Raw genomic sequence first — 57,671 nt, forward strand, 5'->3', positions numbered from 1 at the left:
GTGATGCGCTCGGAAAGTGCCCTGGTGGTGGACGCGGTCAGCGGCGCCGGCGCTCGCGGCCTCATGCAGCTGACGCCCCAGACCGGTCGGGAGATCGCGTCAAGCCTGGGTGAGTCGAATCCCGGACGCCGGGGGCTGCTCCGCGAGGACGTCAACCTGCGGCTGGGTAGCGCGTACCTCGCCAGCCTGTTCGAGCGCTACAACCATCCGCTGAAGGTGCTGGCAGCCTACAACGCGGGGCCTGATGCCGTCGCCCGCTGGGAGTCGCTGGATCTGCCGGAGGAGCCCGATCGCTGGATCGAAAGCCTGCCGTATTACGAGACCCGGGACTACCTGATGCGAGTACTGGCCTTCACAACGCTCTATGACTGGCGTCGTGAGGGTAAAATGGTGCCTTTGGCGCAGCGCATGCCGGCGCTCGACCTTCGACCCGGAGTGACCGACTACGGGATCCGAGGGCGAGTAGTCCCGCGCTGCCCCTCGTAAAAGGTACGAACATGACACATACGGTTTTGTTGGGTGGCAGCGGGTTTGTCGGAGACGCCCTGGCCAACGAGCTCGCCACGCGCGGTGAGCAGGTGACCATCGTTTGCCGTAATCCGGCGACGAGGCGCTCGGCGCGACCCAACATCACGGTGAGTATCGCCGACCCTTATCGCGTCGACAGCCTGGTAGAGGCCGTTTCCGGAGCTGACGTTCTGGTCAACCTCGTGGGTATCCTGAACGAGAAAGGATTTGACGGCAGCGGCTTTCGTAAGGCGCATGTGGACGTGACGCGCAACGCGCTGGAGGCCTGCGAGAAGGCGGGTATCGAGCGTTACGTGCAGATGAGCGCGCTGCGGGCCGGCGAGGGCACCAGCCATTATTTAAAATCCAAGGCTGAGGCCGAAGCGCTTGTTCGCGATAGCGCTCTGGACTGGGCCATCCTGCGCCCCTCCGTGATCTTTGGGCCTGCGGATAGTTTCCTGAACCGCTTCGCGGCACTGATCGGCCTGACGCCGCTGGTGATGCCGCTGGCCTGCGCCGGCAGTCGCTTTCAGCCGGTGTATGTGGGTGACGTGGCCGATGCGTTTGTCAATGTGATCGTGCAGGGTGGAGACGGTCGCACGCTGGACCTGGTCGGCCCCGGGACCTACACGCTCAAACAGCTGGTGGAGTACGTCATCGCGCTGAAGGGACGGCGGCTGAAGGTGGTGGGTCTGCCGGGATTTGTAAGCTACCTGCAGGCGTTGGTCATGAATCTGGTGCCGGGAAAACCCTTCTCGACCGACAACTATCGCTCGCTGCAGCTCGACAGCGTATCGGAGGACAACGCGCTTGAGGCGCTCGGTGTCACGCCCACGCCGCTGGAGGCGATCGCGCCGAGCTACCTGGGTCGCCAGCAGCGGGCCCATCGCTTCGACGACGCCCGCAGTCGCGCCGGGCGGTAATGCAGCCGAACGCCATCCTGGCACCGGCCTTGGCTGCGGGTGGGCGCGGGTAGCACCTGCCATGGAAATCTTTCTGGTCGGTGGCGCGGTGCGGGACGAGCTGTTGGGACGGCCCGTCGTGGACCGCGACTACGTGGTCACCGGGGCCACCCCCGAGGAGATGCTGGCGCAAGGCTACCGACCCGTCGGCAAAGATTTTCCGGTTTTTCTGCACCCGGAAACCGCAGAGGAATACGCGCTGGCTCGCCGTGAGCGAAAGGTTGCCGCCGGTTATGGGGGCTTTGAGTTTCATGCCGGGCCTGAGGTGACGCTCGAAGAGGATCTCTCGCGCCGCGACTTGACCGTCAACGCCATCGCCCGGTCCGCTGACGGGACGCTGATCGATCCATTTGGTGGCGTCGACGACATCGAGGCGCGCCGCCTGCGTCACGTTACTGACGCGTTTGCCGAAGACCCGGTCCGGGTGCTCCGGCTAGCGCGGTTTGCCGCTCGCCTGGCGGCGCTGGAATTCTCCGTGGTGCCCGAGACCACCATGCTTGCCCGCCAGCTGGCGGCCGCCGGTGAGCTCGATGCGCTGACGCCGGAGCGGGTGTGGACCGAAACCGAAAAAGGCCTGATGACGGCCAATCCCGAAGTCTTTGTGGAGGTGCTGCGCGAGTGTCACGCCCTGGCGGTGGTGCTGCCCGAGGTCGACGCGCTGTTTGGCGTGCCGCAGCCCGCGGAACACCATCCGGAGATCGACACCGGGATTCATCTGCTGATGGTGCTGGCGCAGGCAGCGCGCATGGACCTGTCCAGCGCCGCGCGCTTCGCCTGCCTGACGCACGATCTCGGCAAAGCCCTGACGCCGAAGGACGAGCTGCCAAAGCACCTCGGTCACGAAGCTTCCGGGCTGAAGCCGCTGGTGGAACTCTGCGACCGCCTTCGGGTGCCGAAGGCGCATCGCCGCCTGGCCGAGCTCGTGTGTCGGTATCACCTTCAGGTCCATCAGGCGCTGACCCTCAAGCCCGGCACGGTGATGAAGCTGATCGAGGCTGCGGACGGCCTGCGCCGCCCCCACCGATTTGCCGAGATGCTGCGAGCCTGCGAGGCCGACTTTCGGGGGCGGGGAGGCGGAAACGCTGAAGCGCCGTATCCGCAGGCCGCTTACCTCGCGGCGGCGATGGCGGCCGTGGCCGCGGTGCCGAACGCCCCGCTGAGGGCTGAGGGGCTGGAAGGCCTTGAGCTTGCGGCCGCACTGCGCCGAGCGCGGATCAGGGCGATCGCCCAGACCAAATCACGCTGGCAAGGATCCAGCCCAGCGTAAGTCCGGCAACGTTGGCGATGAGGTCGGCGATGCTGGCTTCGCGATGGGGCAGGGTCCCCTGAATCAGCTCCAGGATGCCTCCCATCAGGGCGAAGCCCACGAAGTACCACAGCCGGGTCCGGTTCGTTCGATACAGGCTGCAGAACCATACCATCAGCAGCCCATACGCCAGCAGATGCCCCCATTTGTCTTCCTGAGGAATTTCGAGCCCCGTCTGCGGCGCGGTGATCAGCGAGGCTGACCAGATGCCGCCGACCAGCGCCCAGCCGAACAAAACACCCAGCGGGTGTGGCCGTTTTGATGAACGGCTCACAGCCGATGGAGCTGGTTGACGGGCAGCGACGGCAGTTCGAGATCCCGCTGCGCCAGCAGGACCTGGAAGCGCTCGCCCATTTCTGAGGGCAGCGTTAGCTGTTTGACCTCCTGCACCGTCGCCAGCGATTGCGGTGAGCCGTCCAGGCCGGCCGCCGCCGCGTAGTCTGTCAGCCCGAATGCGAGCAGGAACTGAGCTTGCGACGTAAACCCGACTGGCGTCATGCCGGCCAGGTGCAGCGCCTGCGCCACGGCGCTGAAATCGACGCTGACGCTGAGATCCTGGAGCCCGGGCATCCACAGCAGCTGGTCGTGAGCCCGGTGGCGGTAGTGGGCGATGGCGGTGCCGCTGCTGCGCTGGGGGTGGTAGTACTCGCGCCGCGTGTAGCCATAGTCGATCAAGGCCAGCGCCCCGCGCTGCAGCTGCTCGGTGATCGCCTGGAGCCAGGGTGCCAGCATCGGCACGTCCTCCGTTACGTACCCAGGTTGGCTGGCCTCGGTTGGCAGGTCAGCGTCACTCGCCGGGCCGCGTTCCCAGACGAGCTCGTCCTCAGCAAGGGCTACGACCAGCTCGTGCCACCGGTCTTCCTGGTAAATGAGGCGACGGGGCGGCAGCGCGTCGACCACCTCGTTGCCCAAAATCACGCCGGACCAAGGTTCGTTAGGCGGCGCGTCGAGCCAGCGCACCCGCTCGAGCGCCTGAGGTACCCGTTCCTCGATGGTTTCCCGCTGGCGTGTCCGCAGTGAACCGCTGACCTCCAGGATCCAATAGGCGTCGGGTGGGCAGCCATGGGAATCCAGCGCTGACAGCAGGCTCGCAGCCAGCGCTCCCGTGCCCGCTCCGGTTTCAAGAATGGTGGGCGTTGGCAATTGCGCCAGCAGCGGCGCACACCAGCGAGCCAGGCAGTACGCCAGGCCGTCACCCAGCTCGGGTGCCGTGATGAAATCACCGCCGGCGCCAAACTTGGCCAGTCCGTTGTGGTAGTACCCAAGCGTGGAGTGGTAGAGCGCAAGCTGCCAAAACCGCTCTGAGCTCAGAGGGCCGCTGGCCGCAATTTCTGCGGCGATCTCCCGGGTCAGTGCCCGGCTCAAGTCGAGCGCTTCCGGCTCTGGGGCTGGCAGCGACAATTTGTCGCCGGGAGATCGACCGGGCATGGCGGGGCTCAGGCTTGCCGTTCCCGCCGAATCGCCACGCCAACAACGGGCGTGCCGGCCAGCGCTCCGGGCTTGCGCAGCGTGAGCGATATCACGGCAATCGGGTAGTTTTCGAGCAGTGTCTGAGCGCAGCTTTCGGCGAGTGACTCGATAAGCTGCCGGCGGCTTTGCCGGATATGATCGCGCAGATGATCGCAGACCGAGACGTAGTCCAGCGCGTCAGCGAGCTCATCCGTGGCGGCGGCCGACGTCATGTCCACTTCCAGCGCCAGATCCAGTCGAAGCTGCTGGCGGATGCGCTTTTCGTGCGGATGGACGCCGACCAGCGCGTCGACGGTCAGGTTTTCGATCAGCAGGGTGTCCATCGCCAAGGAAAGCTTTAGGCCGCCATCGGCGAAAGGCCGGTCAGGTCCCATCGCGCGTGGACGTCCACCGCCAGGTTATCTCGCTCAGCCTCAGCGAGCCGCAGGGCACCGACGAGGGCGATCATCGCAGCGTTGTCGGTGCAGAACGCAAATCCAGGGTAGTAGGAGCGCGCGCCGCGCTGCTGAGTCATTTTGTCGAGCACGCTTCGAAGACGCCGGTTGGCGCCAACCCCGCCGGCCACCACCAGCCGATCGAAGCCGGTCTGGTCCAGCGCACGGCCGCACTTAATGCGCAGCGTGTCGGCCACCGCCTCCTGAAACGCGTGCGCCAGATCAGCTTTGAACTGCTCGCTCTGATCGGACTGCTCCCAGGTGGTGAGGACCTGCGTTTTGAGGCCCGAGAAGCTGAAATCCAGCCCCGGCCGGTTGGTCATGGGGCGCGACAGCCGGAGGGCGTCAGGGGAACCCGTTTCGGCCAGCGCCGCGAGCGCCGGCCCGCCGGGGTAGCCAAGCCCCAGGAGCTTGGCGGTCTTGTCGAACGCCTCGCCCGCCGCATCGTCGAGGCTCTGACCAAGCAGTTCGTAGCGTCCCAGGCCGCGAACGGCGACGAGCTGGGTATGGCCACCGGACACCAGCAGCGCGACAAACGGCGGCTCCGGGGCGTCAGGCTCGAGCAGCGGCGCCAGTAGGTGTCCTTCCATATGATGGATCGGCAGGGCGGGTACGCCGGCGGCGTATGCCATCGCGCGGCCGGTGCTGGCACCGACCAGCAGCGCACCCACCAGCCCGGGCCCGGCCGTATAGGCTACGGCACCCAGCTCAGCCGGCTGCAGTCCAGCTTCTTGGAGCACCTGTCGAATCAGCCCCGGGAGCTTGCGTACGTGGTCGCGGGCCGCCAGTTCTGGAACCACTCCGCCATAGTTGGCGTGCTCGTCGACCTGACTGTATAACGCGTGCGCCAGCAGGCCGCGCTGCGTGTCGTACACCGCAGCGGCGGATTCGTCACAGGAGGTTTCGATACCTAGAACGGCGGCCATCGGGTTGCGTTGCTCCAAAATCAGGGCGCAGTGTCGCAAAGGATATTCGGGAGCGCCAGCAGCCGAGTGGAGTGCCTGCCGATTGCCATGGCTCGGCCACGATTCGGTCGTCAGGTCAGTTCGATCCCAAGGAGTTGAGAACACAGCTTTGCGTGAGTCAAAAAATTCACGTTATAATGGGCGTCTTTGTCCGCGATTGTGGCTCCACGCCGGCGATCCGGGCTTTTTGCATAGCCAGTTGGAGTTGTAATGCCAAGCGTAAGAATTCGCGAAAACGAGCCGTTTGAGTACGCCCTGCGTCGCTTTAAGCGCTCATGTGAGAAAGCCGGGATCCTCTCCGAGACCCGCCGTCGGGAGTATTATGAGAAGCCGACGCAGGAGCGCAAGCGCAAAAAGGCGGCTGCGGTGAAGCGTCATCTGCGACGCATGTCCCGCGAAGTGACCCGCCGCAGCCGGCTGTACTGATAGCCAGCGCTATCCGTCGCGCCGGCGCCAAGGCCGGTGCGTTTGCAGAGTTTGTAATCGGGCCAGTGCAGCGGCCCGGCCCGCCCGACAGACCATGACAGCTTCCCTCAAAGCCCGTCTCACCGACGACATGAAAACCGCCCTCAAAGCGGGCGACAAGCAGCGCCTGGGCACGGTCCGCATGGCGCTGGCTGAGATCAAGCGACGCGAGGTGGATGATCGCCAAGACCTCGACGACGCCCAGATCACGGGGCTGATCGAGAAAATGGTCAAGCAGCGTAAAGATGCGCTGAGCCAGTTCACGGATGCGGGCCGCCAGGACTTGGCTGACCAGGAAAAGGCGGAGATTGAGGTGCTGGCAGCCTACCTCCCGGAGCAAATGAGCGACGACGAGCTCAGTGCGCTCATCGACACGGTGATCTCAGACACCGGCGCCAGCTCCATGAAAGATATGGGCAAGGTGATGGGGCAGGTCAAAGGCAAGGTGGCTGGCCGAGCGGATATGCAGCAGGTCAGCTCGCTCGTCAAAGCTCGCCTCGGCTGAGGCCGGGGCAAGCAGCCATGCGGCGCTGGACGGCGACCTGCGTCACCAGCGCTCACCGATTGCCCGGGCAGGGAAGGTAAACTGGCTTTATGTCCGGCCTGATTCCCCAGTCGTTCATCGACGAGCTGATCGCTCGATCAGACATTGTCGAGGTGATCTCTAACCGCGTTCCCCTCAAGAAGGCTGGCCGTGAATATCAGGCGTGCTGTCCGTTCCACGATGAAAAAACCCCGTCGTTTACGGTGAGCCCAAACAAGCAGTTTTATCACTGCTTTGGCTGTGGCGCTCACGGCAACGTCATCGGTTTTGTGATTGAGTACGACCGGATTGGCTTTGTCGACGCGGTCGAGGAGCTGGCGCAAAAGGCCGGCATGACCGTGCCGCGCGACGCCTCTCGCCGCGATGATGGGCTGCAGGAGGTTTACGCCGTCCTCGCGGAGGCCCAGCAAACCTATCAGACGGCGCTGAAGAGCAGTCCTCAAGCGGTCGAGTACCTTAAACAGCGAGGGATCTCCGGCACCATCGCTCGCGACTACCACATCGGATTTGCGCCCGAGGCCTGGGATACGGTGTCCCGCTGGGCTGGCGGCAACCGGGAGCGCGAAGCGATTTTGGATAAAGCAGGCCTGATCAGCGCGCGGAGCAGCGGTGGGGTTTACGACAAGTTTCGCGGCCGCATCATGTTTCCGATTCATGACACCCGCGGCCGGCCGATCGCTTTTGGTGGACGGATCATGGGCAACGCTGATGGCCCGAAGTACTTGAACTCTCCGGAAACGCCGTTGTTCCACAAGGGTCGGCAGCTCTACGGGCTCTACCAGGCACGGCAGGCGCAGAAAAAGCTGACCCGGCTGCTGGTGGTGGAAGGCTACATGGACGTGGTGGCTCTCGCCCAGTTCGGGTTGACCGAATCGGTGGCGACACTCGGAACAGCCACCACCGCTGACCACGCGGAGATCCTATTCCGCGCCGCGCCGGAGATCTACTTCTGTTTCGACGGCGATCGGGCCGGGCGCCAGGCTGCGCATCGCGCCATGGAATCGGTTCTGCCGAGGCTCAAGGACGGGCGGCAGGCGAAGTTTCTTTTCCTGCCGGATGGTGAGGACCCCGACACGCTGATTCGCGAGCGGGGCCTTGAGGAGTTTGAAGCGCTCCTGGCGGCCGCGCGGCCGCTATCGGAAGTGTTTTTCTCTCGCTATCAGGCGCAGGTGGACCTGAACAGTCTTGACGGCCGGGCAAGGCTGGTAGAAATAACCAAACCGCTGCTGGCACAGATCCCCGACGGCGCGTTTCGCGACATGATGTTTGAGCGACTGGGTGAATTGGCCCGAAGCAGCACGGTGGCGCCGCCGGCGCCAAACCTGCCCCCTGCCCATGCCGGCGAGCCGCAGGACAGTCGCCCCGCCGCACCCGTTCAGCCGTCGCTGGTGCGCCAGGCGGTCACCCTCCTGGTGCATCATCCGGGTGTGGGCGCGGTGCCGGCGCCGGTGGAACAGCTGATCGACTATCCGCGCGAGGGTGTGCCGCTGCTGGTCGAGCTCTATCAATGGTGCCGATCCAACCCCGGGGCGGTAACCGCCCAGCTGCTGCTCAACTGGGAGGGCCGGCCCGACCACCGGGCGCTGAGTAAACTGGCCAACCTGCCCGATCCGCTGGCGGTGAATCACAACCGGGAGGCAGAGTTTGCGGGCGCCATCGAGCGGCTGCTGGACGAATACCATCGCGACCAGCGGGTGGGGCAGCTGGCGGAGCTGACGGCCAAGGTCGAAGCGGGCGGCTACGCGAGCCTGAGCGCCGACGAGAAGGCCCACTACCGGAATCTGATGACCGGTGGTGCTCAAAGCGGTTCAAATGTGCCGAAATCGTAAGAAATTGTGCTCAGAAGCTTGAAATTTCGCCCATATCCCCTAGATTTAGGGCCATAGCGTGGCAGGGTCTGTATCCTGCCCACAAATAAGCAGTCGCTGACCCGAACAAAAAGCGCTCAATCCGACCGATGTCGGAGTAAACCTGAGACGAATTGAGACGCCATAGCGTCATTCCCGCTAAAGCGACCCCAATAACCAACGCTGTTCGCCCGCGCCCCTTTCGGCTGCGTGCGTTTTGTCGTTGGCACGGAAAAATGCGCGGTTTTGGTGCCGGATTACGTTTATATAAGTAATGGCCCGATTCCGTAGCAGTGACGGCAGGAGAATATGCAGGAAAATCAGCAATCCAAACTGAAAGTCTTGATCACCCGCGGCAAGGAGCAGGGATACCTGACCTACGCAGAGGTGAACGACCATCTGCCGGACGAAATTGTCGATCCGGAACAGATTGAAGACATCATCAACATGATCAACGACATGGGCATCCAGGTGCACGAAGTGGCGCCGGATACCGATTCGATGATCCTGAATGACTCTGACTCCTCCGACGACGAAGCCGCTGACGAAGCTGCGGCGGCGCTTGCCGCGGTTGATGCCGAGATCGGCAGGACGACCGACCCGGTTCGCATGTACATGCGTGAGATGGGCACGGTCGAGCTGCTGACCCGCGAGGGTGAGATCGCGATCGCCAAGCGGATCGAGGAAGGCCTGCAGCAGGTGCTGGGCTCGCTGGGTCGTTACCCCGCCACGTCCGAAATGCTGCTGACCGAATATGCCGCTTACGTCGGTGGCGAGCGGCGTCTCAACGAGATCATGGTTGGCTTTGTCAGCCCTGAAGATCTGGAGCCGGTCGACATCCCGACCCCGGTGGTCAAAAAAGCCGGCGAGGACGATGACGACACGCCGGTGGACACCGGTCCGGATCCGGAAGAGGTTGCGGCCAAGTTCAACCAGCAGACGAAGCTATTTCAGAAGTTTCTGCGCTCCGCTTCGCGAAATGGCCTGGGCCATGCCCGTTCGCTGGCTGCACGCAAAGAGCTTGAAGAATGTTTTCTGACCATCAAGCTGGCCCCGCGTATCGTCGACTTTTTCACGATCCGCATGCGCCGCGACGTGGCGATGCTGCGAACCCTCGAGCGCGCGATCATGGAGCTGTGCGTGGTCGAAGCAAAGATGCCGCGCAAAGACTTCATCAAGAGCTTTGTCGGCCACGAGACCGATCAGAAGTGGGTTGATCAGCACATCCGCGCCAAGCAGAAGTATTCAGCGCCGATCAAAGCCCGTGCCGATCAGATCCGCGAGCTTCAGCAGAAGCTGGCGGCTCTGGAAGATTCGCTGAAGGTTGAGATCACCGACCTCAAAGACCTCAATCGCGAGATGTCGATTGGTGAGGCCAAGGCCCGCCGCGCGAAAAAGGAGATGGTCGAGGCGAACCTGCGTCTGGTGATTTCTATCGCGAAGAAGTACACCAACCGAGGCCTGCAGTTCCTGGATCTGATCCAGGAGGGCAACATCGGCCTGATGAAGGCAGTGGACAAGTTTGAGTACCGGCGCGGTTACAAGTTCTCCACCTACGCCACCTGGTGGATCCGGCAGGCTATCACCCGTTCGATCGCTGACCAGGCGCGCACCATCCGAATTCCGGTGCACATGATCGAGACCATCAACAAGCTGAACCGCATCTCGCGGCAGATGCTCCAGGAGATGGGTCGGGAAGCAACGCCCGAAGAGCTCGCCGAGCGGATGGAAATGCCGGAAGACAAGATCCGCAAGGTGCTGAAGATCGCCAAGGAGCCGATTTCCATGGAGACGCCGATTGGCGACGACGAAGATTCGCATCTGGGCGATTTTATCGAGGACGCCAACATCGCCTCTCCGGTGGAGTCTGCGACCGGGTCCGGTCTCTCCGGTACCGTACGCGACGTGCTGTCGGGCCTGACCCCACGCGAGGCGAAAGTCCTGCGCATGCGTTTTGGTATCGACATGAACACCGACCACACGCTGGAAGAAGTGGGCAAACAGTTTGACGTGACCCGAGAGCGGATCCGCCAGATTGAAGCCAAGGCGCTGCGCAAGCTGCGTCATCCTTCCCGGTCTGAGCAGCTGCGGAGCTTCCTCGACCTGGAGTAAGGTGCTGTCACGGTCCCGCTTGGTGGTTTTGCCAAGCGCGCCGGTGCCAGGTTTCAAGGCCTGCTCCCGTAGGGGCGGGCCTATTTTTGTGGCTCCGTTGCCGTTTTGGCGAGCCAGCACGCCGGCAACAGGGACGCCGTAAATACGTCCCTGTAGGCTCAGCCTCGGCATCCATGCCTCGGATGCCCTGTTGTCGGCGCCCCGACTCCCCAAACCTGTATCCCGTTTGGCCTGAGTAAATCGGTCAACGCTGATCATCCGCGCTTCCATTTACTCTCGGCAAATATGCCCCATATCGACCTTAGGAAAAGCATTGGGTCCCGCAGATGTTTCGATGGTGGAAAAACCGGCGCAGGCAGAAAATTCTTCGCGAGCATCCGATCGCTGAGGGCGAGTGGGCGGATACCGTTGCGGCTTTGCCGTTGCTTCAGCAGCTTGAACCGGCCCAGCTCGCTGAGCTTCGCGCCATGGCCACCTGGTTCATGCACGAGAAGGATTTTTATGGGGGCGGTGATATGGACGTGGTCCGCCCGGTGGAGCTTCTCATCGCAGCGCAGTCCTGCCTGCCGGTGCTCAATATTGGCTACGAATGGCTAGAGGGCTGGTACTCCGTCTTTGTTTTTCCCGGCGCCTTTCGCAGCCGGCAAAGCTGGCGCAACCATATGGGGCTCGTAGATGACGACAAACGCGTGCTGGCGGGCGTCGCCTACCAAAAAGGTGGCATGGTGCTGAGCTGGAACAACGTCACGCATGATGTGGCCGACCCTGATGATGGCAATAACGTGATCATCCACGAGATTGCGCACAAGATTGATATGCGCAATGGCCCCGCTGACGGCTACCCAGCGCTGCACAAAGGAATGTCACGAGGGAAATGGGCCGACGTGATGCAGAAAGCCTTCGAGGATCTCAACAAACAGGCGCGGCGTGGACGCCCGCGAATCGATCCTTATGGCGCTACGGAACCCGCTGAGTTTTTTGCCGTGACCTCCGAGTATTACTTCGAGAACCCCGACCGTCTTAAGGATGCCTACCCGGACGTCTATAGTCAGCTGCACCAGTTCTACCGCGGCACTGCGGCTGCCTAAAGACCCGTGGACTGATGCCCTGTGCCGCAGGCAATCGGGTACAATAAGCGCTGGTCGGGCCCTTAGCTCAGTTGGTTAGAGCAGGGGACTCATCTTCATGGTGCGCCTGTCTGGTAACAGGCAGGATGAACGGGATGAATTCAGGGAAACCTTCACGGCAGCAGGCCGCTGGCAACCCTGAGCCAAGCCGCGGGTACACCCGCGGAAGGTGCAGAGACTACCTGAGGGCTGGCGCCCGCCGCCGAGCGCCCTTAATCACAGGCTAGAGCGTCCCGCACCCTGGCAACCGAGCTCAGGGTGGTGAGATAGTCCAACGCCCGGTGGAAACACCGGGGCACGTGAATCCCTTGGTCGTAGGTTCAAGTCCTACAGGGCCCACCAATTTTCAAATGTAAGGTCCTAAGACCTCTTGCCGAGATCCACAAAGGGTTCACCCACGGACCTTCTCATAGCCATGTTACTGGAGAGTTGGGCCTTGCGATCTCATCCGACTCTGACTTGTTTGATGACCAGTCCGCCAGCCAAAAAAGTAACAATCAGAATCAATGTGCCAAGAGTCGACAGGGTCGGCACGCTAATGGGCGCCGCCCCTAGAACGGACCAGACGCCACCGCTCCCTACTGTGGTACCGGCAAGGGCGTAATCTGGGTCTGCCATATCGGGCAGAGCAATCTCACAAGAGGGCGGCTGGCATGGCGCATTCCGAAATGCTTCGATAATCCATCCGCTTCCATCATTGCGGCTAGCGGTGAGTAAACCGTCTACGGTCCCGGTAGCAGTTGTCGGAACCGGCAGCGACCAAAGCAGTATTCGCCATTCCGTTATATTGCCACTAACGTCAGTGCTTATCTCAAACCGCCGGATGGAAGTGTTGGCCGGCGTGTAATCTCGAACTGTGTCGGAAAACCGAAAGTCAACGAGTAACGCATCGACATCCTGGAGCATCAAGCCCGATGCCAACGGGTTCGCCGTTGTAAATTCACCAGTCACACGAGTCCCTGCAGAGAATATTCCTGGATTGGCGTTACTAAATGGCTGGCCGACATACTCGTAGGTTGCTCCAATAGACAGCGGAGACAAAAGAAGGGCAGAAATCAGTAAAAGGACTCTCAAAGTGAAAACCTCCTCTCGGATTCGTGGTTGACTCTCACGACGGCGATCCCAAAACACGGTCTCGTATTCTGGCTGCAAGGGTAGCTTAGGCGCTCGCCAAACTGCCGTATCCATCAGAACTCTGACTTCAGCTTGTCTGCGAGTTCCGCAGCCTGCATTTTGTTGGTAGTCCCAAGGCTTTGGTGTTTGCGTCGATGATCCGGTGCCGTGAACCGGACCCACCAGGTGCCGCGTTTCCCTCGTTGGTAGATTTGCATGAATGCATTCTCCTTCTTGATCGGCGCGGCGACCGCTCGGGGCCAGTATAGCCCCGCACGAAATCCAGCACGTCGTCGCGCAGAAATACCCATGACCGCCCAACGCGGCGACCCGGCAATCGGCCAGCCCGCGCGTGACGCTTGACGGTCTCGCTACAGCAATGAAGGAGCCGTGCTGCCTCGGCAACTCCCACGGTAGGGAGCGAATTTGAAGTGGGTGTCAGGTCTTCTATGGTGCTAAATCAAGTTGGTTAGTGTTTCTGACCGATCCGTCTTCGAGAAAAACGAACCCCTGCCGAGGCAGTGATGGTCTGTGGGACACCAATCCCAGTCACCTGACGGGCCTGAGTATCAGGCCAGGCGGATGCTGCCCGTAGGACATATTGTCCGCCCTTATGGCCAGCTTAAGATGCAAGCTGGCGAGGTTGAGTAATGGCAAAAGCGTATTGACCTCCTTAAGAAGTTGACCGAAATCGAGTTGAAAGAACCGCAATGCGGCGAATTGGAACCCGGCCGAAGCCGCGTTAGGACCGAAGTCCGAAAGTGCCTCAGTTCCGCTAAGGCGCCGGTTGTGATTTGTACGGTAGCAGCAGATCACTCGCCCGTCCCGCGAAAAGTCCGGGTAGAAGTAGCCGGGGTAAACGCTTGACAAGCCGCGTCACTACCCGTAAGGCTAGTGACGCGACCAAGACCCTATTGCGCTTCCACGGCTACGGGTTGTGAGATCCTTACTCTGATTTGGTCGTAGATTGGTATTGAAGTTTCTTCGGGCACCTCAAGAGTCACGACCAGGGCATAGGGAATTTCCGTGTCCAGCCTCGAAGCCCCAGCGGCGCAATTCACAGATATCGGGAGTGTTGGGTTATCCGGCAGATCCACGACGATATCCCTTGTCATGATCTCATGTTGGACGGTGCCACGCCTTACTGTCCGGTGGTCTGCTTCAGTTCGCTGGACCCTCAATGGATTTTTTGCGGAAGCGGGAATATCAGCCCACAAATTCGCTTTCCGATAATTCTGTACTTTGCCGTTACACGGAGTTAGCCAAGCCAATGTGACGATGACCCGTCGCTCAACAAAGATTCCCCCTAACGCCCGAGGTATTGGAATTTGGAACTGATGGCCTTCCTCTGATGCTATCCAGCCTGTCCTAATCATCGTGGCTCTCTGCTCTGCGGAGCCAAGAGTTCTCGCGACATCAGCACATCCGTAGCCAAGAAAGCAGGTTATTGGATCGCGAATCGTGCGAACCGTAACCTCATTCTTTATCAGGAGTTCTCTGATTTTGCTCTCATCCGGTCCCCAGCTGGCCCCGTGAATTAGTAAAGCCTTCATCAGACAAACCTCTTCGGCTCTGCTTAGTCCTCTTGTTTCCCTATTTGGACCGATCACGGCCTCGTAGATCTGCGCTGCGGCTCTCGTCGCTAAGGCCGCCGAGTTGCTCGAACCTCGGGTGTGACCAGCGCCAGCGCCACCTGCCCTCGCTGGCAAGGCAACATAATGCCCCGGTGGTGCCAGATTGTTCTGCGGTAACAGAGTTGTGGTCTCACCATTTCCATCAAGACGCAGGGCGTAAAAGATTCGCCCAGCTGGGAACAAGACCTCTGGTTTCGTGGATCGGTTCATACCCGCCGAGATGGTCAAAGTTGCGCATGGCAACACCGCGTTTCCGATTGGGTCGTAAACGTCAGCAACTTGCAGTGGGGCTGAAAGATCTGAGTGCACCGGTCCGACAGTGACCGCATTTACACTCTCGGCTGGGCTCATAATTCGTCTATTCTGTCTATCTTCATAAAGTGCCTGTAGCACCAGTTCTTCGCGTTCTTCGTTCGTGATTTCGCGAAAACGTTGTCGAGTTAGCGGAAGAACTATCGGCCCTGCATGGTTGCCAGCGCTAACCACGAACAAAACTTTGTGTTTCCAAGATAGCCAGTCAAGCAGCCGAGCGCAGGGGCTCATCTCGCGGTAGAAAAGACGATTCGGGTCTCCGATTGACAAGTTGATTATGCGAACTTCTGGAGACCCGCCGGGCGAGCCGTCAGGTTGCTCGAATATCCTAGTAACCGCCCGGTGTATCAGATCCACAAGCAGTTCGTCCTCCGGGACGACTTCGGGTGGAGGCGTCACAAAAGAGTGAGTGGACGGTTTGAGAATTGGCCTAACGTATATTCTTCGAGTAGAGGGCTCGCCCGCGGCTGATTTGTCTCCGTGCACGATAAGCGACGCCATAGCAGACCCATGGCGTCGGGAGGCCGCAGGATAGGAATCGGCCCAGTCGTCTGCATCGTCTAATGAAATAAACCCATCCAGCCAAGGGTGGCCAGCTGGCAGCCCGTCCAATAGTGCAACGATTGGCTCCGCTTCCGGATCTGATGGCTGGCCGGTGGGCTCTTCGATATTGACATGCGACGCGGAGATATTCGCAGCAGACTGCCCAACGCTCCGGAAGTAGAGGATCTCGTCTGCCAGCGCCAAATCCACCTGGTCAGCGTTTTCCAGTAACTGTCGTATCTGAGATTCCGGCATATGGACGAGAGCTGCTTGGTATTCGATGCTCTGAATGTCGGCCGTTTTTGCGCAGGTGCCACCCATTTCTTCAACGAGTTGCTGAACACTGGCAAGTTTCCTGTTCCTGATCCTCGGATCGCGAGAGAAAACGAGTTCCAATTCTACTGGGATTATTTGCTGCCCAACCGCGAGTCTGCTCCTCCAGTCTTGGATGACCTCGGGATTCAACCGGTCGTTCGCGTTCCAAAATCTAATTTTGCGCGTCCTTTCAAAAACATCTTTAAACGCTCCCAATCCCCAGGGCAGTTTCCTCTCTTGCTGCCAGGTTTCCCAAAGCGACAACAGCTGGACGATTGCGGATTGGTCGGCCATCGAAAGGTAAAGTCGTCCCCCGAGGAGGCGCGTTGGGTCATCGGTGCGAAAAAAATCGTCGTCTGGCTCGATGTCCTCCGCTATACCCTCAGATAGCCATCGAAGCTGGGATCGCCTAAGTGCGTTGAAAAAGTTATCAACCGCGCCAACGGTCTCAATCACTAGTACTTTCTCAGGTGTCAGACCATTTGCCCGAGTCACCCAAAAAGCTTGTCTGTTATCGAGTGTGTCTCTTAGCCTACGAAAAACTGGGCCGATTCTTTCTTGTTGCCGGGAGCGGTTAGGAGTATTCGTTTTGTCGCCGCCTCCGGTTCTTTTTCTGCGTGCCCCTTCGTCAGGAGGCTGGAGCCATAAGTGCGGAAGCTGGTTACGGTCAGCCATTCAGTTGAGTTTGATCTGGCGCTTTAGGCCGGGCCTGCCACTGGCCCAACTTTCTCTTCACGATTTCAGGTATGTCCGCGTCGGGTGACTCGAGCAGGCATCTCCGCCGTACATCACGAGTAAAGTCTTCAAGCTCTGCAAAGCTAAGCCCATTCAGCTTGTCTGCCAAAGTGCGAGGAGACAGGCCAAGAGGCGAATTCAGTTGGTTTTCGAACTTGGAAAACCACGATATCCGCTGTTTTCTAGAAGGCATCGGCAGACATAAACGCAACTCAAAGCGGCGCCAAACAGCCCGGTCTAAGAGTTCATCGTGGTTGCTTGCAACAACCACAACGACGTGACTCGGGAGGGCGTCTAGTTGTAGCAGTAGCGAGCTGACGACACGCTTGATCTCTCCCGAATCGTTAGCATCGCCGCGCTCTTTCCCAATTGCATCAAACTCGTCAAAGAACAACACGCACTTTCTCGTCGAGGCAAACTCGATTACCGCGCGAAGCCTGTCGTTGGTCTCACCGAGATATTTCCCGATCAATCCCTCATATCGAACAACGATCATGGGTACCATAAGTTCAAAAGCGATTGCTTCGGCCAGAGAGGTTTTTCCGGTGCCAGGGGGCCCGATGCACATTACTCTGTGGCGCGGCTCTTCGCCGTGGGCACGAAGAAGATCTGAGCGATGCTGCTCCTCGATTAGCTCGCTAACATTGGCCGAGAGCGTCCTGGGTAGCACCAAATCCGTAAGTTTTCGCTCGGGGTCGATCTGATGAACGAGCCTATTGATTCGGTTGTCCCAGCCCGCCTGAACGGCTCCCACCTTGTGCCCGTGGTCATGGTGGTCATTCAAGATAGAGGCGAGTCTGTCGGCAAGAACGTTATGCCTTTTGGATCTTTCATCCGCGATCAGACTCTCCACTGTCCGCTTGAAGGCCGCCCTGTCTCCAGTGCGCTCGGCTTTTACAAGGTTGGTGAGGAGATCTGCTCTGGCCATCGTCGGCTATCTTTTCACAATTGAGTTTGGGGCGCACATATCGTTTGACTTAGTTACCCATTGGGTAAATAATAACTGTGTTCACAAGACATAGCTCAAATGCCGGCAGTCAATCCAAATCCAAAGGAAATTCGGGAAGCAAGAGTACAGTTGCTCTTGTCCAGGCGAGAGGCTGCAGATCTGATACACATGACTGAGAGGGCTTGGATCAAGTACGAATCCGGCGAACGACGAATGCACCCCCAGCATTGGACAGGCTGGAAAGTTGCGGCTGGACTGGAGTCTCGGATCCCTAGACGAATTCATAAGTACCTCGCTGATGACGGCGAAAGTTGCGTAGTTGTGATCTCGGGTTCGAAGCCACGGGTCGTATTTGGGCGCCCGGGAAAGCGATCGGATTTGCCGCAACTAGAGGTCGATCGACTATTTATGGCGTTAAGAGCCTTCGGGAGAAGCGAGACCGACGCGGAGAGTGAAAGAGTCTTCGAAATCGCGGATGGATTTGGAATACGCCAAACTCGGCACCGTGCGCTGAGGTTTGCTGAGCGGCTAAAACCCTTCGTTTCCGATGAACCCGAATTGGCTGTTGTCGGAAGAAAAGCGACCATCGACAATTCCGAAATTGAATTCACGATCGGTTGCTATCGGGAGGAATCTAACGAGTACAAATTGTTAGGCAGTTCTACCAGCTGTTGGGTTTCTGCCCAGAGAGTTTTCCCAGCCCCTTCTCGTTAACGTCATGGCTGGCCTTTCAGAAGACGCGAGGCTTTTGGCTCTTCACATTGCTTCATCCAACGATACTGGTCGTGAATCCCCAATGTCTTGGGAGGAAATCGCGCAGAGCTGTAGTTCGGTCGAGCAAATCAAATTGGTGGAAGCAATTTATGAACTTCAGCAATCTGGGCTCGTTCGGCTTAGCAACTCCATAAACGTACGAGACGGCATATACAGCCTGCGGCCAGCTATTACGCTTTTCCAACAATTCGATCTCGAGGCAAATGGATTTGACTTTGACGAGGACGTAGTGACGCTGGCAACGCTCCTCCTTGAGGACAATTCTTTGGGTAACGCAGAAGCACTTCACCGGTCTACTGGCTGGCCAGTAAGGAGGTTTAACCCGCCTTTTGCGCGAATCTTGAGCGCAGTACATCCTGGTCATGTGCGCCAGACGGTCTCCCCTCGATATCCTTCGCTTGGCCTCTCAATCGGACCTGGCGACATCGTGTCGCTTAGACGACTAATCGAATCAATCCAAACTCGTGAGTCTCAACTTAAGGAGGCAGCGAAGAATCGATTGCTTCAGGGTGTCGAACGAGTCGAACTGGCGCTTCGAGCATTGCTCGTAGATACCTTTGGCAATGATCTAAAGACTATCCCGAAAACGGTGTTTGAGAAGGCAAAGGATCGAATGCGGGGTTCGAATCTGGCCGCATTAGATTTGGTGGGACTCGTCGAATATCTAACGTTGGGCGAGCTCTTCTCAACTATTCGGCGCAAGACGATTTGGCCAATGCTTCAGCTGCAGGAAAACAAAGACACCTTTTCGAGGAGATCTGAGCAACTAATGAAACTAAGGAATTGTCTGAGTCACAACCGGGCTCCAAGCGAGGTGGAAAGGCTCGAAGGCGAAGCGGCCATAATCTGGTTCCTATCAGTCCTGGCGGTCGAGACCTAGCCCACGGGCCATTCTTGGTCCCGAGAGCCTGTTGCATAGTGTTTTCTGAAGTTGCAATTTGACTGAGCGGTCGCCGCTAACTAATTGAATTTACTGGCTTGATATCGATTTCGGTTAGAACGTGAATCCCTTGGACGTAGGTTCAAGTCCTACAGGGCCCACCAATTTTCGCCTTTTTTCTCAGTGGTTTACAGGCGCGCTTCCCGGTTGGGTTCGAGACCCCGCGGACTCGTCGTTTCGCTGGCGGCAGACCCACCTATGACCAATTTTCGAGGGAACTGACCACATTTCCTTCAGCGCGCGACTGAGCGTGTGGACCCACTTGTGGTCAAGTTTGATCCGAAATTCCTGCGAAGTGCGCCTCATTAACCAACGCCCCAAAATGACTGGCGCAAACGGAGCCACACCCAGTGAATAGCTATCCCATTTCCCCTTCCGTAGGAGGGGTTGCCATGGTGCTTGTCGTGCTGGCAGCGTTTTCCATCAGCAGCGCTGCGCTGGCCGTCGTTGACTCGGACTTGGCGGGTCCGCCCGGCAGCGAGTCTTTTGGCATGAGCGTACTGGTGCTGGCCAACGGAAACTACGCCGCAACCGATCCGGATTTTGATGCCGAAGGCGTAGAGAACGTGGGTGCGGTGTACCTGTTTGACGGCGCTACCGATACGATCATCAGCACATTGACTGGCTCCGGTGCCGACGACCGGGTGGGCTCTGACGGACTGCTGGCGGTCGGGAGCAGTAACTTTGTGGTGTCCAGCTCGGAGTGGAATGAGCGGCGCGGCGCAGTCACTTTCGTTAACGGCGAGACCGGTCTATCCGCCATAGTTTCAAGCACCAACAGCTTGGTGGGCTCAGCCCCTGGCGATGTCGTAGGCCAAACGTTTTTCAGTGGTTTTGGAAGCGGGGTGCCATCCGCAAAACGGTTGAGCAACGGCCACTATGTGGTCGAGTCTGTCCGTTGGTCCGGAGGGCCGGACTTGGCCGGCGCGGTGACCTGGGGCGACGGCGAAGCCGGCGTGACGGGAGAGATTACGCCCGGCAACAGTCTGGTCGGCGGTGCCGAAGGCGACATCATTCAGCTGATTCGATCGCTGGACAACGGGAACTACTTGGTTGGCTCTGATTCCTGGGATGCCGGCAGCGTTGAGGACGTCGGCGCCGTGGCCTGGGCATCCGGCAACGGTGGCAGCGTTGGCCTGATTAGCGGGGCAAACAGCCTGATTGGGTCACAGGCGGATGACCGGGTGGGACGCAATCGGGGCGTGATCGATCTGGGGAATGGCCATTACGTTGTGAGGAGTCCGCAGTGGAGCGGCGGAGGCCCATCCCGGGCCGGTGCCGTAACCTGGGGCAACGGTGAAAACGGTGCAACTGTGGGCACGGTATCGGACGCCAATAGCCTCGTTGGGGCTAGCGCCAATGAGCAGCTCGGTGGCGACGTAGTGGGGTTGACCGACGGTGACTACCTGGTGGTGACTCGCAACTGGAATGCATCCCCAAGCCTGCTCGGCGTCGGCGCCGTGGCCTACGCGCCAGGCAACGGCGGACTAGCGGGCACAATTGGCGTCGGCAACAGTCTGGTTGGCGTCTCAGGCAATGACGGTGCAGGAATTTCGGCCTTTGCCCTGGACAATGGGCATTACGTTGTTTCCATGCCCGGGTGGGACGATGCCGCCAACGGGTATACGGATGCCGGAGCCGTGATCTGGGGCGACGGCGATGCGGGCATAACGGGGCCAGTCACCGCGGCGGGCAGCCTGGTGGGCAACCGCGATGAGGCGCGGGTAGGTTCCAATCTCGGCGGAGAGGCCATTACGCCGCTGCGCAACGGCAACTACGTGATCAACAGCCCGCGCTGGAAAAACACCCAAGACGAGATCGTAGGCGCGGCGACCTGGATGGACGGGTCAGGACCCGCCAGTGGAACGGTGAGCACCGCCAACAGCCTGCACGGGCAGGCGCCGGAAGACGGCATCGGCCGGGCCACCGTCGCCCTCACCAACGGTAACTACGTGGTGGTGGGTGGCGAGGAAAGCCGATTCGATCTTGATCACGTGACCTGGGGTAGCGGCACCGGGGGCCTGGCTGGGCCGGTGGACGAAACCAGGAGCCTGGTGCTGGGCAGCGGCGGTGGTGAAATCGGGACCGTGGTTGCGCTGGCGAACGGGCACTACGTTGTACTCAGCCCGTTCTGGGAGGACGCGAGCACGGACGCCGACGTTGGCGCCATTACCTGGGGCAACGGAGAGGATGGATCAACCGTTGGCACGCTGGGAATCGGCAACAGCCTTATTGGCGCCCAGGCCCTGGACCGAATAAGCGCTGGGGACCGCGTCCTGCTTGCCAACGGGAGTCTGCTACAGACCAGCGTTTTTTTCAGCAACGGTGCGGAAACGGAGGCGGGAGCCATTACCTGGATTGCCGGTGATCAGCCGACGACTGGCGTCGTCGGTATCGACAACAGTGTGATCGGAAGCAGCGCAAACGATCAGCTTGGACAGTATTCGCTCTGCTTCAACACGGGCATCGTGGGGTGCGGTTCCTACGGCGAATTGCCCGATGGCGACTGGCTGGTGGCCAGCAGCAGATTCGATGACGGCAGCGAGGTCGATGCCGGGGCGGTGGTGCGAGTATCCGGCACCGGGCCAACCACGGGAACAGTCACGGAGGACAATGCGGCAATTGGCAGCTCTGCGACCTTTATCGGCAGACTGCCGCGACAGATTCTGCTGACGAAAAGCCAGAAGTTTCCGCTTGCTACCGGATCCAACAGCATTCTGATCCTGAATCTTTCTGAAGACGCAGATACTCTATTCCGGGACAGTTTTGAGAGCCCATGATGAGCAAGGCGATCTCCCTGGCTTGAAGTGCTCGGTTGCCCGCCGGACGGCGCCAAACAGCTTTTGCTCAACCAGCGGTTGACGGAGCGACGCCAGGCCTAGTCGCGAACAAAACCACTAGCGCACCGGGTCCGGGCAGTACTCGCGCCGGCCGCACCCGACGCAATGATCCCCCAGATAAAGCTGATCCAGTTCCGCCATTAACCCACTGATTACCTGCCGATCGTCGGTGAGTATGCCCGCCTCAAAATTGCGCCGGTGGGCTGACTTCGCCCCGATGCCCGCGCCGGTCAAATTGGCGGAGCCCACATAAGCCAGGTGGGCATCCACAATGATGACCTTCATGTGCATGCGAGGGCAGAGGATTCGCTCGAACCGGTCGCTTTCGATTAGCTCAGGAAAGCGATCGAAGTCCTCGCGAAATCGGGGGCCGGGCTCTTTGGCATGGATGAGGCGCAGATCGACACCTCTTGAAACCAGGTCCGCGAGCACAGAAAGGAAAGGCACAAACCTCTTGCCGGTGCCGGCCACATGCAGGTCCTTGATGTCGGCTGTGGCGATCCACAGGAATCGCTGCGCCGACGGGATAACTTCCGTGATGACCTTGGCGTAGTGCGCCTCGTTGAGTATCAGCTCCTGCATTCAGCCACTCGCCGCTTATCATCGAAGCTGGTTGGCAAACGGCGTTCGCTTGCTGGAAAAAATTTTCACCTCGCTAAACCATGATCGTCTGATTGCCGATGTCGTGAATCGGCTCGCTGCCATCGGCTGTGATCAACATCAGATCTTCGAGGTGAGCAGAACCACCGACGCCTGACTCGATCAGCGGGCAGTCGATGCTGAGAATCATGCCGGGTTCCAGGACGATGTCTTCCCGAGGGGGCAGGCTGCCGTAGCCAACATGGTCCGTGTGATACATGCCAACGCTATGCGGCGCGAACGGCACGTTATAGCGCTTGTTGGCACTGCGCAGCGCTTTGGTACCCAGGGCATTAATCTCCGAAAACTTCATGCCGGGCCGCAGTTTCTCGCGAATGCTGTCCCAGCCGATCGCCAGAGCGCTGGCCGCGTCACGCATAGATTTGCGCGGCTCGCCGACAAAAACTGTCCGGCCGTAATCACCGTGGTAGCCCTGATATTCGCTGACGCAGTCGATGAGAAAAGCCTGTCCATCCCGGAACGTATCCTCGTAAAGCTCATCGCTGGTTCGGTCCACCACCATAAAAACGCCCCGCTGACCCCGGCGCGCTGCGGCCGCAAAAAACTCCGCCCGCAGATCCCGATAGCCGCCCCCGGCCCGCACGGTTTTCACCGCTTCGATCGCGGCCGCAACGTTGCCCGCGGAGGCCATCCGCATCAGCTGAATTTCGGTTTCAGATTTCACCGGTCGAATTCGACGTAAGGCGTCCTCAGCGCTGACCGTAGTGACTTCCGCTGCGGCCTTGGCCAGCGATGCTTCGACGTGCGCATGGTCCACGGCAATCCGGCCACGAGACAAGCCCAGATCCTGCAGCGCTTTGGCCAGTGCTTTGTCCATGCTGGCAAAGCTGCCCAGTTCACTGACCTGAGCATGGGTTGCGCCCAGGCGGTCGCGCTCGATGTGGTCGAGTGCAACCTCGCTCCGGTCGGGAAACAGATCCAGCGAAGCTCCCGGAGATTGTCCTTTGTCCGGCGCCTGTCCGGGAAAGGCAAAAATATACGCCGGAATATCGGAATGCTTCAGCACGTCCGAAAGCGTGTAGTAGTAGCTGAAGGCCGGCGTGACAATCGCCAGGCGTTCGGTCTCCCGGCGAGTGACGATGGCCAGGCTGCTTGGCGGGTATCCCATGCGGGTCACAACCGGCCGACTGCCAGTAGCCTGCTGAAAATTGGCCCCATCACCCAGAACCAGGGCGTCGATACCGAGTTCGGCCATGACTCGATCTGCCTGCGCAAAATTCATGCGGGGCCCAAGAACTGGCGGGTGTAGCGCCGATGGATTGGTGGACGTGTCAGCGGCAAAGGAGACTGGCAGGGTGGAGGCCAGTCCTGCAGCGGTGATCGAACCCAGGGCATGACGACGATTCATATTGACTGCCTCTTAAGTTTACTTGTCGTGCCTCTCGATCAGGGCACCAGCGCCTGTTCATTGTAATCATCCTGTGCTGATGCTGATACACGCGGACGCCGGTGCTTGTCACCGCCAGAGGGTTAGGTCTCGGCGCGTTTTACGAGCTACATCGACAGGTACTTTTTGCGCTCTCGGTCCGCCCCTTGGTTGAGTGACTCAACCACGGCCGTAAAATCGGGATCATCCCGGATCGGATCGTAGATCGGGTTTAGGTGAAACCACCATTCGTAGAGGAAGCCGCCTTCGACTACCTGTTCCAGTTCCCGAATAGCGCGTTCGTGGTCGCCCTTCAGCATAAGCAGCTCAGCGTACTCGTCGGGGTTGTCAATATCGCCCACCCGCTGAGTCCTCCGGTTTTCATGGATGGTCTGGCAGTCTGAGAGCAACGCTTCGGCTTTCTGGGTTTCGCCGGCGCGCCGAAACAACGCGGCGGCGGCCAACGAAAAATTACAGTTGTTGCGCTGCGAGAAAAAATTGTCCAGCTCAGCCGAATAGGCGTTGAGGAAGAACTCCAGCGCTGCCGCCTCTTGACCAGACCACCACAGTAGCTCGCCGACCCAAGCGTCCCATTTCGCCAGGCCCGGATCGGTTTCCAGGGCAGCGAGCAGCGTCTCGGCGGCGGCCTGCTTATCCCCGCCCAACAGCATTCGAAAAGCCTTGCCGCTGACCGGGGTCATATCCGGCAGCGGAAAATCCAGCAGTTTCAGTTCGGAAAGGTAGATGGCGCTTTGGATCTGATACCGGGGATTCTGGGTGGACTCCCATAGGTCTACCTGGATCCGGGCAGCCTCAGCCAGCCGACCCTGGAATCGCAGGGCGGAACCGAGGACACCGGCAAAATGGGTATAGTCAGGAAATCGTGATGACGCCCGTTCGGCCGCCGCCAGCGCCTCTTCTCCGCGCCTCCGGCGCATCAGCGAAAAAACGTAGTTGCTGCTGACGCTCGGCGATAGTGGGTCGAGGATGTAAGCCTGGTCGATCACCTCAAACGACTCTTGCCAGGCGCCGGCGTGAACCAGCGCGATGTACAGGAGGTGTCGAGCGTTAGCGACGTTAGGATTTAGGTCGAGGGCCTTTCGATAGGCCGCGATAGAATCCAGCTCGTTTCCCCGCATACCCTGCAGATAGCCCTGCGCCACAAAAGCTTCTGCCAGCTTCGGGGCCAGCTCCAGCGCTAAATCAATATGGGGTTTTGCCCCAAGGGCGAACTCGCCTTTCGTCAATCCGGAAGACCGGCTGTACTGGAACATCTTCGTCATCGCCAGCAAGGCCCAGCCCGGCGCGAACGTTGCGTCACGCTCCGTGACCTGCGCGGCCAGTTTCTCGGCGGTGACATTCCCTTTGCCACGTTGAGCAAACTGGTACTGGGCGCGCAGATAAAGATCGTAGGTCTCCGGATCGGTAGTCGGCGATTGAATCGCTGGCACGTCGCCACCGGAGGCCAGGGCTTTTGCGACTTCCTGTGCCACTTCATCCTGGATGGCAAAAATGTCCGCCAGCTCCCGGTCAAACTGCGCAACCCAGAGGCTTTCTCCTGACGCTGTGTCCACCAGATGGGTATCGATCCGCACGCGATTGCCGGCCTTTCTGACGGAGCCCTCGAGGACGGTGTCGACGTTTAGTGCTTTGGCGATCTCTGCCAGCGGTGTGTCTTTGCCTTTGTAGAAAAACGACGAGGTGCGCGAAACGACGTGCAGGTTAGTCTCCCGGGCCAGCAGGTTGAGGACCTCTGAGGCGAGGCCGTCAGAAAAGTAGTCCTGATCGCTGTCGGGTGACATGTCTGCAAAAGCCAGCACCGCAATCGACCGGTACGTTTTTTCGGCTGGGTCCGACCGCGCTGTCTGGCCCTGCGGTTCGGGTTCGCTGTTGCGGGACACAAACCACCCAACCCCGGCGGCGCCAAGTAGTAGTAGGAAAGCGCCCGCTATCCAGGCGTTGCTTCTGGAGCTGGGTTTAGGCGCCGCTACTCGCTTGCTGTCTGGAGCTGTACCTCCCTCAAGCGTCTTCACCAGCGCAGCAAAGGTGTCGTCACTGCCTGAGCCGCGCCACTGCGAAAAATCCAGCGCATGTAGCTGCATAAAGCCCATGGGAGGCTCGCGCCCGTCCAGCGAAATAGCCTTCAACTTTCCGGCGCGGGCAGCGATCGTCGCCTCGTCTCTGACCCAGTTCGAACGGTTGGCTCTCTCAGACCAGCAGACAATCACGTGTTTCGCGCTCGTGAGTTCGCGTTCGATCTCATCGGAAAACTCTGAGCCGGCATGGATCTCCCGATCCCACCAGACGGAGATGCCGTGCTCCTCCAGAGCGTCGGCCAGCGGGGCTACCCGACTGCGATCGTCGTGGGCGTAGGAGATGAAAACGTCAGCCATAGGCCTGATCTATCCACATCCACCTGCGGGAACTGAGCTTGGTGATCGAAGGCGCTCCAAGTCGTTTTGCGGTGCGCGCCGGCTGCTGCGGCAAAGTGAATTCCAATTCTTAGAGAACTAACAGGGACTTATGATAAACCCAATCGGCTTTGATCGAACATGCCGGTAGCCCCGCGAGCCGATCAGCCGCAAAGCGAGGTACCCAGAGTCTAGAGCGACCGCCTATGCCGCGCTAGCGCCAGTTCACCGCCATCGTGTTGTCCTGACTATTGCGATCAATTCTTTTAAGGAAAGGGTCCACCGTGACGAAGGCCGGGCGACTGTCGCTCGACAGCGTCAGCGTCGCTTTGCCGCCCGTGAGTTGGTGTTGACTGATTTGTACGGCGTCTGAAGATGATAGCGGTGCGTCCGGGTGTACGTTGAGTAAGCCGACGTCAATTAGCTCGTTCATTTCAACCTGCGTGCTGCGTCCGGAACCTGAAGCCTGGAATTTCCCCGACAGAATCGTCACGTCAATCTGATAGCGCCCGGTTGGAAGTTGATGACCGGTCGCGGACTCGACGCTGAAATCGTACAGGGTGATATGTTCGAAGCTGTCGGCGATGAACTGACGTGTGGGTGCATCCGCCTCGCGCCTGAGCTCTCCAAGTAGGTCAAGTACCGTCGCAAACCGTGCGTCCTCGTCGCGAAACGCAGCGAGCAGTCTTCTCAAGGCGCGGTGCATGCGTTCTGCTCCAAGCATGTCCTGAAGCGCATACAGAATAAGCCCGCCTTTTTGATAGTGGATGTAAGGCTTGTTTTCCGCCCGCATCAACACCTGCTCTTCGTCGACTTCGTTGCTGCGGCCTCTCAGATAGCGATCGAGTTCCCACTTGAGAAAGCGTCTGAGATAGGCGTCACCATAGCGGTCGCGGATCAGCATATAGGCAGAATACTGAGCCAGCGATTCGGACAGAACCGTGCCGCCTTTCACGTTCGCTGGCGCCAGCTGGTGCCCCCACCACTGATGGGCAAGCTCGTGTGCCGTCACCGAGTACACGTAATCGATGGCACTTTTGCTGCGAAGATCGGCCACAAATCCAATGTCTTCAGAGTATGGAATGGTGTTGGCGAAGCTCTGCGCAAACCGAACGTAGCGAGGGAACTCGATGATGCGCAGCTGCGGATACTGATAAGGGCCGAAAGCCGTGCCGAAAAAATCCAGCGAGTGCTTTACGGCTTCAACCATCCGCTCGACGTTCATCCAATGCTCGGGATGATGGTAGACCTCGATAGAGACGCCGTTGTGAGATTCGCGGTGAATCGCGTAACGGCCTGATTGAATCGCAAAGTAATTCAGGACCGGCGTTTGTGTTTGATACTCGAAGTACCGGCGCCCATCCTGTTGCCATTGGCGAACGAGTTTGCCTGGCGCAATGGCTGTCTGTTCGCTAGTGGTCGACAGCGTCGTATGGAGGCGCACTTTATGTACATCAGCGCCGAGATAGGTGCGCCAATACTGTGAATCATCTTCGAGTGCCGCCAGCCGCTTCGTTTCATCGAGCCCTCGCTGCGCGCGCTCTGCGCGATCGGTCAGCTCCTGATCAGCGTCATAGCCAATGCGCGGAAGTAGCTCCTGGTTATTGATGAATGTGCCGTTACCCACCGCTCGGCTATCCACCTGGCTCTCCTTGAATCCGCGATTCACCCGATCAACAGAGAACCACAACATCCGTTCATCGCCGGGCATCAGCGGGTCCGTCAACGCGATTTGGATGGCGGCGAGATGGGGAAAGCTTTGGGCAACCTTGCTCCCCTCGAGACGGTATTCGACGGTGTTCCTGGGATCCCAGCTCAGCAACATCTCTTTAAGGGGCAGATCGGTTTCATTGCGCAAGAGGTAATGGCCTTGGACGACAATTCGGCGGGAACCCGGAAACAGATCGGCGCTGATCTTTACGTCTCGAATGATCGGCGGTCGCTGTGCTTCGAACCGCTTGAGGGTGCGCTCATAATCTGCACGCCAGTCAAGCACGCGATCTGAACTCTCATAGTCGTTGAGGATATTGGTGTTGTAGTAAATGAAGCCGCCAGTTACGGAAGCAAGGCCAAGAAGCGCGACGAGGGCAAAAACGCCTCGCCTTCCGACGGATTGTTTTGCAACGCGAAACCGTAAGGTGAAGCTTGGACTCAAACCTCGCGGCCACATGCCATAGCCGGCGATGGCCAACCCGCCGGCGACGAGAGACCAGTAAACGTTGTAAGCGACTAGCGAAGGCAGAAAATGCCCCAGCCCGTTCATGTCCGAATAGATGGCCTCAGGCCCTTCTGAGTAACGCCAAAGGTGATGTTCCAGGCCTAGCTGGGGCGCCACCAGGCTGGCAACGACGTAGCCTGCAAAGATCGCCATGCCCACATACTTTCCGGGGCTTAGGGTCTGAATCAGCAGCGACAAGACCGCGATTAGCATCGCCGGCAGCAGATATTGCAGCGTGAGGGTTTGTAGATAGACCCACCATTCGTAACGGTGCCAGCCCGTGGCCGTCTGGTACACCGTGGCGATCGCCACACCCACCATCAGCAGCCCGATGATAACGGTCCAGAGCGCCACAAGTTTAGGCAGGAAGAGCTTTCCGTTGCTGACGGGCGTAGCATCGATCAGGAGGTCCATGCCCGTTTGTCGTTCACGCCAGGTGGTCTCCGCGGCGTAGTAGCTCAACACGATCAATATCAACAAGGACATCGATCCCTGGATCGTTTCGGACAACATTCTCGTCAGCGGCCAGCTGCGCGTGGCGTAGTAGCTATCGCCCGCGATGAGGCCGGCAATCAGCATGAAGCTCGTCAGCAGGCTGAGGATCAGAAAACTCGGGCTGCCGATGACCTGGATCACCTCGAGTCGCGTTCGAGCGAGGAACTGGACCCATCCACTTGGCCAATTCGTACCCGAACCCGGTTTTGAGGTTGGCGTTCCATTCGAGGCAGGGGTTTTACGTTGCCGAACGCGCCGGCGGCCGCCGCGCGCCTCCTTGCGCTCGTTGTGAAACCGGGACAGGAGCGCCAGCGTGCAGCCAGCAACGCTGAACCAGATCCATCGATTGAGGCTGACTAAGCCGGAGAACGAAACCAGCCGCGAGTTCTTTTCCTCGGCGGTCCAGTAGCGGGTCGCTTCCGCAAAAGCGCTGAAGCCAAAGGGATCCAGCAGCGCGGCTAGCGATCGCGAGTCGGGGTTGTCCAGCAGAACACTGGCTACCTCATAGACAACAAAAAAGCCGACCAACCCAAGATACATCCCCATCATCGAACGCAGCACGCGGGCGAGGGCAAAAAGCATGACCGCGCAGAACCAGAGGTTTGGCAGGACAAAGACGACGTACGTCCAGATCAGGGGAGCGAGCGTGAACGGGCCTCGCTGGTCCTGTGAAACCTCAGGCCAGTAGGTTCCTGCCACGCTGCCGATGGAGACGGCGAGGAACGCCAGGAAGCACACGGCCGTGGCGCCATTTAGCTGACCCCAAAGCCGGGCTGATGCCGGGATGGAGGTTGCCAACATCAGGCCGTCCATACGGTGGGCGCGGTCCCTTGTGGCAGCGCGACCGATGAAGTGGCCAACCATGAACATCGCGATGATGCTTAGCGTCAGGTGGGTCATGGTGACGGCATAGGGGCCGTTCACCAGCGTTGTGATCCCGCGCGCGCGCTGAATATCTTCTGACGAAGTAGCAAAAAATCCGGCGGTCAACAGCAGGAGGAAAGTGACAGCAAAGGCCGGTTGTTTGGTTTGATAACCGACCTCGAACCGAAGCAGCTCGAGAAACCGGGTCATTGCACGCTCTTCAGCGTATGAAAATAGACGTCTTCGAGGTCTGGTTCAGCTAGCTCGAACCCCTCACCAGGCAGCTGATCAGCCAGCAGTCGAACGACCGGCTCCCCGGCCCTGAGGCGGGTAGCGATATGGCGGGGGTCCGCGGTTGCGGTGTTCAGCTGCTGATGGGGCACGCGCTTGCGCCAGAGCCTGCCGCGGAGCTGATCGACCAGCGCCGCGGGCGAGCCCATGGCTCGAACGCGCCCGTCGACGAGTACGGCAACCTCCGAGCAGAGTTCTTCGACATCGTCGACGATGTGCGTCGACAGGATCACCACTTTGTCTCGAGAGAGTTCGGCCAGCAGCGCGTGAAAGCGATTTCGTTCGGCCGGGTCCAGCCCGGCCGTCGGCTCATCGACGATGATCAGGTTTGGGTTTCCCAGCAAAGCCTGCGCGATGCCAAAACGCTGCCGCATGCCGCCGGAGAATGCACTGACGGATCGATGCCTCTCGTCAAACAGGTTGGTTCGATGGAGCAGCCCTTCGACGTGCCGCTGGCGGTTCGACTTCTCGGTCAGTCCTTTAAGAATGGCGAGGTGCTCGAGGAGCTTAATGGCGCTGATTCTTGGATAGACGCCAAAATCCTGCGGCAGGTATCCCAAGGATTGTCTGACGGATTCCGGATCCTGGAGTAAATCGATGTCGTTAAAGCGGATCGTGCCACTGGTTGGCTGCTGCAGCGTGGCGAGCGTGCGCATCAGGGTCGACTTGCCCGCGCCATTCGGACCCAGCAGTCCGAAAAGGCCAGGACGGATCGTCAGATTTACCCGATCGAGGGCGGTGGGCCCGTTTTTATAGGTTTTTGTGACCGAGGAGATGGTTAACACGTGTCTTCGCTCCTGATGGGCTGAACGGTCAGCAAGGCCTCAAGTTCCAATGAGCGTGTCGGCCATTCGCTCAGACAACGGCGTGGCCACCAGGATCTGGTCGGCTCGCTGGACGACCTGATCAAGGTCCATGGCAAGCTCTTCGAACAGGTGCCGGTAGGCGTCCATCAGCAGCGGTAAAAACCGCTGCAGTTTCTCGCCCTCCTCTTGTCCCGCGTTGGTTAGCTCGATCAGGCTTCGTCGTCCGTCGCTCGGGTCAGGTGTCGAAACGGCAAAGTCGTGCTTGTACAGCCAGCTCAATCGCTGTGCCGTGAGCTGATGTGAGTACCGCAGGCGCTGAGCAATATCGGCTTGCGAGCAGGGCCCTTCCGAATAGAGGAGCTGCACGATGCCCATCGTTTTGGTCACGATACGGATTCCACGTCCAGTCATGGCGTCCGCCATCTGGGCGTACAGTCGGTCGGATAGCTGAGTTACGCGCCAGGCGAACGCAGCATTGGTGTCGAGAAATTGGACCACAAGCGGATTACTGAAGAGTTCATTTAAGCAACATATTGCGCAATATATTGTTTAAATGCAAGAGTTAATGGCACCGATGGCGACGGGATGCGAATGGCATACCGCATGCTCGACTCAAGAACCGGCCGGTGCCGTCCGCTCCAACTGAGGCGCTGAGTTGGCCAGATTGGAATGAGCCTCGCTGGCTTCAAGCAGTTTTCGTTCAGCACTGGTTGCTAACGATTTTCATTTCGATTAGCGTCTCAAGCTAAGCCAAAGCCGTGGGCACCCTCCCTTTTTGCCTGACAGCGACATGCCAAAGCAGTTCGCCAAAAAAAAACCGCGCATTTTGATCGTCGAGGATGATCAGGTGCTCAACGAACAGATCGCTGGTCTGATTCAGGGCATGGGTTACGACGTTGATCAGTGTTTCGACGGGGAAAAAGGGCTCGCTGCTGCTGCCAAAATGCAGCACGCGTTGATCATTTTGGACGTGATGCTGCCCGGCCGCGACGGACTCTCGCTGCTGAGTATATTGCGCAAGTCGAGCAGCAAACCCGTGATCATTGTGTCAGCCAGGCACGCTGAGGAAGAGCGAATCCGCGGCCTGAGCGCCGGCGCTGACGACTATCTTGCCAAGCCGTTTAACGTCGAAGAGCTGAAGCTACGGATCGACGCGGTGCTGAGGCGCACGCGAGTCACTGAGCCTGAGGACCGTGACCAGCAGGAGCTGGACGGGTTGACGATCGATCGGCGCCGGCAAGAGGTCCGGGCGCATGGTCAGCTGGTCGAGCTTACGCCGACGCAGCAGAGCCTGCTGTGGACCCTGCTTCGCAATAAGGACGAAGTTCTTCCAAAGCCTTACCTCTATGCGGCCGTGCTGGACAGAAGCTACAGCAGCTATGATCGCAGTCTGGATATGCACCTGAGTCGGGTGCGGCGAAAGCTCAACGAGGCCGGGTGGACGGGCTCGAGACTAAAGACCGTTCACGGAAAAGGCTACTGCCTGCGATGAACCGTAGACTCTTTTGGAAACTATGCGCCGTAATCTGCGTTGGCGTTGTCGCCCTGTTTTACCTGATCGACATTGCGGTTTCGCGCGTCGAAAACGATATGAGCACGATTGCGGAGGTGGATCGGAATGAGCTCAATCAGTGGCGCGACACCGCCGAGAAAATGGTACAGACCGGGAATATCGCGACGCTCGAGACCTGGCTGCGTGAACTTCGAGAGACAGAGGAAATTTCCGCTTTAGTCGCGCGGGCGGAAATCACGCACATCGCTGGCGATACGGCTGAAGCTCACCGCTACACGGGCTACAACATGGGCCGGAACATCGAGTGGGCCGTGCACCTTTGGTTCGAGAACAGCCCGATCATGGAGCTGCCCTTTGTGGGCGGCGGCGGCAGCCTGCTCATTGAGCTGCCGAGCCGCATGTTGCCGGGGTCCTACTGGAAGCAGACGCAAATCGCCCTGCAGATTTTTCTGCCGCTGCTGGTCCTGATCCTCCTGGTTATCGTGCTGTACTCACACATCATGGCGCCGCTGCGGCAGCTGCAGCAGGCAACCCGAAGCTTCAGCGATGGCCAGTTTGATGTTCGGGTTGGGGACCTGCTGGGATCACGAGATGATGAGCTCGCCCAGCTGGCCAAAACGTTCGACCAGATGGCCGACCGCCTCAGCGATCTTTTTACCACCCAGCGACAGCTGATTACGGATCTGTCACACGAGCTGCGTACCCCTCTTACCCGCCTCGATATCGCTGTTGAAAATCTAAAGACCGAACTGAATTCCGGTAGCCTGGAGCAGAGTCAGGAAAAGCTGGACCGTATCCACCGCGAGTCGCGGCATATCCGCAAGCTGGTCGACGATACGCTGACCTTTGCGTGGCTCAAGAACGAGGCGCCGAGTCTCGAACGCGAAAAGCTCGACCTGGTTGATCTGCTCGAGGTGCTGATCGAAGACGCGCAGTTTGAATACCCGGATCGCATCATTGCGGCCGACCTTCCCGGCTCGGCTGATGTAGAGGACTCGAACCACCGTGCGTTGGGACAAGCGCTGGAGAATATCCTGCGGAACGCACTTCGCTACACGCCGCAGGGAAAGACGGTTTCGATCAACCTGGCCCGGCGCCACGAACGCTACGATATCGAGATCTGCGACGAAGGTCCTGGCGTTCCTGAACAGCACCTGCGGTCGATTTTTAGGCCGTTTTTCCGGGTGGAGTCGTCACGCCCAGCGTCGGGCTCGAGCTTCGGTCTTGGCCTGGCGCTGGCCCGCCGTCAGCTTGCCGCGATTGCCGCCGGGGTGCGCGCAACCAATCTCCGTGAAGGTGGACTCCAGATTACGGTTTCCGTGCCGCAACGCGTGATGTAACAAATGTAAAAGTGCTCCTCTTTCGGGCCGCGGATAGGAATAATTCTTATTTAGCTGTCGGCAACGCGGGAGAGAGTGATGGAAGATTCGAAGCTAAGACTGCACAGATCAACGCTCGCCATTGCGATCATGGCCACACTGCAGGCCAATGCGCAAAACGCGACTAGTCAGAGCGATGCGCGCGAGGAGGACAGCGCCGCCCTAGAAGAAATAGTGGTCATCGGGCGTTACCAGCAGTCGCTGATCGACCGGATTCCCATACCGCCGAATGAACTGCCCTTCACGCTGAACGTTGTCGACAGAGATTTTCTGGACGCACGGAATTTCACCCGGCCGATTGAAGCGCTGACCACGCTGCCAAATTTGACTCGCGCTGAAGATCGGCAGGGCACGGGTACAACACGCTTTATCTCCCGAGGCTTCGAGGCCCCTACGCTGGTTGATAACCGTGTTCAGAACGGATTTCGTGGATCGGGAGCGCGCGACGATTCGTTTGTCGAGCGATATGAGGTTCTGAAAGGACCGGCCTCTATTGCCTCTGGGCCCGTCGGCGCTGGGGGGATCGTTAATACGGTGACGAAAGTGCCGCGCGCAAACCGCTCCGGCGAGCTCAAACTACGCGCAGACCAGTTCGGCAGTATCGGTGGCGACTTTGATTTTAATGCCGGCGCGATTGATGGCTCTGATACGGTGTTGTTCCGGGTTAGCGGCGCCTATCGCGACTTTCAGTTTGACGCCGATACGGTTGGCCGGGAAACGACCGCAGTCCGGCCAGTTGTCACGTTTAATCTCGGTGCCTCGACGTCGATCAAGGTGAATCTCGACTACACCAATCACGACGTCACGCCAGCATCGGGTTTCCCCCTCACTCAGAGTGGCGACATTCCGGCAGGTATCGACTCCGGGACCTTCGCCGGTTACGCCAACAGCGAAGGTGAGGTTACGGACACGCTGCTGGGCCTCGTGCTTGAACACGAGTTCCTGGATAACCTCAAGCTCACCTTACGAGGCAGCCAGCAGGATACGGATTTTGACTACGTCAATACCTCGGGCCTTTATAACTACGCTCGCAGTGACGCCGGCTTGGAAACACTTTACGGATTTCCCAACACGGCGATAACCGAGTCGGAGGCAACGTTCGTGGACGCCCAGCTTGCCTATACAGCCGACTTCTGGGGGCGGGAGCAGAACTTTGTGGTGGGCGTCGCCAGCAGTGACAACTCGTTCTCCCGCTTCTTCAACGCCTATACCTATGATGGGCCTTACGCGCTGTCAGACATTGATCAGCCTCGCTTTGGTGACGGTGGTTCCGGCGAAGCGGCGCCTTTCACGCTGTTTGATCAGTCGCTGAGGTCGGTCCTTGCGGAAGCCGCGCTGCGCCCCAGCGAAAAGCTGACCGTCGTCGCGGGTATCCGCTACGACGAGCTGGATGAGGAAACCACCAATTTCCGTGGTCCGCGCTCGTTCGTTTCAGATTATGACGACAGCGAGGTGACCTTTCGGCTCGGTGGCACCCTGGAAGCCTCTGAGAACACCAACTTCTACGCGAGCTTTGCGCAGGCCTTTGTGCCGCAGTTTGGACTCCGGCGCGATAACTCCCCGGTTCAGGCCGAGACCTCTGATGGCTTTGAATTCGGCACCAAAGGAGACGCTTTTGGCGGGGCGTTCAATTATCAGGCGGCTATATTTCAAACGACCCGCAAGAATGTTGCTTTGAACGACCCGAGCAACGGACCCGACGAGTTTTTTGTCGTCAACGCAGGCGAGGTCGACGTTCAGGGCCTCGAGTTCACCGGCAGCTACGTGGGCTATGAGGGGCTTCAGGTAACGGTAGCCTTCGGCTACACCGATATCGATATTGCCGAGGCCGGTGACGACGAACTCACGCCGCCCGTCTTCCCGGAAGTTACGGGGAGTCTCTATGCCGACTATGTGCTCCAGTCCGGAGCGCTTGAAGGCCTGAGCATCGGTGCCGGGTTTCGCTATGTGGGTGATCGCGACGGCCCGGTCGTCACCTGGGACAGCTACACGATCGCCGACCTCAATCTTGCTTATCCAATCAATGACCGGCTGGGCCTTTCCTTTAATCTGCTTAACTTCACCGATGAAGAGTACATAGAGAATACGGTATTTAATCCAGTTAACCGGCTGAGCGGAGGGGCGGTCTTGGGTCCTCCGAGGACCGCCGTTGTCACCTTGAAGTGGGGTTTTTAGTTTGCCGTATCTCGTCAGTCCCAACGAGCAACGTTCATGCCGCGCACCCTGACTGCGGAGCAGTGGTACAACCGCGGTTATGAGCTCAAGCGCGCCGGAGACGCATCCGGTGCGCTTCATGCGTTCAGGGAGTCCATTAAGCTCAACGCGCACGTGGCGGCGCCCTGGATCGGTTTGGCCCAGCTCCTCGAGGCCAACAATCAGCTGGAAGACGCAAGGCAATGCCTGCTACGAGCCGTCAACGCTGACCCCCAAGACTCCCTGGCGCGCCGCCTGCTGGCGTCTTCTCATCAGGCCCTGGGTTTTGTGGTGGAGGCAAGGCGCGAGTTTCAGTTGTCGCTGAAGCTCGACCCCGATTCTGCGCCTGCCTATTTTGGGCTGGGTCAGCTGCTGGAGGACCTGGGTGAACCTCAGCAGGCCGCCGAAGCCTATCGCAGGGCGGTGAGTCTGGATCCAGAAAAGCCCGCTGCGCTGGCGAGCCTGCTCGGCTTGAGCAGGCAGGTCGATGTGTCGTCAGAAATAGATCAGGCCAGTCGTACCCTGCCGCAGCTCACGCCGGGCGACAAAGCGCTGCTGGCCTACGGTCTGGGCAAAGCCTACGAGCAGCAGGAAAACTATGCAGCGGCCTTCCAGGCTTACGAAACGGCTAACAGAGCAAGGCAGGCAATCGCAGGAAGGTTTGACCGCCGACGCTTCGACGCCCGTCTCGAAAAGATGATCACCATATTTTCGGCGGACTTCTTTTCTGCGAGGCAGAGCTGGGGAGACTCTTCGGAGCGCCCGGTTTTTATCGTGGGTTTGCCGCGGTCGGGTACAACGTTGACCGAACAGGTGGTGGGATCTCATCCCGAATGTTTCGGTGCCGGCGAGCTCAATACGCTGACCGACCTTGCGACGGGCACGCCGGACCGTCTGGGCATCGCCGATCCTCCGTGGCCTGACTGTGCCGTCAGACTCGGCGAACGGCAGATCGCCGATCTGGGGAAGGAATACGTCGCAAGGGCATCGATCCGCGCGCCAGCGGAGGCGCACCGGGTGGTCGACAAACAGCCGCTCAATTTCTGGCATCTCGGCCTGGTGGCCATGGCACTGCCGAACGCGCGAATCATTCACTGTACCCGTGACATTCGGGACTGTGGTCTGTCGATTTACACGCACAATTTCAATCATCAGCAGGCTTGGTCTACTGACCTCGACGATATCGCGTATTACTGGCGTGGATATCGGAAGCTGATGGAACACTGGGCAAAGGTAACCGGCCTGCGCATCGTGGAGGCCCGCTACGAAGAGACGGTTTCCAGCCTGAAGGTCAGCGCGGAAGGACTGCTGAAGTTTCTGGGCTTGCCTTGGAACGACAATGTGTTGAGCTTTCACCAAAACGATCGTGCGGTACAAACACCCAGCCGTTGGCAGGTCAGGCAGCCGGTATATCAAACCTCGATGGCGCGGTGGACGCGCTATGAGAAACAGCTTACCCCGCTGGTAAAAGCTGCCGCATGTCCCGTCGCCCCGTAAGGACACGGCTCGACCCCGTCGCGCGAGGCCGTTCGCCGGGTTTCGGCGGTACCGTGGATCACCGGCGTCGCGCTATGGGTGCTCGCCTGCGTTCGATCCTATTTTGGTCCCATCTGATCGTCGGTTTGGGTGTGGGAACGTTCGTGCTAATCATGTCGGCAACCGGTGTCGTTCTGACCTATGAGCGACAGATCGCCGAGTGGGCGGAGCAGCGAGAGGACGTGGCGGTTGCTGAGTCTGCGGCCCTGCTGTCACTAGATCAGCTCATTGCGCAATCGCTCGAACGCTACCCTGAGGAAGACCACATCTTCATCAGGGTCGTGAATCGACAGGGAGCTGCGATCCCCGTGTGGGCCGGGCCCAACGGCAATCTGATTCACCCGGTGACCGGTGATGTTCTTCGGGCAGGCCGCGGCGCCGTCGGTGAGTTCTTCGATTTTGTGACGCGCCTTCACCGATGGCTGGCTGTTGAGGGTAAGCGCTATGACGCTGCTCGGGCTGTGATGAACTACTGCAATTTGCTGTTTCTGTTTCTGATCGTCAGCGGCATTTATCTGTGGTTGCCCCGTCTCTGGCGCTGGTCGGTGCTGAGGTCGCAAATGCTGCTGAATCGTCGTGCCGTGAGCTCGAAAGCCCGAGATTACAATTGGCATCACGTCTTCGGGTTCTGGGCCTTGCCGCCGTTACTATTCATCGCTCTCTCCGCAACGGTACTTTACTTTCCCTGGGCGGTTTCGGCGCTCTACGGTGCCTACGGAGAGTCAGCTCCCGCAGGCCAGGAGCGGGGTGCGCATGACCATGGTGCGATCATCGGTAAGACAAGCTATGCATCGATGTTGGCAACCGCTGTGGAACACGCGCATGCCAATGGTGCCCGGGACTGGTATTCAATTTGGGTAGAGACCGGATCGGGTCCGGACCAGGCGGAGTTTTATATCGACCGCAGCATCGGCAATCGACCACAGCTGGCCTATGAGCTTAAGATGAATATCAACAGCGGCAGGATCATTGAGGTTAAACGCCACAACGACTGGTCTCCAGCGGACCAGGCATGGGATCTGGCGCGCTTCGGTCATACCGGCGAATGGTGGGGTGTCGCGGGCCAGACAATCGCCGGCCTCGCATCGCTTGCGGCCTGTATTTTGGTCTACACAGGAATGGCTCTTGCCTGGCGGCGGCTGGTTGGGCCGCGATTGAGGCGCGCCGAGAAGACGGCTCGGGGTTAGGGGAAGAGGCCGCTCGCTAGCCCTCCTGGGCACAGTCCACTGTGTCGCCAACCCAGACACACTCGTCGGGCGGGACCCCGGATTCACGGTAAAATTCGAGCAATCCGGATACCTCTAGAAGTTCGTTGAATCTCGGGTGTTTTCGAAGTCTCAACATCGGCGGCCCCCAAAACGCCTTGGAGATTCCACCCCAGTATGTTTCTTCGCTCAGTACTCGGTTAACGATATCGTCAGTCATATCGAACGAGGCGAGCATCAGGATAACGGCCGGATCGCTTCCCCAGTTGGCGCTAAGCTCTCTAAACTCAGCTCTTACCGGCGCCCGCGCCGACTCGTCTTTCGCTTGCGCGTAGCCATCGAGTATCCCGTCGAAGGCCGCCTCGAAAGGCGTCATTTCACCGACAACCGCGCCGCGATGAATGGTTAGCGCTTCTGCCCAGTTGCCCTTCAACATCTGACAGAGAATCCGCGATGTAATCCCAAATTCATGACCCAGCGCCGCACCCTTCCGGGCCGGCGCATCGAGCGATTCACAGTCGCCAAGCGTCAGGTAACCTCCTGCGGTGTTGACGTTAGCGCCGGGCGACATCGGATCGAGGCGTAACGCCAAATCATTTTGTATGGCTACCCGGTCCAGATAACCCAGGTCCTGGAGGTGCTCTGCGTACCATAAGTTGATCGTGGCGTCGCTCGGATCAATTCCGATCCCTTTCTGATACAGGCGTTCCGCTTCCGACCAGTGACCCCGCATTCGAGCGATGTCGGCCAGCGCTGAGTACGGGTCTACGAGCAAAGGGTCCAGAGCCAGAGCGTTCTGAGCGTGTTCCGCTGCGTTGGTAAACACTTCGTGAGTCAGGAGATCCCACGCTTCCGTTGATTCGATCAAGGCATAAGACGGGAGCGTGATGTAGGCATTAGCCAGCGCAGCCTCGGCTCGAGCGAAGTTGGGCTCGAGCTCGATGGCGCGCATGAGGTGTTTGATCGCATTACGAATATTCTCTTCGCCGCGGCGCGCCCAAAGCGTTGTCCCGATCAGAAATTCTTCATAAGCCTCTGGATTTGCAGTCGCCTCAAAGATGGTGTCGATTTCCGTGCTGGTCTCATCGCCAACAGCAACCTTCAGGGCGGCCGCAATCTTGCGGGTAATCCCGGCCTGCAGCGCGAAGGCGTCGCGGAGCTCCTGTGAATAGCTTGCGCTCCAGAGCCGCTTGTCGGTTCGTACATCAACCAGCGCGGCTTCAACGCGGACGTTGTCTTGATAGCGCCTGACTGAACCCTCGACGATGTGATCCACGCTCAACGCGGCAGCAATCTCTCCGATGCTGCGGCCGCTGTTTCGAAAAGCAAACGCGGAGGTCCGCGACGCCACTCGAAGCTGGTCTACCCGGTGGAGAGCCGTCATCAGCTCTGTAGCCACGCCATCTGCGAGATGCTGCTGATCCTGGTTCGGGCTCATGTCCACGAAGGGCAACACCGCAATCGAAAGGCGGCCAGGAATCGACTCGATGGCCACCGCCTGATTGGCTGGTTCATCGATGGATTCCGGGGCGCTCAGTCTTGTCTGGCCGAGAAACGTTACCGCTGCTAAGCACAACCCAACCGCCAGCAGCGCGGCGAAAGCCTGATTCAGGCGACGACGAACATGGGCTTGATCAGCTTGGCTACGCTGATCCCCCTCATCGCGCCGCAGTCCGTCCGGACCAAGCTCAAACGCCCACGCGGTAATCGCCGCGATGGGCAGCCCGACAAGCAGTAGCACCAGCAAGGTCCGCATGGCCCAGGGCGGTGCATCAAAGTTGTCGAAGACGATATCGCCGACCTGCGCGATTGCCCACGCGCCGACAACATAGGCAGCGCTCACGCGGAACACGTTTCGGCGTTTAAGTTCGGCTAGGAAGGACATCTAACAGTGCTCAAAAAGACCCATGGCCAAAGCCCAATGGCCAAGCGTCTGTCCACGGCGGAGGAGATCCACACTGAATAATCCAAGGGGCTTCGATGGCAAACGTTATCAGAATAATCGCTCGAGACGAAACGTCCAGCTCGTGCGGGGAAAACCGACGTCGTTTGGAACGATCAGCGCGATTTGTTCGCTTTTCAATTGCACGGCATTGGGTAAAGGGAGGGCCGCTAGGGGGGCGTGATCAATCGCCGCTCAACGGTCTCTGACAAGCCTGCGCACGGTCGCATGCACATGGAAGATCAGTTAGCACATTGGAGGCACACAATGAAACAAGCAAAGAAGACGCAAATTCGTTTTACAAATTGGGTTCGGTTTCCGCTAATCGCCCTGGGGCTGATGGCCTTCGCCGGCCACTCCCTGGCGCTTGAACTGGGCCAAACCAGCACCCGCGCAGTGTATCTGGCGCCAGGTGGTAAAGGTTCTCCCTACATCGACGTCGCGGCAAGCGCCGAGCTGCGGGGCGTCCGGACGCTGGCCGGCGACGTAGTCACAACCTGGGAAATCTTCGGTGGCATCGAGCCTACCCCTTTCCGGGTCGTTATTCCCGAGGAATGCTTTGAGCCCGAAGAGGCTTCGCTCCAGGTGCGCTTCTACCGAAGCTGCGGTGTCCGGGCCGCCCTGGAGTCTCCTGAGGTGGGCGAAATCGAGATATCTATCCAGGCCTTCACTGCCGTTCTGACCAAACGTTCTGGCTACGTACGCCTGGCGATCACGGCTGCCATCGATACCCGCACGGAGGTCGGCGACGTGGCGGCTCTGGTGCTGGGCACGATCGGAGGTGGAAAACAAACCGTGTCGATCGGTCAGTCAAGCGCTGCGCGGCTGCCCAGCGGGATCGAGGTTTTTGGCTTTGACCCGCAGCCGGAACCCCCGGCCGGACTCGATCGATTCTGATCCGTTTAATCTGTCGGGCGCCCGGGAACGGGCGCCCGTTTTGTTGATGGCTGTGTCTGGCGATGCTGCTACTGCCGCTTACGCTCTCGCTTCTGTGCAGCTATGAAAACCCCAAGCCACCGTTGATATCCACACTGGTGCCGGTGAGAAAGCTCGATTCGCTGGAGGCCAGATAGGTCACCAGATCTGCGACCTCCTCAGCCTGTCCTTCGCGGCGCAACGGCGTCGACGCCGCCACGTTTTTCCTCACCGCATCTTTGGTGAACTCATCATGGAAGGTGGTGCTGATCATGCCGGGGCATACGCAGTTCACTCGAATTCCTGAGGGGCCCAGCTCCTTGGCCAAGCCGCGCGTCATGGTCATCACGGCGCCTTTTGAGGTCGCGTAGGCAATGGCCCCGGGGCCGCCGCCGTCACGCCCGGCCAGGGAAGACAGGTTCACGATTGACCCGCCGTCAGTCATCAGGGGCACCATCTTTTTGCAGGCAAGGAACACGCTGTTGAGGTTGAGTTTGATCACTTGATCGAAAAAATCCTCGTCCATTTCGGCAAGGGTCTTGCGGGCGACCAGCCCACCCACAACGTTCACCAGCACCGCAACACGTTCGCCGAAGGCGTTGACCGTCGCGCTAACAAGATTGTTCACATCGCTGGCCTGGGTCATATCACCTCCCACCGCGATAGCCGTTCCTCCCGCGTCGGTAATCTCCTTCACGGTTTCCGCGCCTTTTGCCTCGTTGTTGTAATAGTTGACGACAACCTTCGCGCCCGCCGCGGCGAGCTTGAGCGACACGGCTTTTCCGATATCGCGTGAGCCGCCGGTCACCACGGCTACTTTGTCCTTAAGATCCATGAGTTGTTTCCCCTGTTGTTGATGAGCGCTGCAAAATCAGTTCGGGCGGCTGACGCCGAACGGCTTGATCACAGGCGCGGTGGTTTGTGTGTATTGGTTTTCAGACATACGGGTAATAGGATCGCCGACGGTTTCGACGACCCGAATAGGCTGGCTCGTGGTCAAAGTGTTCTGGCTTAGCGTTGCGACCTGAACACCATGAAGAAATACTGAGGCGTGACTTTTGTTGCGTTTGCCGTTGCCCACGTTGGACAAGCGATTCCCGCTAAACAGAAAATGTGGACCGAAGGTGCTTTCGTCGGTTCCGCCGCGATAGACGCTGGCCACGGTCTTTTCAATATTCTCGAACCTCGAATCGGCGATGGTGATGTACTCGGCGTTGTAGATGCCAAGGTCGTCCGTTTCCTGGTCCAGCGCCACAACATGACCGGAGATCTCGGCAAAACGCGACGCGCGAATTACGATCTGGTTCGCAAAGGTATGTTTCGAGACTTTGAGAAAATTGAAGGAGTGATTGGTGTTGAGGTTTTCAACATGGACATCGTTCACCACGACATCGTAATTCGACAGCAGGGAATACCGGCTCGTGCGGATCACCGAGTTGTCGTAGGCGTCGGGTGCGGCGGAACCGTCCACCGCTAGCCGCTCCAGCTTGAGGCTCCCACCTTCGCCAAGCTCAAACAGTGTGGTTCTTTCGAAGTGAAGGGTTGGCCGCGCTGATTGTCCACTTTTTGCCCTGACGGTTAGCGGCTTATCGATCGCGATAAGCCGCGTGCTGACATAGTCTCCGGCTTCCAGTTCAACGATGTCACCGGGTGCTGCCTCCGCCACGGCGGCGGCAAGAGTATCTTGCCCGGGAGCAATCACGTGGATGCGTCCCGTATCGAAACGGTCAGCAAACCCCGCTTTGGGGTACCAGCTAACGCCGGTCTCGCCGCGTGGCAGAATTTTGAGCGCCGGGCTGACGCCAGCCGTTTTGTGCTGCTCGGGATACAGTAAACCGTTGTCGGATTCGGTCAGCGTTACCGACGTGTCTATGAAGCCATCCACTTCGGGCGTGGCCGTTGAGCCCGATACCACGTTTCCTTCGAAGCGAATGCCGCTGATATCGTCGTGGACCGCAATGAAGGCCGTAGGATCGTGATGAACCATGAGGTTATTGCGAAAAGCAGTAGAAATCGGAACCGCGCTTCTTTCCTCGTCACTACCCGCAGCAAACTCCACGTGATCGCTATCGATAATGGTGTTGTGCTCCACCAGTGAGTCCTCCACCTGGTGGTAGCGATTGATCGGCGAGTCGGGGACGCCGTTCATGACCACTAAGGCCCCGCCAAACCGATAGCCTTTGAGGCCAGTAAGATAGTTGTTTCGAATCGTCTGTCGCTTGTTGATCAGGCGAATGCCGCCCGTGTGCGGAACGCCATTGCCGAGAAAGATATTGTTTTCGATGAGATTGTCGTTGCCGTGCCGAAGGGTGAGTGTGCCCTGGGACTCGAAAAATACGTTCCCGCGGAACACGTTGTGACCCGACTTGCTGGAGATGATCTCCACCTCGCCATTGCACCGATCGAAGTAGTTGTTCTCGACGGTCGTGTAAGAGTTGGTCAGGGAATACTTGCTGGTCCCGATTCGGAGCGTCTCACCGCCGTTTGAGCCCAACGATTGACGAGGCCCAAAGTAGTTGTGGTCGATCAAATGGTGATTATTTTGGCTGGACTCAGAGTTCAGCTTCACCGCCATGGTCACGCCAGCGTTGCTTTTGCCTTCAATATGATTGTGGTCAAAGCGATTGTTGCGGCCATACATCATCACCCAAAAGTCCCGCTCATGGCGCTGCGGGTTGTTGAAGTGGTCGATGACGGTGTCGGTAACCCGCGAATGATTGGCGAGCTGGTCATGGCTTTGTCGAAAGGAAATGACCTCATTGGTCGGCGTGTAGCCGTCGCGAAAAACCAAGCCGCTGACCACCAGGTACTCGCCGGCCAGCCGGAGGTTGGACACGCCTGAGATGATCACTTTGCTGCGGGTCTCGGCGGTAAGCGTGATCGGTTTCTGCTCGGTACCAACGCCGGTGAAAAGCATCTCGAAATCTCGCCAAACGCCGTTAGCCATTGTGATGGTGTCACCGGGCTGGGCGGCCCCGACCGCCTCGCTGAATTCCTGTTGGGTTCGCACGAGAGCGTCAGCCTGCAGTGACCCTGCGGCTGTGAGCAGGAAAGCGGCACACCAGCGAGCAACTGCGCTTCCACACGGGCGGACGTCAATTCTTTGGGTCATGGGTTTGAGCCCTCGGCCTGGCGGCGCTGATTTTTTTGATAATCATAAAGAGACGGGACGTCCCGCAATTTCTGGTTGAGCAGCTCGACGTAGGGTGCTGGACGATAGTCGAGCTTGAATTCGCGGTTGCCGTGAAGTCCAACAATTCTTGCCATCGGGCCCTCGTCCAGCCCCTGCACCGTGACAACCTCATCAGCGTAAGCTCCGCCGGTGATCAGCACCTTCAAGTTCCAGGTTGTGTTGTATGCGCCATGACCCGGCTGCCAGTATCCGGCACCGCTCCCGTCAAAAACCGGCGTGACCGGTCCATTTTCTTTACGCGTCGCCTGGATGTGCAGCGTGACGTTGTCATACAGGTTTTGATGGTTGGCGCCAGCATGTTGATCCAGCGTCGGCGTCGCAAAGACCTCGGCGTTCTTGTAGACACACTTTGTGGACTGCGTATTAAACGTCAGAGAGTGCAGCACGGGATTCATGATGGCCACATTTTCCGCCAGCACGTTGTGAACATTCCCCATATGCACCGCGTAGTGCGCACGTCTTGAGCCGTCAGACAAAATGTCTCGATAGGTGAGGTTGGCGCTGTTGTAGCTGAGAATGCCGCTATCGGCGTTGGTAATATGGAGATTGCGCGCCCACGAATCGAACGCGCTGGTGAAGTAGATGCCGTTATAACCACGCTCCAGGTGATGACCGAAATACGGCGAGTCCGGAAACGCGAGGTGGAGGTCTTCAATCCCGACATGTTCCAGTCCCTCCCAGGCTGCGAGCTGGGCGGGAATCGAGTCTCCGGCGTCGTGAAGCAACGGGTCGGCCAGTTGTACTCGAGTCCCATCGACCTTAGCCACTCGCGAGGTCTGACGCACCAGTGGCCGCTTAGGGAACGACCAATGGTGCGAACCCGCCCGCCTGAACTCCGACCCGTAAAGCGACTTCACAATGGGCGCATCAGGCCCGGTCCGGTTGATCCACTGCACCTGAACAATGTCACCGGCCTGAAGGTTGGATTTCTTTGCGAGGACCATGTCTTGTGCGCCTCGTTTACCGCTGGCGATATCCGCTAGCTTGGGAATCGCGGGATCATACTCAACCAGATAGGGAGCGGGGCGGGTTCCTGGCTTCTGGATCCAGATAAAGCCACCGCTCCAGGAGTATTCAGAAAAGTAGTCATTGAGGTTTTTGGCAGGTTCCACCTGGCGCTTGTCGAGCTTGACGAGATACTGCCGCAGCTCCTTAAGAGACTCGCTCTTATCTACCTGGTCAAGCGGGCGCGGAAAATACAGGCGAGTGCCGCCGTCACCCTGCCCAGAACCCTGCAGAACAAAATCTGACCGTTCGATCCGTAACACTTCCGAGATCCGGTATTGGCCAGCTGCGAAGCGCACGATGACCGGTCCATCGACCGTTTTGGCGTGTTCAATCGCTGCCAGAATCGCTTTGGAATCATCGACGCCGTCATTCGCTATGGCGCCAAAATCATCAACGTTGATGACGGCTCCCGCGGCCTTCGGCAGGTCGCTGGAACCGTTTCGAAAGCCAGCGAACGAGAAGTCAGGGAGGTAATGGTCACCCCTTAATGTCTCCACGGACAATAATGAGGGTGGCCGCTGATCCGTTGCCAGTGCCGGCTGCCCCAGCATGCCGGCAAGCAGGGGGAGCAAGGCGAATTTTGATAAAAAAGACATATAAATCAGTATTTAATAAGATTCAACGGTTTGGGTTCTGCTCGAGTTCGATCTTTTTTCACCATAACCTGCGGCCTGGTGGGCGGCAACTCCTTCTCATTGAGCGATTTGTGGCCGTGTTTTTTGAGCATATTGACACCGGTGACATGAAACGTATACTCCATCTTCACAAAAACACCAATCATCCACTTTTGGGGTGGCACTAATGGCCAGAGGGGCAATTCAGTGAAATATCAACGTAGCATTACCGCGCTCGCTATTGCCGGATCGACACTCGCTCTGTCGCCGACGGCAATCGCGCAAGACGAAGAGTTGGAAGAAGTTATTGTCACCGGCATTCGAGCGTCGCTAAGAACCGCAATCAACCAGAAGCGAAACTCGGAAGAGTTGATTGAGGTGATCGTGGCGCAGGACATCGGGAAGCTTCCCGACCAGAACCTGGCCGAGGTGCTGGAGAACGTGACGGGCATCCAGATTACCCGTACCGCTGGCGTCGGTACCGGGGTTCAGATCCGCGGTACTAACGCGAACCGCATCGAGTTCAACGGTGTGTCCACGGTGGGTTCCGGTTCCGGCCGCAGCGGCATCGACTTCGAGGACGTTAATCCGGCGATCATTTCCGCCGTCGAGGTGATCAAGTCGCCAGATGCTGGAACCATTGAGGGTTCGGTGGGCGGAACCATCAATCTCAAAACCATCCGTCCACTTCAGCTCAAAGAGACGCTTGGTTCCATCAGGCTCCAGGCTGAAGACAGCAGCCTCAGTACCGAAAGCCTGCAGCCGCGGGTGTCCGGGGCTTTTGGTGACAGCTGGTCAACCGACGCGGGTGAGTTCGGGTTTGTCATCAGTGGCAGCTACACCGAGCAAGAGGCGGTGTCGTTTCGGCCGCGAACAGACCGGGACAACATCTCCCGGCCGCCCGGCGCGTCGCCAAGTGAGTTTCTTGGGATCCAGTTTCTGGTGCAGGAGCAGGAAAACTTCGACTTTGAAACGGCCAACATCGCAACCACCTTCGAGTGGGCGCCGCGAGATAACCTCAGCTTTCACTTCGACGCGGTCATTAACCGGCAGGACCGAAGCCAGGACAGTTATCGGTTGCAGGCGTCCGGCGTCAGCACGCTAAGAAACATTAGCATCCCAACCGATTTTGAGACCGTGGATTTTGGTATCGGTCCGGGACAATTCCCCGCGGCCCTGCGAGGGTTTCTAGAGCCCGATCTTGCTAACGATGATGATGATCCAAACCTTCGGTTCTCCAGCGACACAGGGTCCCGGGTTACGGATAGCGATATTTTCGCCATCGGCGGCGACTGGCAGGGTGATCGGTGGCTCGCCAGCTTTGAGTTGGCAACCACCCAGTCGGATACGGTGAATCCAAACCTGAGCACAACGCTGAACTTTCTGAACCCGAACTGCCCGCAGGACGGGACCAGCAACGACAACTGTGTGCCCTTTGTTTACGACCTGTCAGGCGGGACCCTTTCCTGGGGTATCAACTTCGATTCTCCTTTCGCGCCAACGACTGCGTCCTTAACCGATCCGGCCAACGTCGTGCTCGACCAGGTGATCTTCGGTCGCAACACAACTGAGAACGAAGAAAATGCCGTGCGCTTTGACTTCGAATATGACTTCGACTGGAACGGCATTCAGACGCTCGAATTTGGCTACCGGTACAACGAATCGTCCAGTCGATTCAACGATGTCGAAGATCGCATTGGCGGCTTTAGCCGGCTGGTAGACAGCCCGAGCGGAACGCTGTTTGCTGATCTGCTTGTGCCGGGTCCAAACAACTACGGTGACGGTGACGGCCGGTCTCTCTTTATCAGCGACTTCCTGCTGGTTGATCCCGATCGAGCGTTTTCCGATCCGAACGGCACGCTCGCGATCCTGCAGGACGCGGTGATTGCCCACGATCCGGAAAGCCCGGACATTCTCAATCCGGTTTCCGACGAAAACTCCTTCTACGATGTCAGTGAAGACACCACAGCCATTTACGCGCAGGCAAACTTCGAGCGGGGAATCTTTCGAGGAAATCTTGGTGTGCGCTACATCGACACCGAGATCGACTCCGTCGCCTTCGGGCCCGAGGACGCCAACGGTGTGCGGTCGCTGCAGTCCACCAAAGGAAGCTACGATTTCTTCCTGCCGCGGCTGAACGTTGTTGCCGACGTCCGGGAGGACGTGGTGATTCGCTTCGGCTACAGCTCGGATATCCGGCGACCAAATTTCAGTGACCTCAACACCGGCTTCACCTTCGACGTTCAAGAGAACTCCGTCGTCGCGCTTGGGAATCCCGGTCTAGAGCCTGAGGAAGTGGACTCAATCGATCTGGCCGTGGAGTGGTACTTCGCCGATTCGGCCGTCGTCAGTCTCGGATATTTCGAAAAAGACCGAACGAATATTTTCGGCATCGACTTTGAAGGTGCGGCCCTGTTCGAAGACCCCAACAGCACGAGTGGGCTCTCTCGGGAAACCGATCCTTCGTGTCCCGGTGGCGGTATCTTCAATCCGATTGTCATCCCGAATGTTTTGGGTGATCCGGACACCATGGGTCTGTGTGTTGACTTCACGATCCCCGGCAACGATCCGGCAACGACCACTCAGAAAGGATTTGAGTTTGCCTTCCAGTATGATCTTTCGAGCTTCGAGGAGCGCCTCGGCTGGGCGTCTGGCTTCGGCGTAGTCGCGAACTACACCCACCAGGATTTCAGCGGCGGTTCGGCTGAAGACTGCACGTCAGGTCGTGGTCTCCAGGTTCTTGGCGAGGTGTGTCAGCCAAGAGGTCTGCTCGACTTCTCGGAGGACGCTTATAACTTCACTCTGTTCTATGAGAAATATGGTCTCTCAGCCCGGGCGCGGTACACGTGGCGGGAGGGCTTCCGCACACAGGACTTTGGCGGCGGCGCTAACACGAGCGGCAGCAGCACCTTCAGCTTTCCGGTCAATACCCTGGATCGAGGTCAGCTGAACGCCAGCATCCAATATGCGGTCACGGAAAACCTGACGCTCAACCTGGATGGCGTTAACTTGACCGAGGAGCGTATCGACCAGCATTGCGTTGCTGAAACCGGGCCGCTGTGTTTCGTCGGCCTGCCGGATCGACGCGTTGTCATCGGTGCCACCTACCGGTTCTAAGAAAACCGGCGGTTGACATGCGATCGCTGAAGTAAGAAATGCCCCGGCGCTGGTCGGGGCTTTTTTTGGCCTTGCTTCCATCGTAGATCGTCTCCGGTGTCACCCCCAGCAGCTTGCATCGAGCCTGCTTTTGACCTTGAGTCAATTGTCTATAAAGACAATATGGTCGATGGAACGCGGCCGAGCTGGTTTCATGGGTTGTAGCATCGAATCGCGTAACGACAGCTTCGATAAGAATTCGCCATCTATGGTTTTAAAAATAATAGGTTATGTGAATTCGAGCGACTACTTGCTCAGGTCCGCGTCGTCGAGAGCGCACTCCGGACCGTGGGCTGAGGAGGTAAAACAGACTGTCGCGATGTTGCTTATTGACACCGGTGTCATTTTAGGTAAGCTGATCTTCACAACAGTCCCAACCGTCGCTTCCCGGTCGGCTTTACAAAAAATCTCGGGACGCTGAGCGTCCGAAAACGGAATGCCAGGATGCCATTGCCCAAAAATAATTCGAATACGCAGACCTACCTGGCGCCCAAGCTTGATCAAATCTCTAAGGCGTTGGTGTCTGCAAGGCTTGGCGCCAGTCCGCTTGCCGAGTTTCCGGGTGAGCTTCCAGCAACGCTAGATGATGCCTACGCTGTTCAGGACGCCTCCATCGCACGATGGCCGGACCGAGTGGCCGGCTGGAAGGTGGGCATGGTGGCCGAGGAGCTCCGCGCAAAGCTCGGAGCCACCCGCCTCGCCGGACCGATCTTCGAGCCGACGGTGTTCGCGATTGAGCCCGAGGAGACCCGATCGATGTCGATCTATCGCGGCGGGTTTGCCGCCGTTGAGGCTGAATTTGTCCTCCAGCTGGCTGACATCATCGAGCCCTCGGGGGCGGTCTATTCTGACCAGGACCTCCTGGATCGGATTGCCGGTCTGCATATCGCCGCTGAGATCGCGAGCAGCCCCATGGCTGATGTTAATCGCCTCGGTCCGTGCTGTGTGGTCTGCGATTTCGGCAACAATGCCGGTCTGCTGGTGGGTCCAAGCATCGCCGACTGGAGCCAACGTCACCTCGACGAGTTGACTGCTAAGACGATCGTTGATGATGCCACGGTCGGTGCCGCTGATGCTGGTGTCATTGACGGTGGCCCGCTGCAAGCCTTGCGGTTTCTGGTTGAATTGTGCGCCACCCGGGGGCTGACGTTAGCACAGGGCACCTACGTTTCCTGTGGCGCGGTAACCGGGATTCACGACGTCACCACCGATTCCAGTGCTCGTTTGGACTTCGGCGTCTTCGGCAGTTTCGACGTGAAGTTTGATCCCGTGCAGCCAAGGTCGTAGCGTGGCCCTCGGGTCAGACGTAAAGAGAGCGATCAGTGGCGCGTACTAGTCGAAAAGCTGCAGTCGATTTCAAAGCTGCCGCCCGCGAATGGGCAGAAAACAACAAAGACGGCAGGAAGCCGACCATCAAAGACGTCGCGGAGCTGGCACGCGTATCAAAGAAAACGGTCTCGCGAGTCATCAACAATTCTCCGCTGGTCAACGACGCGACGCGCAAAGGCATCCAGGGTTTGATCCGGGACATCGGGTATCAGCCCGACCCTCAAGCACGCGGCCTGGCCACGCGTCGGTCTTATCTGGTCGGGATGATTTACGACAACCCGACACCGCAGTACGTCGTCAATATCCAGCTTGGCATCCTCGATGTCCTGAGAAATACCGGATTTGAGCTGGTGGTGCATCCGTGTGATCGAAAGAGTGACACGTTCATTGAGGATGCCCGCCGGTTCATCGAGGTGCAGAAACTTTTTGGTGTGATCCTGACGCCGTCCGTGTCTGAGGATGAGCGCCTCGCTGAGGTGATCCGCGAGCTTGGCTGTGCCTACATCCGAATCGCTTCGGTCGCGCTGGATATGGAGCGTCGGATGATTGTCACCAATGACCGGGTCGGCTCGAGGGAGGCGGCACGCCATCTGGCAAAACAAGGTCACAAGCGAATTGCGATCATTGCCGGACGAAGGAGCTTTCGGTCAGCGCATGAACGTCGCGCCGGCTTCGAGGAAGGCCTTGCGGAGTTTGGCATCTCCGTACCACCCGAATTCATTCTTCAAGGGGATTACACGTTCGAATCCGGTCTTGCCTTGGGGTCAGCCATTTTGGATCTCGATCCTGCACCTACCGCGGTGTTTGCCTCCAACGACGAGATGGCGGCCGGCGTGATGCAGGCCTTGCACGTTGCCGGACAAACGCCCCCGGACTCACTGTCAGTCGTCGGATTTGACGACTTTGAAACGGCCACCCGCGTCTGGCCCCGCCTGACGACGGTTCGAACCCCCGCGAGAGAAATCGGCATGCTCGCGGCAGAACGACTGTTTGAATTTGATGATGAAAGTCCCAGTGCCGGCGGCCGAAATCAGACAACCCCACGACTGATCGAACGAGATTCAACCCGAATCCCCGCAGACTTTCGGCACCGGTCGGAGCCAGAGAGCCTGTGAAAACACAGCCACGCCCGTCGGCGGCGATCCATAAGCCAATCACCAAGAGAGCTCATTAATGTACGCAAAAACCTATCAGGCCAGTCACCCGGACATGATGAAGAATGTCAGCAATGACGATCTGCGTGAGCGCTACCTGGTTACGGGTATGTTCGAGACCGATCAAATCAAGCTCAACTACTCGCAGATTGAACGGATGGTGATCGGTGGTGCTTCGCCGGTGTCTCAATCCGTCGCCCTGCCAGCGCAGAGCGAACCGGTCAGTGGTGCTCCCTTTTTGGAGCGGCGCGAACTCGGCGTCGTCAACGTCGGCGGCGGCAGCGGCAGCATTACGGTGGACGGTGAATCTTTCTCAATGAAGCCGAGGGACGGCCTTTACGTTCCCATGGGGTGCGAGACGGTCGTCTTCGAAAGCGACAGCAGTGACAATCCGGCGCGTTACTACCTCGCTTCCACACCCGCTCACGCGCGTTTTGAACTGGTCAAGATATCCATTGATGATGCGGTGCCGCTCAAGCTGGGCGGGCTGGAGACATCCAATGATCGGACCATCTACCAATATATTGTGCCGGAGACATGCCAATCTGCTCAGCTGCTGTTGGGGCTGACTATCCTCAACCCAGGCAGCGTGTGGAACACGATGCCACCCCACCTGCACGATCGACGGTCCGAGTTCTATTTTTACTTTGAGCTGGGTGATGACGAGCGGGTATTCCATTTTATGGGCGAGCCGGACTCCCTGCGCCATATCGTTGTCCGTGACTCGGAGGCCGTTATCTCACCACCCTGGTCCATCCACATGGGTTGCGGCAACGCCAACTATTCTTTCATCTGGGCAATGGGCGGAGAGAACCTCGACTATACCGACATGAACGCCCTCGATATTTCTCAGCTGAAGTAGCATGGCGGCGCACAGCCCACAGTTCAGTCTTGATGGAAAGGTCGCGCTGGTCACCGGCGCCAATACCGGCCTCGGGCAGGCCATGGCGGTGGCGTTGGCTAACGCGGGCGCCGGCGTCGCCCTGGTCGGTCGATCCGAACCCAAGGAAACGGAATCGCTGATTCGCCAGGCTGGCGGCCAATCGGCGGTCGTGATGGCGGATCTCAGCCGATCCGAGGTTGTCGCTTCGGTGGTGAGCGACGCCGAAAGCGCGTTGGGACCGATCGATATTCTGGTCAACAACGCGGGGATCATCCGCCGGGAGGAGGCGCTCGATTTTTCGGAGCTGGACTGGGATGACGTCCTGTCGACGAATCTTAAGGTGCCCTTTTTCCTCGCTCAGGCGGTGGCAAAGTCATTGGTCGCTGGCAATCGGGGCGGCAAGATCATCAACGTGGCATCTCTGCTGTCATTCCAGGGCGGCATCCGGGTTGCGTCTTACACCGCCAGCAAAAGTGGTCTGGCCGGTCTGACCCGTCTTTTGGCCAATGAATGGGCTGCCCGAGGCATCAACGTTAACGCGATCGTGCCCGGCTATTTTGCAACCAATAACACCACCGCGCTGCGCGCCGACAATGAGCGCAATCGGCAGATTCTTGAGCGAATTCCGGCCGGTCGGTGGGGCGATCCGGCTGACCTGGGTGGCGCGGCCGTGTTTCTTGCGTCCCAGGCGTCGGACTATGTCCACGGTACGTTGCTGCCGGTGGACGGCGGCTGGCTCGGCCGATGATTCGGCGCCGTGAACTCTTACTTGCTCCGCTGCTGCTGGCCGGCTGCGGTGATCGCAAGAGCGCACGGCCGCTTTTTGCCGCGGACTCACAGCCCGACGATTATCCAACCACTCAGGGAATCCATGCGATCGACCGGCTGCTCAACGAGCGGACCAACGGTGAAATGCGAGTTCGCGTTTACCCCGGCGGCCAGATGGGCGCCGAAAAGGACACCCTGGAAATCGCGGTTTTTGGCGGGCTCGATTTAACTCGGGTCAACCTGGCCCCCATCAATTCGATAGTTCCGGAAACGATCGTGTTGGCATTGCCCTTTCTTTTCCGCTCAATCGCGCATTCCCGAGCTGCGTTCGATGGAGAAGTCGGGCGAAAAATTCTCCACGCTATGATGCCTTACGGACTCCGAGGCATGTGCTACTACGATTCTGGCGCCAGGTCCTTTTACAACAACAAGCGCCCGATCTATACGCCCGACGACATCGCCGGCATGAAAATTCGGGTTCAAAACTCAGACATTTACGTGGCGATGATGCAGGCCCTCGGCGCTAACCCCACGCCGATTCCCTACGGCGAGGTTTACCAGTCGCTGGTGCAGGGTGTGGTCGATGGTGCTGAGAACAACTACCCATCTTATGAGAGCTCCCGTCATTTCGAGGCCGCGGGACACTACAGCCTGACTCGGCACGTTATGGCTCCGGAAGTATTGGTGGCTTCACGACGCAGCTGGGATCGAATGACGCCCGAGGAGCAGGACTACCTGCAGGCCGCGGCGTCCGATTCCGTGCCGATCATGCGCGAGCTGTGGGACGCGAGGGTTGGCGTTTCCAGGCAACGGGTCATCGACCGCGGCGTTGAGGTTGTTGAAAACGTCGACCACTCGGCGTTTGCCGAAAAAATGCTGCCCGTCTGGGACCGGTTTGTCGTCAGCCCCGAGATGCGAGCGCTGGTTGAAGAGATTGTCGGGTTGGACGAGACGCGGGGTGTCCAAAGTGCGTAGCGTTTTGACCAGCGCGAGCGGGTCGATCAGCGTTTTTGCCAAATGGTTTGCGGCAATCGGTCTTTTGATCATGACCGCCATCATCGCGCTGCAGGTATTTTCGCGCTATGTGCTCAACGACAGCCCGGCTTGGGCTGAGCAGGCGGCGCTGCTGCTGATGATTTGGTATGTCTTTATCGCGGCAGCGGCAGGCGTCCGCGAGGGTTTTCATATCCGTATCGCGGTATTCGCTGAAAATCTCCCGGCGCGGCTACGTCACCCGGTGCTGTTGCTGGCCCACCTGGTTGTCATGGTGTTCGGCGCGGCAATGGCCTTCTTTGGTATTCAGCTTGCCCAGGAAACCTGGCAGCACGTCATCCCAACCTTAGGCATTTCCCGGGGGTTTGCCTATCTCCCGATCTCTATTTCCGGCTTCCTAATCACCGCATTTGCCGCTGAGCAGCTAGCCGCCGAATGGCGCCAGACCGAGGTGAAAAAGCGATGGAACTGATGGTGCTGCTCGGCGTTCTGCTGGTGTTGCTGCTGCTCGGCGTGCCGGTAGCCTTTGCGCTCGGCGCGGCCTCCCTGGCGACCTTCTACCTGCTGGACATTCCGCTGATCGTGGGTTTCCAACGTATGGCCGCCAGCATGAATATCTTCGCGCTCATGGCCATTCCCTTTTTTGTGTTCGCCGGTGACCTGATGCACCGGGCGGGTATCGCGGAGCGGTTGATCCGGGTTGCGGACGCGGCGCTGGGACGCACCCGTGGGGGACTCGGTCAGGTTGATGTCGGTGCCTCCATGATGTTCGGCGCGGTTTCCGGTTCGGCCATTGCCAGCGTCTCAGCCATCGGTTCAACACTGGGGCCGATGATGAAAGAAAAGGGTTATGACGCGGACTATGTGGTGAACGTTTCCGCCACCTCTGCGATCACGGGCCTGCTGATCCCGCCGTCACACAACATGATCATCTACGCCGCGGCGGCCGGTGAGAGCATCTCGCTGGCCGACCTGTTCCTGGCCGGGATCATCCCAGGCGTTTTGACCGGATTACTCCTGATGGTTGCCGCCTACCTGGTTGCGGTTAAGCGCGACTATCCGCGTGGAGCATTCCCCGGCTGGCGGGCCTTCTTGCTGGCATTTGCGGCAGCGATTCCCGGACTGATGGCCGCCGCAATTATTGTTGTCGGGGTTCTGTCCGGCATCTTCACGCCGACCGAGTCGGCGGGGATTGCAGTGGTTTACACCATCGCGGTTGCGCTGTTTGTGTATCGCTCGCTGACCTGGGAGCGGTTTGTTGCCGCCACCACGGCATCGGTGCGAACCACGGCCATGGTCATGATTGTCATCGGCGCTGCTGGCGCCTTTGGCTGGCTGCTGGCGCTGCTGCAGGCGCCAACCCAGCTTGCCGATTTGCTGCGAGGCATCACCGAAAATCCGATCTTGCTGCTGCTGCTCATCAATATTGTGCTGCTGGTCCTGGGCACGTTTATGGACATGGCGCCGCTGATCATCATCACCACCCCCATTTTTCTGCCGATGGCGACGGAACTGGGCATGGATCCGGTTCAGTTCGGCATCATGTTGCTGCTCAACCTGGGGATTGGGCTGGTGACCCCGCCGGTAGGCGCGGTCCTGTTTGTTGGCTGCGCGATTGGCAAAATTCCAATCGAGCAAACGGTTAAGACCATGTGGCCCTTTTACGGCGCGCTGGTCCTGGCGCTGGTTGCGGTCATCTACGTGCCGTCACTGTCGATGTGGCTGCCCGGGCTCCTGAACTGACGACAGGGCGGCACGCAGCGTTGACCCACTCCGCGTGGCGCCTTTCTCGTAGCTGTTCTCGGCGACACCGGATGATCAATTTTACAAGAGAGAAGACATGACGATTCACGAACTGCTTAGCCAAAGCCCGGTCGTGCCGCTGGTACAGGCAGATGATCCTGAGGTCGCCGTTGAGGTCGCCCGCGCCCTGGCCGTCGGCGGTTTAAGGGTTGCAGAAGTGGTGTTCCGGACCGATCGGGCGCTCGAGTGCCTCAAAGCGGTAGCCGATCATGTCCCCGAAATGGTTGCAGGCGCCGGGACCGTGCTCAATCGCGAACAGGCACAGGCAGCCTTGGATAACGGAGCGCAGTTTCTCGTATCCCCAGGTCTGGATGACGGCGTGGTGGAAACGGCTCAGCGCCTTGGTGTGCCGGTTTTTCCCGGCATCATGACGCCAACCGAGGCGCAGCGAGCGACCAACCTCGGGCTGGATACGGTCAAATTTTTTCCGGCATCGATCGCGGGCGGTGTGCCCGCGCTGAAGGCTTTGGCAAGCGTCTTTCGCCAGCTTCGCTTCATGCCAACCGGGGGCGTCAGCCCGGCCAATCTGGCTGAGTTTCTTCGAGTGCCCGCGGTGATCGCCTGCGGCGGCAGTTGGCTGACGCCTGCCGACGCGATCGCGGCGGGGGATTTCGACGCGGTAACCACACTCGCAGCGCAGGCGTTAGAGCTCGCGCGCGACGCAGAGAGGACATCCTGATGGGAAAATTTTTGACCTTTGGCGAAATCATGCTGCGGCTCAAAGCTCCGGGCCACGAGCGATTCTTTCAGTCGCCCACCCTCGAGGCCACGTTCGGCGGGGGCGAGTCGAACGTGGCGGTGGCGCTGGCTAACTACGGCCTGGACGCCGGCTTTGTCACCGCACTCCCGGATAACGATATTGCTGAAGCATGCATGCGAGAGGTGCGAGGATTTGGTGTCGACGTCGGCGCTATTCGGCGTAGCGGCGACCGCATGGGAATCTACTTCCTCGAAGGCGGCGCTAACCAGCGCCCGAGCAAGGTCATCTACGACCGGTCCCGCTCGTCGATTGCTGAATGTGGTCCTGGCGATTTTGAGTGGTCGAAGATTTTTGCCGGCGCTGAGTGGTTTCACATCACGGG

The 57,671-nt window shown here is 58.9% G+C and carries 44 protein-coding genes and 1 pseudogene (2 of these 45 cut by a window edge); 26 read left to right on the forward strand and 19 right to left on the reverse strand.

Features of this window, described 5'->3' with window-relative positions; genetic code table 11:
* From AAF358_00485 to AAF358_00495, 3 genes are all read left to right on the forward strand, one after another.
* Positions 1-486: the end of a transglycosylase SLT domain-containing protein gene (locus AAF358_00485; protein MEM7703994.1), read on the forward strand. 1,494 nt of this gene lie to the left of the window's left edge; 486 of the gene's 1,980 nt are visible here — the last part of the coding sequence; the start codon falls outside the window, past its left edge; the stop codon is at positions 484-486.
* An 11-nt stretch (positions 487-497) separates the two neighbouring features.
* Positions 498-1,430 carry a complex I NDUFA9 subunit family protein gene (locus AAF358_00490; protein MEM7703995.1) on the forward strand — a complete coding sequence of 311 codons (933 nt, stop codon included), beginning with the start codon at positions 498-500 and terminating at the stop codon, positions 1,428-1,430.
* Between the two features lie 61 nt (positions 1,431-1,491).
* The gene (locus tag AAF358_00495) at positions 1,492-2,736 is read left to right on the forward strand and encodes a multifunctional CCA addition/repair protein (protein MEM7703996.1); all 1,245 of its coding nucleotides are present in this window, start codon (positions 1,492-1,494) and stop codon (positions 2,734-2,736) included.
* On the opposite strand, the gene AAF358_00500 is transcribed toward AAF358_00495, so the two are convergent.
* Genes AAF358_00500 through tsaD form a run of 4 tightly spaced genes read right to left on the reverse strand, consistent with a single transcriptional unit; the run spans position 2,684 to position 5,605 of the window.
* Positions 2,684-3,049, reverse strand: coding sequence for a VanZ family protein (locus AAF358_00500; GenBank protein ID MEM7703997.1), 366 nt, complete (start codon positions 3,047-3,049; stop codon positions 2,684-2,686). The genes AAF358_00495 and AAF358_00500 overlap by 53 nt on opposite strands.
* Positions 3,046-4,176, reverse strand: a complete 1,131-nt coding sequence (locus tag AAF358_00505; protein ID MEM7703998.1) for an SAM-dependent methyltransferase — start codon at positions 4,174-4,176, stop codon at positions 3,046-3,048. Before AAF358_00505 ends, AAF358_00500 begins: the two co-directional genes overlap by 4 nt.
* 35 nt (positions 4,177-4,211) lie before the next feature.
* Complete coding sequence (folB, locus tag AAF358_00510) at positions 4,212-4,568, reverse strand: dihydroneopterin aldolase (protein ID MEM7703999.1); 357 nt, start codon at positions 4,566-4,568, stop codon at positions 4,212-4,214.
* A 14-nt stretch (positions 4,569-4,582) separates the two neighbouring features.
* A complete protein-coding gene (tsaD, locus tag AAF358_00515) occupies positions 4,583-5,605 on the reverse strand; it encodes a tRNA (adenosine(37)-N6)-threonylcarbamoyltransferase complex transferase subunit TsaD (protein ID MEM7704000.1) in 1,023 nt (340 codons plus the stop codon).
* Positions 5,606-5,854: 249 nt separating this feature from the next.
* On the opposite strand from tsaD, the gene rpsU reads away from it, so the two are divergent.
* From rpsU to AAF358_00540, 5 genes are all read left to right on the forward strand, one after another.
* On the forward strand, positions 5,855-6,070 hold the full coding sequence (gene rpsU, locus AAF358_00520; protein MEM7704001.1) for a 30S ribosomal protein S21: 216 nt from the start codon (positions 5,855-5,857) through the stop codon (positions 6,068-6,070).
* Between the two features lie 94 nt (positions 6,071-6,164).
* Positions 6,165-6,614, forward strand: coding sequence for a GatB/YqeY domain-containing protein (locus tag AAF358_00525; protein ID MEM7704002.1), 450 nt, complete (start codon positions 6,165-6,167; stop codon positions 6,612-6,614).
* Between the two features lie 89 nt (positions 6,615-6,703).
* Positions 6,704-8,482 carry a DNA primase gene (gene dnaG / locus AAF358_00530; GenBank protein MEM7704003.1) on the forward strand — a complete coding sequence of 593 codons (1,779 nt, stop codon included), beginning with the start codon at positions 6,704-6,706 and terminating at the stop codon, positions 8,480-8,482.
* Positions 8,483-8,809: 327 nt separating this feature from the next.
* On the forward strand, positions 8,810-10,612 hold the full coding sequence (rpoD, locus tag AAF358_00535; protein ID MEM7704004.1) for an RNA polymerase sigma factor RpoD: 1,803 nt from the start codon (positions 8,810-8,812) through the stop codon (positions 10,610-10,612).
* Between the two features lie 326 nt (positions 10,613-10,938).
* Positions 10,939-11,700: a M90 family metallopeptidase gene (locus tag AAF358_00540; GenBank protein ID MEM7704005.1), complete on the forward strand. Its 762-nt coding sequence runs from the start codon at positions 10,939-10,941 to the stop codon at positions 11,698-11,700.
* A gap of 483 nt (positions 11,701-12,183) precedes the next feature.
* Here AAF358_00540 and AAF358_00545 read toward each other — a convergent pair whose 3' ends face one another.
* From AAF358_00545 to AAF358_00565, 5 genes and pseudogenes are all read right to left on the reverse strand, one after another.
* A complete protein-coding gene (locus AAF358_00545; GenBank protein MEM7704006.1) occupies positions 12,184-12,813 on the reverse strand; it encodes a hypothetical protein in 630 nt (209 codons plus the stop codon).
* 113 nt (positions 12,814-12,926) lie between these two features.
* Positions 12,927-13,070: a hypothetical protein gene (locus AAF358_00550; protein ID MEM7704007.1), complete on the reverse strand. Its 144-nt coding sequence runs from the start codon at positions 13,068-13,070 to the stop codon at positions 12,927-12,929.
* Between the two features lie 62 nt (positions 13,071-13,132).
* A pseudogene (locus AAF358_00555) lies at positions 13,133-13,264 on the reverse strand (helix-turn-helix domain-containing protein).
* Positions 13,265-13,763: 499 nt separating this feature from the next.
* Positions 13,764-16,112: a S8 family peptidase gene (locus AAF358_00560; GenBank protein MEM7704008.1), complete on the reverse strand. Its 2,349-nt coding sequence runs from the start codon at positions 16,110-16,112 to the stop codon at positions 13,764-13,766.
* Positions 16,113-16,323: 211 nt separating this feature from the next.
* A complete protein-coding gene (locus AAF358_00565) occupies positions 16,324-17,319 on the reverse strand; it encodes an ATP-binding protein (protein MEM7704009.1) in 996 nt (331 codons plus the stop codon).
* Positions 17,320-18,088: 769 nt separating this feature from the next.
* On the opposite strand from AAF358_00565, the gene AAF358_00570 reads away from it, so the two are divergent.
* Both AAF358_00570 and AAF358_00575 read left to right on the forward strand, forming a co-directional pair.
* The gene (locus tag AAF358_00570) at positions 18,089-18,994 is read left to right on the forward strand and encodes a hypothetical protein (protein MEM7704010.1); all 906 of its coding nucleotides are present in this window, start codon (positions 18,089-18,091) and stop codon (positions 18,992-18,994) included.
* A 410-nt stretch (positions 18,995-19,404) separates the two neighbouring features.
* Complete coding sequence (locus AAF358_00575; GenBank protein MEM7704011.1) at positions 19,405-21,834, forward strand: hypothetical protein; 2,430 nt, start codon at positions 19,405-19,407, stop codon at positions 21,832-21,834.
* A gap of 117 nt (positions 21,835-21,951) precedes the next feature.
* On the opposite strand, the gene AAF358_00580 is transcribed toward AAF358_00575, so the two are convergent.
* The 6 genes from AAF358_00580 to AAF358_00605 all read right to left on the reverse strand — a co-directional run bounded on the left by AAF358_00580 (position 21,952) and on the right by AAF358_00605 (position 31,503).
* A complete protein-coding gene (locus tag AAF358_00580) occupies positions 21,952-22,476 on the reverse strand; it encodes a phospholipase D-like domain-containing protein (protein ID MEM7704012.1) in 525 nt (174 codons plus the stop codon).
* A gap of 73 nt (positions 22,477-22,549) precedes the next feature.
* The gene (locus AAF358_00585) at positions 22,550-23,902 is read right to left on the reverse strand and encodes a M24 family metallopeptidase (protein ID MEM7704013.1); all 1,353 of its coding nucleotides are present in this window, start codon (positions 23,900-23,902) and stop codon (positions 22,550-22,552) included.
* A gap of 146 nt (positions 23,903-24,048) precedes the next feature.
* On the reverse strand, positions 24,049-26,313 hold the full coding sequence (locus AAF358_00590) for a TIR domain-containing protein (GenBank protein ID MEM7704014.1): 2,265 nt from the start codon (positions 26,311-26,313) through the stop codon (positions 24,049-24,051).
* Positions 26,314-26,545: 232 nt separating this feature from the next.
* On the reverse strand, positions 26,546-30,118 hold the full coding sequence (locus AAF358_00595) for a M1 family aminopeptidase (protein MEM7704015.1): 3,573 nt from the start codon (positions 30,116-30,118) through the stop codon (positions 26,546-26,548).
* Complete coding sequence (locus tag AAF358_00600) at positions 30,115-30,984, reverse strand: ABC transporter ATP-binding protein (GenBank protein ID MEM7704016.1); 870 nt, start codon at positions 30,982-30,984, stop codon at positions 30,115-30,117. The genes AAF358_00595 and AAF358_00600 overlap by 4 nt, the downstream gene beginning before the upstream one ends.
* A gap of 39 nt (positions 30,985-31,023) precedes the next feature.
* A complete protein-coding gene (locus AAF358_00605) occupies positions 31,024-31,503 on the reverse strand; it encodes a MarR family transcriptional regulator (protein MEM7704017.1) in 480 nt (159 codons plus the stop codon).
* A gap of 292 nt (positions 31,504-31,795) precedes the next feature.
* On the opposite strand from AAF358_00605, the gene AAF358_00610 reads away from it, so the two are divergent.
* The 5 genes from AAF358_00610 to AAF358_00630 all read left to right on the forward strand — a co-directional run bounded on the left by AAF358_00610 (position 31,796) and on the right by AAF358_00630 (position 38,813).
* On the forward strand, positions 31,796-32,497 hold the full coding sequence (locus AAF358_00610; GenBank protein ID MEM7704018.1) for a response regulator transcription factor: 702 nt from the start codon (positions 31,796-31,798) through the stop codon (positions 32,495-32,497).
* The gene (locus tag AAF358_00615) at positions 32,494-33,858 is read left to right on the forward strand and encodes a histidine kinase sensor domain-containing protein (GenBank protein ID MEM7704019.1); all 1,365 of its coding nucleotides are present in this window, start codon (positions 32,494-32,496) and stop codon (positions 33,856-33,858) included. Before AAF358_00610 ends, AAF358_00615 begins: the two co-directional genes overlap by 4 nt.
* Before the next feature lie 78 nt (positions 33,859-33,936).
* Positions 33,937-36,072, forward strand: a complete 2,136-nt coding sequence (locus tag AAF358_00620; protein MEM7704020.1) for a TonB-dependent siderophore receptor — start codon at positions 33,937-33,939, stop codon at positions 36,070-36,072.
* Positions 36,073-36,108: 36 nt separating this feature from the next.
* Positions 36,109-37,587 (forward strand): sulfotransferase, encoded by a 1,479-nt coding sequence (locus AAF358_00625; protein MEM7704021.1) that lies wholly within the window; start codon positions 36,109-36,111, stop codon positions 37,585-37,587.
* Positions 37,569-38,813, forward strand: a complete 1,245-nt coding sequence (locus tag AAF358_00630; protein ID MEM7704022.1) for a PepSY-associated TM helix domain-containing protein — start codon at positions 37,569-37,571, stop codon at positions 38,811-38,813. Before AAF358_00625 ends, AAF358_00630 begins: the two co-directional genes overlap by 19 nt.
* A 16-nt stretch (positions 38,814-38,829) precedes the next feature.
* On the opposite strand, the gene AAF358_00635 is transcribed toward AAF358_00630, so the two are convergent.
* Positions 38,830-40,674 carry a hypothetical protein gene (locus tag AAF358_00635; protein MEM7704023.1) on the reverse strand — a complete coding sequence of 615 codons (1,845 nt, stop codon included), beginning with the start codon at positions 40,672-40,674 and terminating at the stop codon, positions 38,830-38,832.
* Between the two features lie 366 nt (positions 40,675-41,040).
* On the opposite strand from AAF358_00635, the gene AAF358_00640 reads away from it, so the two are divergent.
* Complete coding sequence (locus tag AAF358_00640) at positions 41,041-41,670, forward strand: hypothetical protein (GenBank protein MEM7704024.1); 630 nt, start codon at positions 41,041-41,043, stop codon at positions 41,668-41,670.
* 100 nt (positions 41,671-41,770) lie between these two features.
* On the opposite strand, the gene AAF358_00645 is transcribed toward AAF358_00640, so the two are convergent.
* Genes AAF358_00645 through AAF358_00655 form a run of 3 tightly spaced genes read right to left on the reverse strand, consistent with a single transcriptional unit; the run spans position 41,771 to position 46,461 of the window.
* Positions 41,771-42,523 carry a glucose 1-dehydrogenase gene (locus tag AAF358_00645; GenBank protein ID MEM7704025.1) on the reverse strand — a complete coding sequence of 251 codons (753 nt, stop codon included), beginning with the start codon at positions 42,521-42,523 and terminating at the stop codon, positions 41,771-41,773.
* A 36-nt stretch (positions 42,524-42,559) separates the two neighbouring features.
* Positions 42,560-44,800, reverse strand: coding sequence for a polysaccharide lyase 6 family protein (locus tag AAF358_00650; protein ID MEM7704026.1), 2,241 nt, complete (start codon positions 44,798-44,800; stop codon positions 42,560-42,562).
* On the reverse strand, positions 44,797-46,461 hold the full coding sequence (locus tag AAF358_00655) for a glycosyl hydrolase family 28-related protein (protein MEM7704027.1): 1,665 nt from the start codon (positions 46,459-46,461) through the stop codon (positions 44,797-44,799). The genes AAF358_00650 and AAF358_00655 overlap by 4 nt, the downstream gene beginning before the upstream one ends.
* Positions 46,462-46,710: 249 nt before the next feature.
* On the opposite strand from AAF358_00655, the gene AAF358_00660 reads away from it, so the two are divergent.
* The 10 genes from AAF358_00660 to AAF358_00705 all read left to right on the forward strand — a co-directional run.
* Entirely contained in the window at positions 46,711-49,620 is a 2,910-nt protein-coding gene (locus AAF358_00660; GenBank protein MEM7704028.1) for a TonB-dependent receptor, read from the forward strand.
* A 483-nt stretch (positions 49,621-50,103) separates the two neighbouring features.
* Positions 50,104-50,946: a 2-keto-4-pentenoate hydratase gene (locus tag AAF358_00665; protein ID MEM7704029.1), complete on the forward strand. Its 843-nt coding sequence runs from the start codon at positions 50,104-50,106 to the stop codon at positions 50,944-50,946.
* A 125-nt stretch (positions 50,947-51,071) separates the two neighbouring features.
* Entirely contained in the window at positions 51,072-52,103 is a 1,032-nt protein-coding gene (locus tag AAF358_00670; GenBank protein MEM7704030.1) for a LacI family DNA-binding transcriptional regulator, read from the forward strand.
* A 58-nt stretch (positions 52,104-52,161) separates the two neighbouring features.
* The gene (gene kduI, locus AAF358_00675) at positions 52,162-53,004 is read left to right on the forward strand and encodes a 5-dehydro-4-deoxy-D-glucuronate isomerase (GenBank protein MEM7704031.1); all 843 of its coding nucleotides are present in this window, start codon (positions 52,162-52,164) and stop codon (positions 53,002-53,004) included.
* Position 53,005: 1 nt separating this feature from the next.
* Positions 53,006-53,773 (forward strand): 2-dehydro-3-deoxy-D-gluconate 5-dehydrogenase KduD, encoded by a 768-nt coding sequence (gene kduD, locus AAF358_00680; protein MEM7704032.1) that lies wholly within the window; start codon positions 53,006-53,008, stop codon positions 53,771-53,773.
* Positions 53,770-54,768, forward strand: a complete 999-nt coding sequence (locus AAF358_00685) for a TRAP transporter substrate-binding protein (protein ID MEM7704033.1) — start codon at positions 53,770-53,772, stop codon at positions 54,766-54,768. Before kduD ends, AAF358_00685 begins: the two co-directional genes overlap by 4 nt.
* On the forward strand, positions 54,761-55,258 hold the full coding sequence (locus tag AAF358_00690) for a TRAP transporter small permease (protein MEM7704034.1): 498 nt from the start codon (positions 54,761-54,763) through the stop codon (positions 55,256-55,258). The genes AAF358_00685 and AAF358_00690 overlap by 8 nt, the downstream gene beginning before the upstream one ends.
* Entirely contained in the window at positions 55,249-56,529 is a 1,281-nt protein-coding gene (locus AAF358_00695; GenBank protein ID MEM7704035.1) for a TRAP transporter large permease, read from the forward strand. The genes AAF358_00690 and AAF358_00695 overlap by 10 nt, the downstream gene beginning before the upstream one ends.
* Before the next feature lie 97 nt (positions 56,530-56,626).
* A complete protein-coding gene (gene eda, locus AAF358_00700; GenBank protein MEM7704036.1) occupies positions 56,627-57,268 on the forward strand; it encodes a bifunctional 4-hydroxy-2-oxoglutarate aldolase/2-dehydro-3-deoxy-phosphogluconate aldolase in 642 nt (213 codons plus the stop codon).
* Positions 57,268-57,671: the beginning of a sugar kinase gene (locus AAF358_00705; GenBank protein MEM7704037.1), read on the forward strand. Its footprint extends 625 nt past the window's final position; 404 of the gene's 1,029 nt are visible here — the first part of the coding sequence; its start codon is at positions 57,268-57,270; the stop codon falls past the right edge of the window. The genes eda and AAF358_00705 overlap by 1 nt, the downstream gene beginning before the upstream one ends.

The organism is Pseudomonadota bacterium, assembly GCA_039033415.1.
GTDB lineage: Bacteria > Pseudomonadota > Gammaproteobacteria > Xanthomonadales > SZUA-38 > JANQOZ01.

Excerpts from the sequence above, each read along its gene's own strand:
- AAF358_00580 (MEM7704012.1), bottom strand. The coding sequence starts at position 22,476 with ATGCAGGAGCTGATACTCAACGAGGCGCACTACGCCAAGGTCATCACG.
- AAF358_00525 (MEM7704002.1), top strand. The coding sequence starts at position 6,165 with ATGACAGCTTCCCTCAAAGCCCGTCTCACCGACGACATGAAAACCGCC.
- AAF358_00565 (MEM7704009.1), bottom strand. The coding sequence starts at position 17,319 with ATGGCCAGAGCAGATCTCCTCACCAACCTTGTAAAAGCCGAGCGCACT.
- AAF358_00595 (MEM7704015.1), bottom strand. The coding sequence starts at position 30,118 with ATGACCCGGTTTCTCGAGCTGCTTCGGTTCGAGGTCGGTTATCAAACC.
- AAF358_00695 (MEM7704035.1), top strand. The coding sequence starts at position 55,249 with ATGGAACTGATGGTGCTGCTCGGCGTTCTGCTGGTGTTGCTGCTGCTC.
- rpoD (MEM7704004.1), top strand. The coding sequence starts at position 8,810 with ATGCAGGAAAATCAGCAATCCAAACTGAAAGTCTTGATCACCCGCGGC.
- AAF358_00615 (MEM7704019.1), top strand. The coding sequence starts at position 32,494 with ATGAACCGTAGACTCTTTTGGAAACTATGCGCCGTAATCTGCGTTGGC.
- AAF358_00645 (MEM7704025.1), bottom strand. The coding sequence starts at position 42,523 with ATGGATCTTAAGGACAAAGTAGCCGTGGTGACCGGCGGCTCACGCGAT.
- kduD (MEM7704032.1), top strand. The coding sequence starts at position 53,006 with ATGGCGGCGCACAGCCCACAGTTCAGTCTTGATGGAAAGGTCGCGCTG.
- rpsU (MEM7704001.1), top strand. The coding sequence starts at position 5,855 with ATGCCAAGCGTAAGAATTCGCGAAAACGAGCCGTTTGAGTACGCCCTG.
- AAF358_00610 (MEM7704018.1), top strand. The coding sequence starts at position 31,796 with ATGCCAAAGCAGTTCGCCAAAAAAAAACCGCGCATTTTGATCGTCGAG.
- AAF358_00585 (MEM7704013.1), bottom strand. The coding sequence starts at position 23,902 with ATGAATCGTCGTCATGCCCTGGGTTCGATCACCGCTGCAGGACTGGCC.
- AAF358_00625 (MEM7704021.1), top strand. The coding sequence starts at position 36,109 with ATGCCGCGCACCCTGACTGCGGAGCAGTGGTACAACCGCGGTTATGAG.
- eda (MEM7704036.1), top strand. The coding sequence starts at position 56,627 with ATGACGATTCACGAACTGCTTAGCCAAAGCCCGGTCGTGCCGCTGGTA.
- AAF358_00620 (MEM7704020.1), top strand. The coding sequence starts at position 33,937 with ATGGAAGATTCGAAGCTAAGACTGCACAGATCAACGCTCGCCATTGCG.
- AAF358_00630 (MEM7704022.1), top strand. The coding sequence starts at position 37,569 with ATGTCCCGTCGCCCCGTAAGGACACGGCTCGACCCCGTCGCGCGAGGC.
- AAF358_00495 (MEM7703996.1), top strand. The coding sequence starts at position 1,492 with ATGGAAATCTTTCTGGTCGGTGGCGCGGTGCGGGACGAGCTGTTGGGA.
- AAF358_00650 (MEM7704026.1), bottom strand. The coding sequence starts at position 44,800 with ATGACCCAAAGAATTGACGTCCGCCCGTGTGGAAGCGCAGTTGCTCGC.
- AAF358_00590 (MEM7704014.1), bottom strand. The coding sequence starts at position 26,313 with ATGGCTGACGTTTTCATCTCCTACGCCCACGACGATCGCAGTCGGGTA.
- AAF358_00540 (MEM7704005.1), top strand. The coding sequence starts at position 10,939 with ATGTTTCGATGGTGGAAAAACCGGCGCAGGCAGAAAATTCTTCGCGAG.
- AAF358_00665 (MEM7704029.1), top strand. The coding sequence starts at position 50,104 with ATGCCATTGCCCAAAAATAATTCGAATACGCAGACCTACCTGGCGCCC.
- dnaG (MEM7704003.1), top strand. The coding sequence starts at position 6,704 with ATGTCCGGCCTGATTCCCCAGTCGTTCATCGACGAGCTGATCGCTCGA.
- AAF358_00490 (MEM7703995.1), top strand. The coding sequence starts at position 498 with ATGACACATACGGTTTTGTTGGGTGGCAGCGGGTTTGTCGGAGACGCC.
- AAF358_00550 (MEM7704007.1), bottom strand. The coding sequence starts at position 13,070 with ATGCAAATCTACCAACGAGGGAAACGCGGCACCTGGTGGGTCCGGTTC.
- AAF358_00685 (MEM7704033.1), top strand. The coding sequence starts at position 53,770 with ATGATTCGGCGCCGTGAACTCTTACTTGCTCCGCTGCTGCTGGCCGGC.
- kduI (MEM7704031.1), top strand. The coding sequence starts at position 52,162 with ATGTACGCAAAAACCTATCAGGCCAGTCACCCGGACATGATGAAGAAT.
- tsaD (MEM7704000.1), bottom strand. The coding sequence starts at position 5,605 with ATGGCCGCCGTTCTAGGTATCGAAACCTCCTGTGACGAATCCGCCGCT.
- folB (MEM7703999.1), bottom strand. The coding sequence starts at position 4,568 with ATGGACACCCTGCTGATCGAAAACCTGACCGTCGACGCGCTGGTCGGC.
- AAF358_00640 (MEM7704024.1), top strand. The coding sequence starts at position 41,041 with ATGAAACAAGCAAAGAAGACGCAAATTCGTTTTACAAATTGGGTTCGG.